At 41.7% G+C, this 57,671-nt stretch carries 46 protein-coding genes (1 of these 46 only partly in view); 31 read left to right on the top strand and 15 right to left on the bottom strand.

Translation table 11 applies throughout. The features are described from left to right. On the top strand, nt 1–231 hold the 3' portion of the coding sequence (locus tag NSP_RS15975) for an FIST signal transduction protein (protein ID WP_006196177.1). 1,008 nt of this gene lie to the left of the window's left edge; the window shows 231 of its 1,239 coding nt (coding positions 1,009–1,239); the start codon falls outside the window, past its left edge; its stop codon occupies nt 229–231. A gap of 56 nt (nt 232–287) precedes the next feature. Here NSP_RS15975 and NSP_RS15970 read toward each other — a convergent pair whose 3' ends face one another. The 3 genes from NSP_RS15970 to NSP_RS24325 all read right to left on the bottom strand — a co-directional run bounded on the left by NSP_RS15970 (nt 288) and on the right by NSP_RS24325 (nt 2,186). Beyond that, complete coding sequence (locus tag NSP_RS15970; RefSeq protein WP_006196176.1) at nt 288–1,418, bottom strand: metallophosphoesterase family protein; 1,131 nt, start codon at nt 1,416–1,418, stop codon at nt 288–290. A 332-nt stretch (nt 1,419–1,750) separates the two neighbouring features. After that, nucleotides 1,751–2,056 (bottom strand): YwqG family protein, encoded by a 306-nt coding sequence (locus NSP_RS15965; RefSeq protein WP_006196175.1) that lies wholly within the window; start codon nt 2,054–2,056, stop codon nt 1,751–1,753. Continuing rightward, a complete protein-coding gene (locus NSP_RS24325) occupies nt 2,028–2,186 on the bottom strand; it encodes a WGR domain-containing protein (RefSeq protein ID WP_006196174.1) in 159 nt (52 codons plus the stop codon). The genes NSP_RS15965 and NSP_RS24325 overlap by 29 nt, the downstream gene beginning before the upstream one ends. Before the next feature lie 104 nt (nt 2,187–2,290). On the opposite strand from NSP_RS24325, the gene NSP_RS26350 reads away from it, so the two are divergent. Both NSP_RS26350 and trmB read left to right on the top strand, forming a co-directional pair. Next, nucleotides 2,291–2,449: a hypothetical protein gene (locus NSP_RS26350; protein WP_006196173.1), complete on the top strand. Its 159-nt coding sequence runs from the start codon at nt 2,291–2,293 to the stop codon at nt 2,447–2,449. 202 nt (nt 2,450–2,651) lie between these two features. Further along, on the top strand, nt 2,652–3,299 hold the full coding sequence (trmB, locus tag NSP_RS15960; RefSeq protein ID WP_006196172.1) for a tRNA (guanosine(46)-N7)-methyltransferase TrmB: 648 nt from the start codon (nt 2,652–2,654) through the stop codon (nt 3,297–3,299). Between the two features lie 77 nt (nt 3,300–3,376). On the opposite strand, the gene NSP_RS15955 is transcribed toward trmB, so the two are convergent. Beyond that, complete coding sequence (locus NSP_RS15955) at nt 3,377–4,426, bottom strand: methyltransferase (RefSeq protein ID WP_006196171.1); 1,050 nt, start codon at nt 4,424–4,426, stop codon at nt 3,377–3,379. A gap of 139 nt (nt 4,427–4,565) precedes the next feature. Here NSP_RS15955 and ygfZ point away from each other — a divergent pair, with 139 nt between their 5' ends. The 5 genes from ygfZ (at nt 4,566) to NSP_RS15930 (ending at nt 11,280) form a co-directional block, all read left to right on the top strand. Further along, nucleotides 4,566–5,549 (top strand): CAF17-like 4Fe-4S cluster assembly/insertion protein YgfZ, encoded by a 984-nt coding sequence (gene ygfZ, locus NSP_RS15950; protein ID WP_006196170.1) that lies wholly within the window; start codon nt 4,566–4,568, stop codon nt 5,547–5,549. Nucleotides 5,550–5,812: 263 nt separating this feature from the next. Continuing rightward, entirely contained in the window at nt 5,813–9,019 is a 3,207-nt protein-coding gene (locus tag NSP_RS15945; RefSeq protein ID WP_006196169.1) for a glycoside hydrolase family 15 protein, read from the top strand. A 255-nt stretch (nt 9,020–9,274) separates the two neighbouring features. After that, nucleotides 9,275–10,042: a MotA/TolQ/ExbB proton channel family protein gene (locus NSP_RS15940; RefSeq protein ID WP_006196167.1), complete on the top strand. Its 768-nt coding sequence runs from the start codon at nt 9,275–9,277 to the stop codon at nt 10,040–10,042. Nucleotides 10,043–10,082: 40 nt separating this feature from the next. Then, the gene (locus NSP_RS15935) at nt 10,083–10,673 is read left to right on the top strand and encodes an ExbD/TolR family protein (protein WP_006196166.1); all 591 of its coding nucleotides are present in this window, start codon (nt 10,083–10,085) and stop codon (nt 10,671–10,673) included. A 244-nt stretch (nt 10,674–10,917) separates the two neighbouring features. Further along, nucleotides 10,918–11,280 (top strand): phage holin family protein, encoded by a 363-nt coding sequence (locus NSP_RS15930; RefSeq protein WP_006196165.1) that lies wholly within the window; start codon nt 10,918–10,920, stop codon nt 11,278–11,280. Nucleotides 11,281–11,405: 125 nt separating this feature from the next. On the opposite strand, the gene psb29 is transcribed toward NSP_RS15930, so the two are convergent. Then, the gene (gene psb29, locus NSP_RS15925) at nt 11,406–12,107 is read right to left on the bottom strand and encodes a photosystem II biogenesis protein Psp29 (protein WP_042202107.1); all 702 of its coding nucleotides are present in this window, start codon (nt 12,105–12,107) and stop codon (nt 11,406–11,408) included. A 93-nt stretch (nt 12,108–12,200) separates the two neighbouring features. Between psb29 and NSP_RS15920 the strand changes: the two genes are divergently transcribed. Then, nucleotides 12,201–12,797: a chromophore lyase CpcT/CpeT gene (locus NSP_RS15920; protein ID WP_006196163.1), complete on the top strand. Its 597-nt coding sequence runs from the start codon at nt 12,201–12,203 to the stop codon at nt 12,795–12,797. 21 nt (nt 12,798–12,818) lie between these two features. Here the strand turns inward: NSP_RS15920 and NSP_RS15915 are convergent, their stop codons facing one another. Continuing rightward, the gene (locus NSP_RS15915; protein WP_042202113.1) at nt 12,819–13,187 is read right to left on the bottom strand and encodes an STAS domain-containing protein; all 369 of its coding nucleotides are present in this window, start codon (nt 13,185–13,187) and stop codon (nt 12,819–12,821) included. A gap of 331 nt (nt 13,188–13,518) precedes the next feature. Next, on the bottom strand, nt 13,519–14,562 hold the full coding sequence (hemF, locus tag NSP_RS15910) for an oxygen-dependent coproporphyrinogen oxidase (RefSeq protein WP_017804229.1): 1,044 nt from the start codon (nt 14,560–14,562) through the stop codon (nt 13,519–13,521). Between the two features lie 332 nt (nt 14,563–14,894). Between hemF and NSP_RS26345 the strand changes: the two genes are divergently transcribed. The 9 genes from NSP_RS26345 (at nt 14,895) to NSP_RS15870 (ending at nt 30,556) form a co-directional block, all read left to right on the top strand. Continuing rightward, complete coding sequence (locus tag NSP_RS26345) at nt 14,895–15,068, top strand: hypothetical protein (protein ID WP_006196157.1); 174 nt, start codon at nt 14,895–14,897, stop codon at nt 15,066–15,068. Between the two features lie 165 nt (nt 15,069–15,233). Then, nucleotides 15,234–16,304, top strand: coding sequence for an Mrp/NBP35 family ATP-binding protein (locus tag NSP_RS15905; protein ID WP_006196155.1), 1,071 nt, complete (start codon nt 15,234–15,236; stop codon nt 16,302–16,304). Between the two features lie 87 nt (nt 16,305–16,391). Beyond that, nucleotides 16,392–17,717: a rod shape-determining protein RodA gene (gene rodA / locus NSP_RS15900; protein ID WP_006196154.1), complete on the top strand. Its 1,326-nt coding sequence runs from the start codon at nt 16,392–16,394 to the stop codon at nt 17,715–17,717. A gap of 245 nt (nt 17,718–17,962) precedes the next feature. After that, nucleotides 17,963–18,880, top strand: a complete 918-nt coding sequence (locus tag NSP_RS15895; RefSeq protein ID WP_006196152.1) for a histone deacetylase family protein — start codon at nt 17,963–17,965, stop codon at nt 18,878–18,880. Nucleotides 18,881–19,022: 142 nt separating this feature from the next. Continuing rightward, entirely contained in the window at nt 19,023–23,249 is a 4,227-nt protein-coding gene (locus NSP_RS15890; RefSeq protein WP_006196151.1) for an AAA domain-containing protein, read from the top strand. After that, nucleotides 23,227–25,008, top strand: coding sequence for a phospholipase D-like domain-containing protein (locus NSP_RS15885; RefSeq protein WP_006196150.1), 1,782 nt, complete (start codon nt 23,227–23,229; stop codon nt 25,006–25,008). Before NSP_RS15890 ends, NSP_RS15885 begins: the two co-directional genes overlap by 23 nt. Nucleotides 25,009–25,180: 172 nt before the next feature. Next, nucleotides 25,181–26,320, top strand: a complete 1,140-nt coding sequence (gene gshA / locus NSP_RS15880) for a glutamate--cysteine ligase (protein ID WP_042202104.1) — start codon at nt 25,181–25,183, stop codon at nt 26,318–26,320. Between the two features lie 258 nt (nt 26,321–26,578). After that, nucleotides 26,579–27,040: a tRNA (cytidine(34)-2'-O)-methyltransferase gene (locus NSP_RS15875; protein WP_006196148.1), complete on the top strand. Its 462-nt coding sequence runs from the start codon at nt 26,579–26,581 to the stop codon at nt 27,038–27,040. Nucleotides 27,041–27,841: 801 nt separating this feature from the next. Next, on the top strand, nt 27,842–30,556 hold the full coding sequence (locus NSP_RS15870) for a peptidoglycan DD-metalloendopeptidase family protein (protein ID WP_006196147.1): 2,715 nt from the start codon (nt 27,842–27,844) through the stop codon (nt 30,554–30,556). A 159-nt stretch (nt 30,557–30,715) separates the two neighbouring features. On the opposite strand, the gene NSP_RS15865 is transcribed toward NSP_RS15870, so the two are convergent. After that, nucleotides 30,716–31,153: a C6orf136 family protein gene (locus tag NSP_RS15865; RefSeq protein WP_006196146.1), complete on the bottom strand. Its 438-nt coding sequence runs from the start codon at nt 31,151–31,153 to the stop codon at nt 30,716–30,718. Between the two features lie 120 nt (nt 31,154–31,273). Here NSP_RS15865 and NSP_RS15860 point away from each other — a divergent pair, with 120 nt between their 5' ends. The 3 genes from NSP_RS15860 (at nt 31,274) to NSP_RS15850 (ending at nt 34,120) form a co-directional block, all read left to right on the top strand. Beyond that, on the top strand, nt 31,274–32,137 hold the full coding sequence (locus tag NSP_RS15860) for an alpha/beta fold hydrolase (protein WP_006196145.1): 864 nt from the start codon (nt 31,274–31,276) through the stop codon (nt 32,135–32,137). 312 nt (nt 32,138–32,449) lie between these two features. Then, nucleotides 32,450–32,908: a pentapeptide repeat-containing protein gene (locus tag NSP_RS15855; RefSeq protein ID WP_006196144.1), complete on the top strand. Its 459-nt coding sequence runs from the start codon at nt 32,450–32,452 to the stop codon at nt 32,906–32,908. Nucleotides 32,909–33,682: 774 nt separating this feature from the next. After that, on the top strand, nt 33,683–34,120 hold the full coding sequence (locus tag NSP_RS15850) for a CAAD domain-containing protein (RefSeq protein ID WP_006196143.1): 438 nt from the start codon (nt 33,683–33,685) through the stop codon (nt 34,118–34,120). Nucleotides 34,121–34,274: 154 nt separating this feature from the next. Here NSP_RS15850 and NSP_RS15845 read toward each other — a convergent pair whose 3' ends face one another. Then, nucleotides 34,275–35,561 (bottom strand): homoserine dehydrogenase, encoded by a 1,287-nt coding sequence (locus NSP_RS15845; protein WP_006196142.1) that lies wholly within the window; start codon nt 35,559–35,561, stop codon nt 34,275–34,277. A gap of 281 nt (nt 35,562–35,842) precedes the next feature. Next, the gene (gene petH, locus NSP_RS15840; protein ID WP_017804228.1) at nt 35,843–37,183 is read right to left on the bottom strand and encodes a ferredoxin--NADP reductase; all 1,341 of its coding nucleotides are present in this window, start codon (nt 37,181–37,183) and stop codon (nt 35,843–35,845) included. 988 nt (nt 37,184–38,171) lie between these two features. Here petH and NSP_RS15835 point away from each other — a divergent pair. The 4 genes from NSP_RS15835 (at nt 38,172) to pcrA (ending at nt 46,039) form a co-directional block, all read left to right on the top strand. Next, nucleotides 38,172–39,176 (top strand): phosphoribulokinase, encoded by a 1,005-nt coding sequence (locus NSP_RS15835; RefSeq protein WP_006196140.1) that lies wholly within the window; start codon nt 38,172–38,174, stop codon nt 39,174–39,176. Between the two features lie 636 nt (nt 39,177–39,812). Further along, nucleotides 39,813–41,075, top strand: a complete 1,263-nt coding sequence (metK, locus tag NSP_RS15830) for a methionine adenosyltransferase (RefSeq protein WP_006196139.1) — start codon at nt 39,813–39,815, stop codon at nt 41,073–41,075. Nucleotides 41,076–41,873: 798 nt separating this feature from the next. Continuing rightward, nucleotides 41,874–43,598 (top strand): sensor histidine kinase, encoded by a 1,725-nt coding sequence (locus NSP_RS15825; RefSeq protein ID WP_006196138.1) that lies wholly within the window; start codon nt 41,874–41,876, stop codon nt 43,596–43,598. A gap of 116 nt (nt 43,599–43,714) precedes the next feature. After that, nucleotides 43,715–46,039: a DNA helicase PcrA gene (gene pcrA, locus NSP_RS15820; RefSeq protein ID WP_006196137.1), complete on the top strand. Its 2,325-nt coding sequence runs from the start codon at nt 43,715–43,717 to the stop codon at nt 46,037–46,039. 140 nt (nt 46,040–46,179) lie between these two features. On the opposite strand, the gene NSP_RS15815 is transcribed toward pcrA, so the two are convergent. From NSP_RS15815 to NSP_RS15805, 3 genes are all read right to left on the bottom strand, one after another. Next, nucleotides 46,180–46,830 carry a retron system putative HNH endonuclease gene (locus NSP_RS15815; RefSeq protein ID WP_006196134.1) on the bottom strand — a complete coding sequence of 217 codons (651 nt, stop codon included), beginning with the start codon at nt 46,828–46,830 and terminating at the stop codon, nt 46,180–46,182. Next, nucleotides 46,827–48,098 (bottom strand): AAA family ATPase, encoded by a 1,272-nt coding sequence (locus NSP_RS15810; RefSeq protein WP_006196131.1) that lies wholly within the window; start codon nt 48,096–48,098, stop codon nt 46,827–46,829. Before NSP_RS15810 ends, NSP_RS15815 begins: the two co-directional genes overlap by 4 nt. A gap of 106 nt (nt 48,099–48,204) precedes the next feature. Next, on the bottom strand, nt 48,205–49,119 hold the full coding sequence (locus NSP_RS15805; protein WP_006196129.1) for a metallophosphoesterase family protein: 915 nt from the start codon (nt 49,117–49,119) through the stop codon (nt 48,205–48,207). 137 nt (nt 49,120–49,256) lie between these two features. On the opposite strand from NSP_RS15805, the gene NSP_RS15800 reads away from it, so the two are divergent. From NSP_RS15800 to NSP_RS15780, 5 genes are all read left to right on the top strand, one after another. Next, complete coding sequence (locus NSP_RS15800) at nt 49,257–50,174, top strand: hypothetical protein (protein WP_006196128.1); 918 nt, start codon at nt 49,257–49,259, stop codon at nt 50,172–50,174. Between the two features lie 18 nt (nt 50,175–50,192). Further along, nucleotides 50,193–51,950, top strand: a complete 1,758-nt coding sequence (locus NSP_RS15795; protein WP_017804227.1) for a DUF389 domain-containing protein — start codon at nt 50,193–50,195, stop codon at nt 51,948–51,950. A 51-nt stretch (nt 51,951–52,001) separates the two neighbouring features. Beyond that, entirely contained in the window at nt 52,002–52,892 is an 891-nt protein-coding gene (locus tag NSP_RS15790) for a YihY/virulence factor BrkB family protein (protein WP_044482839.1), read from the top strand. A 47-nt stretch (nt 52,893–52,939) separates the two neighbouring features. Further along, nucleotides 52,940–53,332, top strand: coding sequence for a DUF4112 domain-containing protein (locus NSP_RS15785; protein WP_006199197.1), 393 nt, complete (start codon nt 52,940–52,942; stop codon nt 53,330–53,332). Nucleotides 53,333–53,688: 356 nt separating this feature from the next. Then, nucleotides 53,689–54,621, top strand: coding sequence for an alpha/beta fold hydrolase (locus NSP_RS15780; protein WP_042203163.1), 933 nt, complete (start codon nt 53,689–53,691; stop codon nt 54,619–54,621). 429 nt (nt 54,622–55,050) lie between these two features. Here the strand turns inward: NSP_RS15780 and NSP_RS15775 are convergent, their stop codons facing one another. Next, nucleotides 55,051–55,668, bottom strand: coding sequence for a hypothetical protein (locus tag NSP_RS15775; protein ID WP_231859482.1), 618 nt, complete (start codon nt 55,666–55,668; stop codon nt 55,051–55,053). Nucleotides 55,669–55,813: 145 nt separating this feature from the next. Beyond that, nucleotides 55,814–56,881 (bottom strand): D-alanine--D-alanine ligase family protein, encoded by a 1,068-nt coding sequence (locus NSP_RS15770; protein WP_006199194.1) that lies wholly within the window; start codon nt 56,879–56,881, stop codon nt 55,814–55,816. A gap of 568 nt (nt 56,882–57,449) precedes the next feature. Between NSP_RS15770 and gvpA the strand changes: the two genes are divergently transcribed. Further along, nucleotides 57,450–57,665, top strand: coding sequence for a gas vesicle structural protein GvpA (gvpA, locus tag NSP_RS15765; protein ID WP_017803923.1), 216 nt, complete (start codon nt 57,450–57,452; stop codon nt 57,663–57,665). The last annotated feature ends 6 nt before the right edge of the window (nt 57,666–57,671 follow it).

Genomic DNA, 57,671 nt, shown 5'->3' with positions numbered 1-57,671 from the left:
CAAGGTTCCCAACCCTCTGCGGCTGCGGCTTTCATGTTTTCCTGTGTGGGTCGTGGTCAAGGTCTTTACGGCAAGCCCAATTTTGATTCGGAGTTATTTCGGCGCTACATTCACGATATCCCCATAGGTGGTTTTTTCTGTAATGGCGAAATCGGCCCTGTTGGTGGTAGTACCTTTGTACATGGCTACACCTCAGTTTTTGGCATTTGCCGTCAAATGACTGCTGAGTAGGCATTGTAACTTTCTTTCCCCCCACGGACCACGGACCACGGACCACGGACCACTCCCTACTCACCACGGACCACGGACCACGGACCACTCCCTAACAGAAGAGTGCTATTGTTATCAATGAGGGTAGGAATCCCACTGGCGATCGCACCATAGGTCTGAATATGGCGACGCACTGCTGGGGGAAAATGGGGATAGTCTAATAAAGCATCCCCATCGGCAATATTTGCCCAAAAGTCCCGCAGACCAATAGCTAAGTTTTCTGCATCTGCCAATGGTAGGTTTAAGGGGTACTGAGTTAATAGTTTAACCAGGAAGGGGAAAGAGCGATCGCCCATCCACTGGCGTGAGAAATGTTGCAGGTTGGGAAAATCAGCTACTGTTTCTACACGATGTGATAAAATTTGTAACCACTCTCTACCGTAATTATCCTGTTGAAACTCAAACACACGATAAGGGTGAGGATAACTAACTAAAGAACCAGTAGTGATGTCATAAACCCCTTGTGAGCAAGCCACATCCTGAATGTGTAAATGTCCTGTAAATACCAGCTTGACTCCATAACGCCGGAGAATCTCTAACAGTTGGGCAGAATTTTCTAACATATAGCGCTTACCTAGGGGATGGCGCGATTGTTCCGGCAGATGCTCAACGACATTGTGATGTACCATGACCAGTACTAATTCATCACCTGCTGCGGCTAGTACCTCTTCTAACCATTTGAGTTGTTCAGCATCCAAACGCCCTACTTGCTCACCATCTTCATTAAAAAAGTTAGAATTTAGACCAATTAGCCGGACTCCAGGCAGCAATTGATGTGTATAGTAAAGTTGCTGGGGATTTTCGTAACCAAACTTGCGGTAATAGTGGGGAAAATCGGCAAACCCAATTGATTGCTCATTTGCTATCACCACAGGAACGTCATGATTACCAGGAACAACATAGGTGGGAAAAGGTAGCTTCGCTAATCTTTCTTGTAACCACAGATGATTTTCCGGTTCACTGTGCTGAGTTAGGTCTCCTGGAAGCAAGAGAAAATCTAAATTAAGTTGTGTTAAATGTTCTATTGCACTTTCAAAAGCTGGTATACTCACCTCCACCAGATGAAATCGACTAGGATGATCCCAAATAGTATGGGGAAGAGCTATATGTAGGTCGCTAACTACGGCAAAACGAAAATTTGGAGCCATTGATTTATAGGATAATGTTACAAACAAGCTAAAAAAACTCTTTTACACAAAGTATAACCCTTGCTTGCTTGGAAATCTTGCGTAATACCATCACTCAGCTTTTTTATAATCAAATTCGCTAACCTTAAATATCTCTTAATATTATTTTTTTTCTAATTTCACACATACAGCGTATCGCAGGTTTATGAGGCAGATAAATATCTCAGCACAAACGTCACATCAACACAGATAAGTCTGTATTTTATCTAAATTAAATTACGGTAATTTTTATTTTTGCCTAGAAAAAAAGATTTTTAAATTTATTTTTGAAGCTATTTCTTACTCCAATCAGCTTAATCACACACAAAATAAAATTCGACTTCACTAAAATCACGGTTACTTAACCGAGCATCTTCGATAAAAAAGTAGAAAGAATCATCACTATTAAAAGGATGAGAAAATTCCAATAGTAACTTTCCTTCGGCGTATTCTGCAATCTCATTCACATTAGAATGGAAATCTACATATCCCCCTAGCTTGTCTCGTCTCATGTGCGTATCATGTTCATAGTCATAATCTGAAATCCATTGATTAAATTCTTCACTGAGTTCTGCAAGTTCTTCAGTAATTTTAATACTGGGCTTTTTCTGGTGTATCATAAGTCTTAGTAGAGGTTTGTCCTTGAGTGCCAATGCGACCATAACGAATGCTAAATTCTGCGTTATTAATGGTCAATTCATCAAATTTTTGAGATTGAACATCTGATAATTCGAGATAAATTACTTCCATTTGTTCTTGTTGGATTTTTCAGTGTTATTTCGGTTTTATAGCTACCTTGATACTTTAAATTTAAACATTGCTCAGGAATAAAGCAAAGATATCAACAATAATCTATGCTAGTAACCGAAACGGTGAGTTCAAACCCTGAAAATACAGGAAACAGCAAAATGGAAGATAAAACAGCGTATCAAGAAAGCATGGAAGCTCGATTCAGTGAATTGGGTGCAAAAATTGATCAATTACAAGCCAAAGCAGAGCAAGCACCAGGCTGATAAGGGACTTACTCGAAATAAATTATCCGGATTAACGAACCGCAGAGGCGCAGAGGAAACAGAGGAATAAGGGTTTGGGAGCTTTTTTGCGTTAGGTGATTTCGTATTTTTTTATTTGGAAGTCCCTAACAGAAAGTAATACTATGAATATTACGAGCGTTGATCTGCGCTCGTTTTTTGAAGGAAAGGAGAAGTATCAATTTTGGCAGTAGTCCGAGTCCGCCAACACGTAAACCCACTGGCTAAAAAGTATCAAACGCCAGCAAATTCTCTAGAATGGGAAAAAGTTTATCCACAGCTAAACCAACCACTACATCTAGATATTGGTTGCGCTAAGGGCAGGTTTTTGGTGAAAATGGCGCAGATAGAAACGAACTGGAATTTTCTGGGTTTGGAAATTCGGGAACCGTTGGTAGTGGAGGCGAATCAGTTACGTGGTGAGTTGGGTTTAACAAATCTGCATTATTTGTTTTGTAATGTGAATAATTCCTTGAAGTCGCTGTTATCGTCTCTACCTACAGGCACTTTACAGCGTGTCAGTATTCAATTTCCCGATCCTTGGTTTAAAACTCGCCATGCTAAACGCCGGGTAGTACAACCGCAATTAGTCACAGAATTAGCTGATTATCTAGCCCCTGGGGGAATTGTGTTTTTGCAATCAGATATTGAGTTTGTGGCTACCGAAATGCGATCGCGCTTTGCCGAAAATCCCGCTTTTGAACGGGTGGGTACAGCAGAATGGTTAACAGAAAACCCTTTACCAGTACCAACAGAACGGGAAATAGGAACTCAGAACAAAGGTGAACCAGTGTATCGGGCTGTATTTGTGAAAAAAACCACAGCACCCTAATTTAACCCCAAGGAATGCTGTGTACAGCAAAATAATGCACATTGTTATTAGTCTCTGGGGTGTAAATCAAATGAGAGTCAACCTTTGACACATTCCAGGACGCTCACCTGGGAACCAGTAGGAATAATATTAGTAAGTTGTAACCCAGCAGCAGCAAAAAGTTCTTGAAACTCTGTTGCAGTGCGTTCACGCCCCCCAGAAGTCATGATTAACATTTCCAGGTCAAGGAACTTATCCGGAGAAGGTTCGTTAATATTGCCAATCACATTTTCTACAACTAGAACTTTGCCGTTATCTGGCATAACATTACGGCAGTTTTGGAGAATTTTGATACAGCTTTCATCGTCCCAGTCATGAATGATATGTTTCATGATGTAAGCATCACCACCACTCGGTACGTTGGCAAAGAAGTTACCAGCCATTACTTGCCAACGTCCATCTAATTCCCTTGCTTCTAGATATTTTTTGGCTCCCTCAGCTACTTGCTCTTGTTCGTAAACTACACCTTTAACAGTGGGATATTTTTGGAGAATGGCAGCCATCAGAGTACCATTTCCACCACCAACATCAATTAAGGTGTGGATTGATGAAAAGTCGTAACTAGATATGAGACTATTGATATATGAGCTAGTAAAGCTTGTCATGCAGGCATCAAATATAGCTCCTGCTTCTGGTTGTTGAGCCAAATAGGAAAATATGGGCATTCCAAAAACATGATCAAAAGCCTGTTTGCCAGTTTTGACCGAGTAGAGAATGTTTCCCCAGGGTTGCCAACGCCAGCTTTCACAACCGTACATTATGGCCATTGCCCGTAGGGAACCAGGAACATCACTGCGGAGATATTCTGCCATGGGTGTTAGCTGAAAACAACGGTTTTCTATTTCCGTAAAAATACCAATACTACACAAAGCCCGCATGACTCTGTATAGTGAATCGGGATCAGCCTCTGTAGATTGCGCTAATTCTTGACAACTTTTAGCGCCATCTTTGAGTAAATCAGCAATCCCTAATTTAGCGGCTACGTAGATGATTGATTGGGTTATTAACGAGCAAAAAACCATTTGCTGCATCTTTTCCCCGGCCAGCATTTGATTTTCTGTATCGTAACTGTCATGTTGAGATACCATGATGAGTGAATCATAAACTAGACATTAATAATATAGGTTTTTGTGTCTTTTTATTCAGGTTTGAAACTGAAAAGCTGAATATGCTAAGATTTCCTAAGAAAAAATTTTTGAACATCAAACAGGGCAACTCTTCATCACTATGCCAACATCTGCAACTGACGCTAAAGACGCAGCAGCTATCGAAGCCGCAACAGAAGGGGTTGCTGTATGCGATCGCTCTCACTGGGGACGCATCCGTGTTTCTGATGATGACCATCTGCGGTTTTTACACAATCAAAGCACAAACGATTTCCAAAGTCTCAAGCCCGGACAAGGCTGTGATACCGTGATGGTGTCATCCACCGCCCGCACCATTGACTTAGTGAGCGCCTATGTTTTAGAGGATGCAGTGCTGTTGCTGACTTCCCCTAGCCGTCGTGAAGCTCTTTTTCAATGGCTGGATCGCTACATCTTTTATGCTGATAAAGTGCAACTGCAAGATATAACAAATGAAACATCAACCTTCAGCCTCATTGGTGCAAAAAGTGATGCAATAGTTGAAAAACTGGGTGCTGGGGCAATTATTGGTAAACCCTATGGTAGTCATCAACAAGTTGACGGGGTAATGGTAGCGGTGGGTAGCGGCTTGGCTGAACCTGGATATACGCTGATTTTGCCCAATTCCGAAAAAGCGCAACTATGGCAGCAGATTTTAGAATTAGGGGCGGTAGAATTGAGCGATCGCGCCTGGGATATGTTACGTATTTTACAAGGCAGGCCAGCGCCAGATGCGGAACTTACAGATGATTACAATCCCTTAGAAGTGGGTTTATGGCAAACGATTTCTTTTAATAAAGGCTGCTACATCGGTCAAGAAACCATCGCCAGGTTAAATACATATAAAGGTGTAAAACAGTACCTCTGGGGTATCCGGCTGAATGCACCTGTGGAAGTTGGCAGTGCGATTACAGTTGGAGATGAAAAAGTTGGTAAACTTACCAGTTATACTGAAACAGCTAACGGTCATTTTGGACTAGGTTACATTCGCAGCAAAGCTGGTGGTGTTGGTTTAAAAGTTCAAGTAGGAGAAACTGAAGGCGAAGTTGTAGAAATACCGTTTGTTTCTCACGAATACCCACAATAAACAATTCAAAATTCAAAAGGGGAATATAAAATTTCCTCCTTTGTTAACAGGACTTGCGGAAAATTATGAAAAAACGTTCGCAAAGCGTGCGCGAAGCGCATACCACGAAGGACACAAAGGACACTAAGTTAAGAGGGTTTCAGAGAGTTCTTGCGTAAGTCCTATATTAATTAAATATTCATCTGTGTTCATCTGTGTTTATCTGCGGTTAAATAAATCTTCTCTTACCCATTCTAATTTCGCCAGTTTCCCCAAATAAAATTATGAAAACAGTCACCGAATTGCAAGCTCGATTGGAACATTATTACCAGCAAATCAAGACAATCATTCTAACGCGTCAGAATCCCATCACTGGTTTGCTTCCTGCGAGTACCGCAATAACCCCCCACGGTGATTATACAGATGCTTGGGTACGAGATAACGTTTACAGCATTTTGGGAGTTTGGGGTTTAGCCCTGGCCTATCGTAAGATTGACGAAGATAAGGGACGCACCTATGAACTAGAGCATAGTGTCACCAAGCTGATGCGGGGGCTACTATTTGCGATGTTGCGTCAGTCCCATAAAGTAGAACAATTTAAACATACTCAGTCCCCCCTGGATGGGTTACACGCCAAATACAACACCGCTACCGCCGATATTGTAGTGGGTGATGACGAATGGGGACATTTACAACTTGATGCTACATCTATATTTTTGTTGATGCTGGCACAAATGACCGCTTCAGGATTGCAAATTATTTATACGATTGATGAAGTAAATTTTGTGCAGAACTTGGTTTACTATATTGGACGGGCTTACCGGACACCAGATTATGGCATTTGGGAACGAGGTAATAAAATTAATCATGGTAGTGCGGAGTTAAATGCTAGTTCAGTAGGTATGGCTAAAGCCGCTTTAGAAGCTATTAATGGACTAGATTTGTTTGGTGTGCGTGGTAGTCAAGCCTCAGTAATTCATGTTTTACCCGATGAAATCGCCCGCGCCCGCATTACTTTAGAATCTTTGTTACCCAGAGAATCAGCTTCTAAAGAAATTGATGCTGCACTATTGAGTATTATTAGTTATCCAGCTTTTGCAATTGAAGATGTGCAACTACGCGACCGCACATTTAATGATATTATTCATAAACTCCAAGGGAAATACGGTTGCAAACGCTTCTTACGTGATGGACACCAAACGGTTTTAGAAGATGGCAAACGCTTACATTACGAACCTGGGGAACTGAAGCAATTCGAGCATATTGAATGTGAATGGCCTTTATTTTTCACTTATTTATTTTTAGATGGGTTATTTCGTGGTGACAGCCAGCAAGCTAAAAATTACCAAGAACGTTTGGAGTCATTACTAATTGAACGTGATGGCATAGGTTTATTACCAGAACTTTATTATGTGTTAGATGACCATGTAGAAGCTGAAAGGTTAACGCCCCAAAGTCAAACTCGCGTACCTAACGAAAATGTTCCTTTAGTCTGGGCGCAAAGTTTATATTTTCTCGGTCAGCTATTAAATGAAGAATTAATCGCAGTTGGGGATATTGACCCGTTAGGAAGACATTTGTCTGGGGGGAGAAAACGCGAGGCTTTAGTACAAATTGCTTTGATAGCTGAGGATGAAGAGTTACAAAAAAAATTAGAAGTTTATGGAATTGAAGCTCAAACACCCCAGCAAGTAGAACCGATTCAAGTTAGAAAAGCTGGCGAACTTTCCGCTATTTATACTCAAATTGGACGTAACAACAAACTGGGTTTAACTGGTCGTCCAGTGCGGCGGTTGCGGAGTTTGACCACATCTCGATTTTTTCGGATTCACAATGAGACAATTGTCTTTTTACCTTCGTTTTTGGATTCGCAACAGTTTTATTTAACCCTTGATTACCACTTTCTACTCGACCAAATTAGAAGTGAACTGGCTTATATTCAAGATTATTGGCTTGATTTGGGTCGTCCTACCCTAACTTTAATGTTAACCCATACCATGTTAGAAATCGGTTCTGAGGCGTTATTAGAACTGATGCAAGAACTTAAAGATGGTGTGTGTAACGGTGTACAGGTAAAATTGGGGCGACTAAATCAACTAATGCTGACAGCCAAGATGCAAAAGATTGATTTTCTCCCAGATGCGGACTTCTCCCAAGCACCGATGCAAAACGCCGGGCCTCGTTGCTATTACCTGGCTTATCATCCTGGGGAAAACTGGCGTTTAGGACATACCCAAGAATTCCAGATGGAATGCGAAACTAACTTGGGATTATTACTTTCTTCTTTGCGTTCATCGGAAAATATCTATGAACAAATTGAGTTATTACAAACTTTAATTCGTTTGCAGGGGCTAACATTTGATACAGGTTTTGGTGGTCCACAACGTCCTGTAACAGCAGCCGATTTACTGGATGAAGTCTATACTAAAGCCGGCGATTTAGGCATTTGGGCGGTGGTACGTCGGGCGGCTGGATTAAGACAAATGGTTGATATCAGCTTGTCAGATACAGTGACGAGTATTTTAGTCAGGGGTAAGCAAATTGCTGTGGGTAGAGCTTACAGTAAATCATCCCTGATTTCTGTACCTATGCCCCACATGGAAATTACTGAGAAAATTAATAATTTTTGTCGTGAAGATATCCGCGATCGCGTCCTCACACAAGAGATTATCATTTATCTTGGGGTCTTAATGCGATCAGAACCTGAACTATTTCAAGGGTTACTAACTCTGAGAGTTGGCTATCTGATATTATTAATTACCAGTGAATTAGCACAAGAGTTAGGTGTCACTCAAGATGAAGCCTATGAACGCTTGATGGAACTTTCACCATTTGAAGTGAAAATGCGCTTACATCAAGTATTAACAGGTTACACAGGTATCAGTAAATTATTACGCCAACAGGAATCACTCCACGTTAAGCAAAAAGAAACTGATATTGCTTGGGTAGTGCTAGCGACTGAAAAAGAAGAAACTACAGTTCCCCTTGGTGGTTGGCGAAGATTTCGCCAAGCCGAGGGAGCATTAAACCGCGTCCCCAAAGACTTCTTCCAGCAGGTTTGGCTATTAATGAAACATTGTAAAGGGATTGTGATTGGCGATAAACTAGAGCGCCGCAATCGTTTAGATAGTGAGCTAATGTTATCAGAAATGACAGCCGGCGAAAAGAACTTTGCCCTGAGAATTGAGCATTTACTGAATAAAATTGAAGCTCCAGAATACCGGAAAGTCAACATTGAAGCCTTAATGGAATTAGCCACAATTGTCGCAAATAACCCCAGCCTACAAATAGAAGAATATATAGTATTAGACGTATTAATTGGCCATGCAGTCAGATTAGCATGGTTAGAACACCATCCCGAAAGAGGCGATCGCTATGATGAAGACAAAGCCTCAGCCTGGGGTTCCTTTTATAATACCTCACCTCAAGATTGCGTGAGTTATATATTAAAAGCCTTTAGATTCTTAACAGAATTTGTCAAAGAGATTTAAACGCAAAGGAGCGCAAAGGTAAACGCAAAGGAGCGCAGAGCAAGATTCTTCTTTGCGTACCTCTGCGCTAACCTCCGCGTACCTTTGCGTTAAAACTCTTATTCAACAGAAACCGCATCCACATAATTCTCCGTCGTCAAATACCAAATATCTGCTCGACGATTTTGTACAGGAATATGGTAATTATACATTAATCTTGAGAATTAAAATGCTTAGGGATTGTTGCTGTAGAAATGGAGGGAGGAAACCTAACCAGTGGATATTTTAGATTTGTTTGAAAAGGGCGGCCCAGCGATGTGGCCCTTGTTTGTGTTGTCCGTTCTGTCTATCAGCGTGATTTTCGAGCGTCTGTGGTTCTGGTTACGAATCATGACTCAAGAAAAGGAAATAGTGGAACGTGTCCTGAATGCAGCCCAAGATAGTTGGGAAATCGCGGCGGATATTGCCAGAAAGGCGCGCCATCAGCCGATTGGAAGGTTTCTCTATGCCCCGTTAAGCTACCCGAAACGTGATCCCGAAACCTTTCGACTCGCACTGGAGTCCACCGCCGAAGATGAATTAGCGGGAATGCGCCGGGGGGAAAAACTTTTAGAAGCCGTTATCGCCCTCTCACCTCTGTTGGGATTGCTGGGTACGGTTTTGGGTTTAATCCAATCTTTGCGCTCAATTCGCATTGGCGATTTGGGAACTGAATCTACAGCTGGTGTGACTACTGGTATTGGTGAATCTTTAATCAGTACCGCTACTGGGTTGATCGTTGCGATTATCAGTTTGGTATTTTATCGCCTATTTCAAAGTTTTGTCGTTGACCAAGTGAAAATTTTTCGCAAGGCGGGAAATGAGATGGAGTTGTTATATCGTCAGTCTCCGCCTGACTATGACAAAATTGCCTCAGTCATCGTGGAGGAATCTATACCAGAAAGTGTGACTCCTCCCCGCAAGCGAGAGAAAAAACCCTTTCCTAAACCTCCCGAACCCCCAAATACACCTGATTCATTAGAATCTGTAGATCCTGAGCAATAGTTAAGCATTCCACACCCGAAGCAGGCGTAATGGTGAAACGATGAAAGTTAATTTGCATACTCCCATTGAAGAAACACAAATTCAAATTCTCCCCTTAATTGATGTCGTTTTTTGTATCCTGACGTTCTTTTTGTTGGCAGCTTTACAATTTACTCGACAACAGGCAATTAATATTGATTTGCCCAAAGCTGCTACAAGTACATTGGCTGGTGGTGTCACTTCACAGAGTGCCACTCAAATTGTCACTATTGATGCTGTAGGTAATCTTTACATAGAAAAACAGCCTGTACAACGAGATCAGTTAGCACAAAACTTAAGCCAATATCTCCAAGCCAACCCCAGTGGCACTTTGGTACTCAATGCATCACGAACAGCAACCTATAATGATGTGGTGGAAATATTAGACTTGATGCGGCAAGTGGGTGGCGATCGCGTGTCTTTGGGAATTATACCAGGCCCAACTCAACTACCTAATAACTCATTTAATCCACCTAATTTTCCCATGAGTCCAGGAGGATTACCAGCACCAGTTCCGGGAGTTAATCCCGATATGGTGTCTCCAGTTCTGCCCAACGAAGCAGCACCTCAAGTGCCTGTAGCACCTGAAACAACTCCTGCCCCTTCAAGGTGATATGGATGAACAAGGGGAGATAAAAATTCCCCTTGTTTTGTCTTCTAATGATAACTGATAACTGATAACTGATAACTGATAACTGATAACTGATTTCAGCTAAACCTAAAGATATACGGAATAAATATTGTTTAGCTAAAAATAGCTGTTAATTTATAAATAATTGGTTAAGCTTCAAAAATTTCTTGCTCGTCAGACTTAGTAATTTAGCGCCAATCACCGTTCGCTTTTCAAGGGTTGTGGCATGAATATTGTGACGCTTTTAATTGTTTGGGTAGTAACATCTATCAGCTTGTTGATTATTAGTAAGCTGCCCTTGGGAGTGGAAGTTGACTCTCCCCGAAAAGCCTTTTTGTCGGCGGCAGTTCTCGGTATTGTCACAGCAGTAGTAAGACCCATTTTAAGCCTCATATTTACAGTACCAAACTTACTTACCTTTGACTTGTTATCCGGCATTTTCACATTTATGATTGCCGTTGTGTGTTTTAGTATCGCCGCTTGGTTAGTCGAGGGGTTTCGCTTACGTTTTGGCATCTGGAGTGCTGTACTGGGGGCTTTTGCCCTGACTATCGTCAACAGCCTCATCTACAAATTGTTAGGCGTGTAAATAATTACTAATTTGTAGTTCGTAATTCGTAATTAATTCAGGTTACAAGTCCTCAATCTATTTATGGAAAAAATCAACTTTTTTCCGTCGATAACAATTACGAATTACGAGTTATCAATTAAGAATTATTCAGATGGGGGAACAACTGGGGTAGTTGTTTGTTGTTGACGCTGTTCGCGCTTTTTGCGATCAGCAGAGAGCATATCGGCCATAACTACGAGCGCTTGAGCCATCTTTTCCAGATTGGAACTGTATAGCTCCAAATCCTTGTTGAGTTTTTCATCAGATAGGTGTAAGCCAGCAGCAATGGTTTTTAAGGCCTCAGTGCGTTGCTTTTCATCCTTGACTAATTCCGGATCGGACTGTTCTAACAAGGTGAATAAACCAACTGCAAATAAGCGGCTGTATTTAAACTCAGAATTGTGCGCGATCGCTTGCAGTTGTGCTTGCAAGTCAGGGTCTCGATCTAAATGAGTGGTTTGGCTTAACCACGCAATTAAATCATTGACTGGGAGGTCTTTCGCTAAAGCTTGCAGCCGTTTAGCATCCTCTCGGTAGCGTTGCGGTTCTTGCTCTACAGCCTGACATAAGGCTTGGAAAATCGATTCCTGATCCTGTTCTGGTAGGTAGCCTTGCATAAAGCGGTCAAAGCTTGTAACGACACCCAAGGCATAAATTGGATTGTAGGAAAAACCGCTATTGACTGATAGTAGATGCATTTCTACCATCAACTCTTCTACCACCCGACGATAAATTGTGTTAATTGGCCGGGTGTGAAGGGAGTAAAAAGCTCGCTTTGTATCTGAGACAGTACGGACGTTATTCACAAATAAAATGTTAAGAATGTTAAGGGCGACGTTATTATATTTTGTCGCTTAAAGGTTACTTTGCCAAGTTCAGGTTTCCGATCAGTGTCATTTATGAGTTTTTCGCCAAATTTAATTGCTTTAGGTGAGTACCTAGCTGGTAAATTCGATAATCGAGAACAAGCTCTAGCAGATTCAGCTTGGTTTGTGCATCTACATCTTTGGCACAGACCAGTTGATCTATTTACAGAAGACAGTATCACCTTGTTTGCCGAGCAAGCTAACATTGTCAACTTAGACCAACCTTATCGCCAGCGAATTATGCGGTTGATGTCGGGGGGCGGCGCTGATGCACCCTTGCAGCTACAATACTATATGCTCAAAGATCCCAGTGCTTTACGTGGTGCAGGTCGTAATCCGGCTTTGCTCAAAAGATTGACGGTGGATCAACTAGATTTACTACCAGGCTGCATCCTCACAGTTACCCAACAAACAATAGCTGCAAATAGCTCTAAATTTACTGCTACTCAACCGCCAAATACTCGTTGCTGCTTTACTTATCTGAACCAGATTGTCCAAGTTGCTTTAGGATTTGAAGCCACAGCAGCAGAATTTAACAGCTACGATAAAGGAATTGACTCCGATACTGGAAAAGCAACCTGGGGAGCAATTTTAGGGCCTTATCGTTACACCAAGCGAGAACAGTATTGACACTGTACACGCAGCATTGTTTTAACTAGCAATACTCCGAGGTACGCCTTCTAAAGCTTCCTCTTGGGTTTCAAAGATTTCAAATACTGTATCCATCATTGTTACTTCAAACACAAGTTTTGCTTCGGAATGTACATTACAGATGCGGAAACTGCCCTTGACTTTATCAGCATCACGCATCCCCGCCACCAAAGACGTGAGACCAGAACTATCAATAAAATTTACCTGACCGAGATTCACTACCACATGGTGACTGAGTTTGGAAATACATTCCTGTAACTTCAGGCGAAATTGCCAAGCCGTGGTGATGTCTAAGCGTCCTGCTGGTGTTAAGACAATCACGGTATCGTCGTCTTGGGTTGTATAAGTTGTTTGTTCTATTTGAATCACTAAGCCTCCCCGTGGCAATAGTCTAAATTTAGTTTGGGATTGGTGAGCCAAAAAATTTGTTTTGAGAATTTTTACTTTCACATCACGATAAAAATTTCCCGTGAAGTAAGTTAATTGACTCACCAGCCACAAAATTATCCCTTACTGATACTTGAATTAACAAGTTACAGATGACGTATACTACACTGGTTGCACGCAATAGAGTGTAGTCTTCTCAGTGACTCCTGCGATCATCGCATCGGACATTTCCTGAGCTTTGGCTTTACGTCCCCGTGATGTCAATACGGTGACATTTAGCAGTTTAACTCACCAGAACACAGATGAGTACCTTTTAAGCACTGGGTGTCCAATTTACCCAATCTTGAGGTTTGAGGAAGGTTTCATACAACTCGGCTTCTGGAGTATTGGGTTCTGGCTGATAACCGTATTCCCAACGCACCAAGGGGGGTAAAGACATCAAAATAGATTCTGTCCGTCCGTTGGTTTGGAGTCCAAAAATCGTGCCTCGGTCGTAAACCAAGTTAAATTCTACATACCGGCCGCGACGATAAAGTTGGAAATTCCGTTCGCGATCGCCATATTCGGTCCCCTGTCGCCGTTCCACAATCGGCGTATATGCAGGCAAAAATGCTCTACCACAATCTTGCACCAAAGCAAATAAATCTTCCCAACTGCGGGGTGCTGGTGCGCCCACTTCGTTACTATAAATCGCCGCCTGTCCCTTGGGGTCTGGACCGCGATATAACAAACCCTGGCCATCTTGGTAATCCAAAAATAGACCACCAACACCTCGATTTTCGTCCCGATGCTTCAGGTAGAAATATTCATCACACCAGCGCTTAAACACTGGGTAATACTCTGGGTGATGTTGGTCGCAAGCCTGCTTGAGTGTGTTGTGAAAATGCGCTGCATCCTCAGCAAAGGGGTAATAAGGTGTCAAATCAGCACCACCACCAAACCACCAGACTGGCCCCGCTTCAAAATAGCGATAATTCAAGTGAACTGTAGGGACGTAAGGATTGCGTGGGTGTAACACCAGAGAAGTACCCGTAGCATAAAACCCATGCCCTGCGGCTTCTGGACGTTGGGCTAAAATTGAGGGAGGTAACTGAGAACCCCAAACTTCCGAAAAATTTACCCCAGCTTGTTCAAATACTGCCCCATCACGCAGCACACGCGATCGCCCGCCACCTCCTTCCGGACGTTCCCAACTATCTTCGTGAAACTTACCTACACCATCCAGTTCTGCCAGTTTTTGGGTAATTTCATCTTGTAGCTGTTTCATAAACTGACTGACTCTAGCCTGAGAGTCAGTTCCAGGTAAAAACTGGGATGGTGTTGTTTCTACAGTTGGCGTTTGCGAGTTAGTCAACATAGATTCCCGAACCTAAATTACAATTTTCAAAAAGCCACAAAGTCTTTAATTTAAACATTTGTGGGTAATACGAGCCAATTATCAGGCGTAATTTGCCTAATCTGCTTTTTTCTTACTTGTCAGGATTTACAAGATTGATGGGCATGACTAGAGTTATTTTCCCTCAAATGCGTATAGGCTTGTATATTGACCAAGTTTTATTTGTACTTCTTGATATAAACATTTTGGTATCGATATCAGACTTTGGTTAATTAGTCTATGAGGTACTGTGAGCCAGTGTTACTTACCATACCAGAGTTATCAGCAAGTGCATAGCGAGGAGGATTAGGCAAATGCGAAGTTGGTTATCCAAATTCATTTACCGCAAACATCGTCGGTTTTGCGCTTCTCTGGTCAGAACTTATCGAGAAATTAGTTATGCTTGTGTAGATGAAATGTGGCTGAAGGTAGTTGACTTAACAGGAGTGGGGAGTGGTCCGTGGGGAGTAGTCCGTAAAGAATTTTAGATTTTGGAGAAAGCGATTTTAGATTGCAGTCTAATCCAAAATCTAAAATCTAAAATCTAAAATTGATTGACTAATGACTAATGACGTTCCAAAGAAAGTTAAGATTTGAGGAGATGATAATAAAATTTTCTTAAATTTTGTTACGGCAGTAACAGTGAAAACAGTATGTACGATGTTCTCGATTCCGCCTCAGTTCTAGAAGTTTTGCGACCAGTGGAAGACCCAGAACTCCGCAAGAGTTTGGTGGAACTGAATATGATTCGCAATGTCAAAATTGACGCTGGTAAGGTTAGCTTCACTTTGGTGTTGACTACACCCGCCTGTCCCTTACGTGAATTTATTGTTGAAGATTGTAAAAAAGCTATTAACAAGCTACCTGGTGTTACAGAGGTAAGCGTAGATGTGACAGCAGAAACACCCCAACAAAAAAGTTTGCCTGACCGGACTGGCATTACTGGGGTGAAAAATATTTTGGCTGTTTCCAGTGGTAAAGGCGGTGTTGGTAAAAGCACCGTAGCGGTCAATGTCGCTGTGGCTTTAGCACAAACAGGGGCGAAAGTGGGATTACTGGATGCTGATATTTACGGTCCCAACGACCCGACTATGCTGGGGCTAGCTGATGCGGAAATTGTGGTGCGTTCCACAGACAAAGGTGATATTCTCGAACCTGCCTTTAATCACGGTGTCAAATTGGTTTCAATGGGCTTTTTGATTGACCGAGATCAGCCCGTGATTTGGCGCGGCCCCATGCTCAATGGTGTAATTCGCCAGTTTCTCTATCAAGTGGAATGGGGAGAACTGGATTATTTAATTGTAGATATGCCACCAGGAACAGGCGATGCTCAATTAACTTTAACCCAAGCAGTACCAATGTCAGGGGCAGTAATTGTAACTACACCCCAAAATGTGGCACTGTTAGATTCACGTAAAGGTTTGCGGATGTTCCAGCAAATGAATGTCCCGGTTTTGGGAATAGTCGAAAATATGAGCTACTTTATTCCCCCGGATATGCCAGATAAGCAGTATGACATCTTCGGTTCTGGTGGTGGTTCCAAAACCGCAACTGAGTTGGGAGTGCCTTTACTGGGGTGCATTCCCCTGGAGATTTCTACCAGAATTGGCGGTGATAGTGGTGTGCCGATAGTTGTTGCTGATCCTGATTCTGCTTCGGCAAAAGCATTAAAGGCGATCGCACTGAATATTGCAGGTAAAATATCAGTTGCCGCACTGACATAATCAACTTCTAGTTTTGCCTTATTCCTGGGCTATAGCCTAGGAATACCAATCAACAGTAGTCATAAATTTAAAGTCTAAAATCGCACAATGTTGTTAAAACGTTCGCGCCCCAAAAGTCGCTGGAAGTCTTGGCTTAAGCCCTGGCAACAAGTAGATTGGCTACTATTTTGCCTAGTTATTAGTCTCAGTATGTTTGGTGGACTGATGATCCTGAGTACGGAACTAACGCAACCAGTTGCTGACTGGTTCTGGCACTGGACTATCGCTGGGATCGGCGTTTTCATAGCCTTGTTTTTAGCCTGTACCCGGTATGAAAATCTCATTAAATGGCATTGGGTAACATACGCTCTCACCAACATCAGCCTCATTGCCGTGATGATTATTGGCACTAGCGCCAAAGGGGCGCAGCGATGGATTACCATTGGCGACTTCAACGTGCAGCCTTCGGAATTTGCCAAAATTGGGATGATTATCACCTTAGCAGCTGTCTTACACAAGCGCACAGCTGCTAGTATAAACAGTGTGTTCCGGGCTTTAGCAATCACGGCGATTCCTTGGGCATTAATCTTTTTGCAGCCAGATTTAGCAACATCCTTGGTATTTGGTGCCATCGTCTTAGGAATGCTGTACTGGGCAAATGCTAACCCTGGCTGGCTGATTCTGCTGATTTCGCCGATCATTTCTGCCATTCTTTTTAGTATCAGTTGGCCTTTTTCCGAACCAATAGTTTTATTTAATACAATATCTTTCGGACTTTTAGGGTTGGTTTGGGTAGTCGCTATGGGCATTTTGGGTTGGATAACTCTCCCCTGGCGTAATTTTGTCCTCAATGGTATTGGTGCATCGGCGCTCAATTTCTTAGGTGGTGAATTAGGAGTTTTTGCCTGGAACCATATATTGAAGGAGTATCAAAAAGACCGCCTGACTGTATTTCTCAAACCTGGATACGACATTCTCGGCGTTGGGTATCACCAACACCAATCTCGCATTGCTATCGGTGCTGGTGAAGTTTGGGGATGGGGTTTGTTCAAAGGACCAATGACACAATTAAATTTCGTACCCGAACAACATACAGACTTTATTTTCTCCGCAGTGGGTGAAGAATTTGGTTTTGTTGGTTGTTTATTAGTGTTGTTGATCTTCTGCGTAATTTGCTTTCGCCTATTACGTATAGCTCAAACTGCTAAAGATAACTTTGGTTCCTTATTAGCTATTGGTGTTTTATCAATGATTGTGTTTCAGCTACTTGTTAACGTCGGTATGACCGTTGGTTTAGCACCTGTAGCCGGAATTCCCCTACCTTGGATGAGTTACGGACGTTCAGCCATGCTCACCAATTTCATTGCTTTAGGCTTAGTAGAATCGGTAGCAAATTTTCGTATCCGAAAAAAGTATTATTCCTCCAGTTTTTAGATAAGTTTGTGGTTGTCATCAATATATTATATGTGGGGAGGGCATCTTGCCCGCCCTAATTACCTAGGTGTACTAATGACCAATGACAAAGGACAAATCACTCCGCGTAGCGAATTGAGCTTAATTTAAATCAAGATTTGAACTTTCGGCTCCATTATTCTGCACATAAACATCTCTGATAGGAAAGGGAATTTGGATTCCTTACTAGTAGGCTAGGAAACGCTATATGGTTGATAATAAAGATTATGGAATTGCCAATTATTTACCACCCAGATTATATTGCACCATTACCGCCGGGGCATCGCTTCCCGATGTCGAAGTTTGAAAAACTCTATGAATTACTGTTAGCTGAGGGTGTCGCACAAACCGCACAATTTCACACCCCCAAACGCCCACCCCCGGAATTAATCGAGTTGGTGCATACTTCAGAGTACGTGAAGGCTTACTGTGAGGGAACACTAGAACCGAAAGCACAGCGTCGAATTGGTTTACCTTGGAGTCCAGAACTGGTAAATCGTACCTGTGTAGCGGTTGGTGGTACAATACTTACAGCCCAGATGGCACTCAGTCAAGGGTTAGCTTGTAATACGGCTGGTGGTACTCATCATGCTTTTCCTAGTTATGGTTCTGGTTTTTGTATTTTCAATGATTTAGCGATCGCTTGTCGAGTCTTACAAAAATTGGGACTTGTGCAGAATATTCTAATTGTCGATTTGGATGTGCATCAAGGAGATGGTACGGCTGTTATTTTTCAAGGAGATGACAGTGTATTTACTTTTTCTATGCACTGTGAAGTTAATTTTCCGGGTACTAAACAAACCAGTGATTTGGATGTTCCCCTAACGGTGGGTATGGAGGATGATGCTTATTTGCAAACTTTGGCGAATTATTTACCAGATTTGTTATCCCATATTCAGCCTGATTTAGTATTATACGATGCCGGGGTAGATCCTCATATAGGCGATCGCTTGGGAAAATTGGCTTTGAGTGATACGGGGATCTTTCTCCGGGAAATGCAGGTTTTAAGCACCTGTGTGGCTGCTGGTTATCCTGTGGCTTGTGTTATCGGTGGGGGGTACGCTGATGATATGAAGTCTCTGGTTTGGCGACATTCTTTGCTGCATCGCGCGGCTAGTCAGGTTTATCATCAATATAGGTTATGAATTAGTGTCACGCAGAGGCGCAGAGGCGCAAAGGAAGAGGGAGGAAGAGATTTTGTCGCGGTTTTATTCTGTGGTTTTTTATTTCTTCCTCAACAGCTAAAGTTTATTATCTCACTCTATATCAGTAATTTTAAGAGTATTTATGCCCACTTTTTCTAACAACCGTAATTTCCAAGACTGGAGCTATAAATGTGTTGGAGCAGTGGCGAAGGATGAGATAATAGATTTATTGGGTGATCAAGTTTGTCTGTTTTATGTGCGTCGTCAAGGTGCAGGAAAACACCAAAATGAGGAAATTTGGCAGTTAACAATCGCAACTGATAGAGATGATTTTCCTTTACCTGTAACGTTGGAAAAGCAAGGTAAAACTTTAGGTTTAATCGCTGCTATTCAAGAAGATGGGCGTGGCGGGTTAAAAGTTTTATCTACTCGTTTATTACAAGTTTCACGGGGACACGCTGATGGTTATTCTGTTCCTTTTTCTTTGCGTCTCCTACCTCATGATAAACATCGTTTAGGTATTCCGAAAGCAGCATTGGCACGTGTGGAAAAGATGCCAGTCTGTGGTGATCATATACCGACTGAAGACCAATTGCAAGCTTGGAAGGCTTTTTTGCAAGTTGAGGAAAATATCGCTAAGGCGCGTCAGTTTTGTGTGGCTTTTGTGGGTAATGATTATGGCAATAATACCAGACAAATTACTTTTGAAGTAGATGTTAATTCGGCTACTCTTGATGGTTCTGAACAAAATTATTTAAAGGTCTCTAGTTTCTGGGAACGGGTGAAACGTTCAAAGAATCAAGAAGTGAAGCTTTCGGATACTGTTCCGACGGGAAATTTTACTCATAAAATTCCTAAGTTTGGTTCAATTGAAAAAGTTGACCCGAAAAATTGTTTAATTAAGGTGAAAGTAGAACGGGAATTAGCTGAATATATCGCTACACAACGTTATCAGCCACCCGTGAAGGGATTTTTATTTTTTGACGCAGCAGGTGATATTCAACAAGTTCGCCGGAAGAAGGAAGCTTTAGAACAATTAAAGCATGGAAATACTCAAAATCCTTATTTGGGTAACTTTTTATTCGACGCTTCCCAAGCTAGACGGATGAAGAAAACTGTGGAACTCAAAGCGGATGATTTGTTATTATCTTCTGCTAATGCTGGACAAAAAGCCGCAGTGGAAAAGGTGTTAGCTGCTGAGGATTTAATTCTGATTCAAGGACCGCCGGGAACTGGGAAAACTACGGTAATTGCTGAAATTTGTTATCAAATAGCTTTGCGGGGTGGGCGGACTCTCATCGCTTCTCAAGCTAATTTAGCTGTGGATAATGCTTTAAGTCGGTTAGTTCACAACCCTGTTATTCGGGCTGTTCGTAAAGGACGCGCTGAGAGAGTCGGGGAGGAAGGACAGCCATTTTTAGAAGACCAAGTTATTGAGACTTGGTTGGAAAATACGGCGACTGACTGTGAAAGTAGTTTGGCTAAACGTCTGGAAAATGTGAGATTTTTGGGAAAATTATTGGCAGAGTTACCACGATTTACAGATTATTTTAACTTAGAATTAGAACGAAATCAGCAACAGAATCAATTAAATCAGGAAAAGGAAACTTTAGCAGCAGACTGTAAAATTCAATCAGCAATTTATCAGGAAGGTTTAACTCGGAAAAATCAGGTAGAATCAATTCAGTTAGGTTTAGATTATCTCCTGAAAAATGCACCGCAGATTAATTGGGAAGCGCCAGAAGTTACAAATTGTCTACCCTATCTTCAGCCTTATACAGAAAATAATATTGTCGTCCAAGATTTTTTAACCCATGTTCAAGAAGCTATTCATTATACTGATGAACTTGGTTTAGTGCGTCCTCCTTATGGTGCTTTTGGTTTAGCTGTTTGGTTGCGTGAAGATGTGGCTGATAAAATTGCTGATTTTAAACTAGCATTCGGTTACGCCCAAGATGCTATTTTAGTCATGTCGGAAGTTGCAAAAGCGGTATCGGCTATTCCCCAAAATTCTCAAAATCTGAATTCACCAGAAATCGATGAACAGGAGTTTCTCAGCCTACGACAAATTTTACAACAAACAATTCAAGGTTGGCAAAATCGTCAACGGGAAATTGATTATGTAATTGCAGCTATTAAGGAATGGAAATCTACTGCACCTGTGGTATTATATCAAATAGTTAAGGAATCTCAGCAATCAGGACAAACATTAACGGAAGAGTTGGTACAATTGCCACTGGGTTTGTTGATGTTTGCTAATCAATTAAAGTTGACTATATTACCTAAAAAATATCAAATACATTTACCAGACTGGAAAGCTTTAGACAAGGCTTTGATATATGAGACAGAAGGCGGCTTTATTGATAGAATCGGTAAACAATATCATTTCAGTTACTTTTTAGAGCAAAATTTTAGTCAAATTCCTATTGTGCTATCGGCGAGCGATCGCACTCAATGGCGTAAAATATATGAAGAGTTCAAAAATTATCAACTCCTCAACCCACATCAGCGCTCATTACTGCTGGAAAATACTCAGTTGTTTTTGCTGAGAATGCAAACAGTATATAGTAAAGTCTGGGAGTTAAATAATCTCGACGCGACTTTGAAACAAGTTAGTGAAGACTTACTCACCAACATCCTCACAAATGCGCGTCAATGTATCGCACGAGTTAAGACTGAAACTGAACAACAGCTTGAGTCTTTCGGGCAGCAATTAATTGAACTTGAAAAACAGAGAACGACTCAAGCACAAATATCTGCTACGTCTTCTCAAGTCGAAGCAGCAAATATCAAGCTAGCACAGATTATCGAGATTTTGCAATTACTGAACCAGCAGCAAAATGTCCCGGATAAATTACGGGCTTTAGTTACAGAGTATCTGACAACGCAATCAAAAATTTGGGAACATTCTTCAGAATTTGCAACTCAGGTAAGTGCTGGGGTATCTCATCTTAGCAATTTGGAAAGTTTAATTTCATCAATTACACCTTTCGCAGTCTTAGAAAATATCAAAACGTCTTTAGATGAGCAAGTCACAATTATAGAACAAGAAAATACACTTGCTCAAAAAGAACTCAAGAAAATCCAAGCCCAAATCAAGAAATTAGATAAGCAACCAGAGATACAGCCAACGGAAGATTTAATTTTATCAAGAAATTGGTGGGAAAATTTCTGCCAAACCATACCTGATAAATTTCAGCCAGCAGATATCCATCCAGATTTATTTAACCTGGAATTTTTACTCAGGGTAAAAAACCAGTTTGATGTTTGGCGAAATCAACTCACGGAAGAGGAAACTTATCTCAGCCGATATCAGGATTTTACCAAAGATTGGATTGCCAAAGTTAAAAATCCCTCCGAGCGCGATCGCAACGATTTAAGACGCATTTATTTAGATAACGCCAACGTCGTCGGTATCACTTGCGTACAAGCTGCAAATTACAACTTTTCCCAAGAATTTAAAGCCTTTGATGTCGTTATCATCGATGAAGTTAGTAAATGTACTCCACCAGAGTTACTTATCCCCGCTTTAAAAGGCAAAAAATTAGTCTTAGTAGGCGACCATCGACAATTACCACCTATGCTTGATAGTAGCACAGTGGAAGAAGTGGCGCAATCACTGGGAAGTACAAAATCCGAACTGCAATTTTTAGAAGAATCGTTATTTAAAATTCAGTTTGAAGCTGCGGATAAAAGCGTCAAACAAATGCTGAATACACAATATAGAATGCACCCCTTTATTATGGGGGCGATTAATCAGTTCTATCAGGGTAAACTAGAATGTGGACTTTTGGAACCTGACACCCAACGCGCCCATAATTTAACAGGTGAAATTATCCAAGAAAATCACCATCTTGTTTGGGTAAAAATGCCCAGAGAAGATGAATTTCAAGAAGAACGGGAAAATACTTCTTATTTTAATCCTCGTGAAATTGATGTCATTGAAAACCTCTGTCAGCAATTTGAGCATACTTGGGCTGCTAAAATTGCCAATGGGGAACCCAAAAAGGAAATTGCCGTAATTACATTTTATGGCGCACAATTGAAAAGAATTGACGAACGTTTACAACCTGAACTTTTTCCTTCCTTGGAAATTCGCACGGGTACTGTTGATAGATTTCAGGGAATGGAACGCGCTGTGGTCATAGTAAGTATGGTGCGAAATAATCATCAAGGCGATGTCGGTTTTGCCAAAAAACCAGAACGAGTAAATGTGGCGTTTTCTCGCGCCCAAGAATTACTGGTAATTGTCGGTTGTCACGATTTATTTACCCGCCAAGGGGGAACAGTTGGAGGTATGTATTTAGAAATTTCTCATACTGTAGATAGTCAAGGAGGTTTCGTTGATGTTTCTCGCTGCTGCGGCTAAACCTATTGACGACAAACTCATAAATTTAGCAGAGGAAATTACCGCGCAAAATCCCAATTTGTCAGTTTTAGCCGCTAGGGAATTTCGTTATAGTTTGCATCAAACTCCTGTAGAATTATCTATTAAGGAACCACGCGAATTTAACGTACTCGAAGAATTTATTATCCGCGCTGGAATTGAATTTACACCTCCACCCACAGAAGATGAATTAGCATCTATATTAGGACTTGATTCTATATTTGTTCGCAGTACAACTGCAAATTTGCAAGCGTTACAAACTTTATCCGCAACATCGCCAATTACAGTTACAGATGAAGGACGAACTTTTTACGCCAAAGGTTCTGTACCACAGCTTCCCTATCCTATCCAAATATATGCTGTTTCCGATGCTTTAGATGGAAAGCTAACATTTCATGCTGAACCATTAAATGATGCTCCTTTAAATTTACCTGATTTAGCCGAATTTATCAAGATTGCTCGCAAGATTAATGATATATCTGCTTTATCAATTGAGAAGTTACAAAAATGTATTCAGTTGTCAGGTTTAGATTTTCATGTACCCGAAATCGGCAAAATTGTGACTAGCTGTAAGGTTATCGCCCCAGCGCAAATAATTTGGAAAAATATCTCTTTGTTTGTAATTGGTGATGCTAGGGAAGATAAATTAAGTATCCAAATCAGAAACGGTAAGCAAATTTTAGCCTCCGCATCCAAACGCATGGAAGTGTTGCAAGGTAAAGGTAAAATACCTTGGCAATCTTTATGCAAATTGTCCCATGAAGCCATCTATTTGGAGCGTGAAGCTACTCGAAAATATAAAAATGCCGAAATAGAATCTAGGCTAGAAAAATTTAGCCAGGAAGCTCTAAAGTTACGCGATGCTGAAGTTATTACCGTTTTTGAAGAGGTTTTAAATTCTGCAAAACGTCAAATTATCATCTACTGTCCTTGGTTGAGTCAGGCTGTTTTTAATAAAGATTTTTTTAAGCTGTTGCAAAAGTTAGCTAATAGCGGTGTGTGGATTTTAATTGGATATGGAATTTCGCCAGAAGCAGCAGATGTAGAAAAAAAACTCCGCGCTATCAAAACGCCTCATGGTTTACCCTCGGTACAATTTTTATGTTTGGGAAATTCTCATGTTAAAGAAGTTATAGTTGACCAAAAAATTCATTTTTATGGATTTTTTGATTGGGTTTCTTGTGGTGGCGAAAATTTACCTTGTGGTGAGTCTGTTTATCAGGTTACTATTCCCCAACAAGTAGCCGAAGCATATCAATTTCTGGCTCATGGTTGCCAAAATCATGCCGAAAAGCAATGGAATATTGCTTTGGAAAAACGCGATTTTCAATTAGCTGCTGAAGCTTTGTGCATTTGGGGGGCGCTGAATATGCAAAATATCGCACTTCAGCAAATAGAAGAAAGTAACTGGTTGGAACTTCTCCCGGTGTGGCTGAATATCGTATTTCACGATTTAATGTCACAAAAAATTATAGATGATTCGATAAATTTCACTACTGCACTTTCTCTGCTGAGTCAGCTTTCTGGGGAGTCAGCTTTTATTGATGAGTTACAGCAGGAATGCCGGAAAGTTATTCAGGCGATCGCATCTGTTCAACCTGAATTTGCTTTAAGCTTACTTAATGAGCAAGTGTGGGCAGATTTTATCCGTCTTAAGATTGCTCAGGAGCATGATTCGCGCGATAAGTTTATTTTACCACAAAGTAAACCTCCAAGGAAGAGGAGGGGAAATATGGATTAGTGTCACGCAGAGGCGCAGAGGCGCGGAGGAAGAATTAAGCTCTGTGTTCTCTGTGTCTGGTGTGGTTCGTTAATTCTTAAATAATTATGAATTTTAAGTTAATTTAAATGTAGATGCAGAAATTCGTCTAATTCGATACAATTCTTAGATTAGGAGAGGCGAGGAGAACAAAGTGGTCCTATTAAAAGGCTTCGAGATTGAGATGTATACTGGTACGCCTCAAGGTGAAATAGTCGGTCTCTCTGACAAAATTGTGGCTTCTTTGGATGGGTTTGTGCGGGAACCGGATAGCCGCAATGTGGAATACATCACAGACCCATTGCATAAATACGAGAACTTATTGTGTGCTTTGTTACGTCCCCGGCGAAAGTTACGCAGCTACCTCGAAAGTTTGAGTAATTATACTCTGATTCCAGGTAGCACTTTGTCTTTGGGTGGCAGCGATCGCTTTTTTCGTTCTAACCCCGATAACCCTTATCATGACTATATTGAACATACCTACGGGACGCAGGTAGTTACTGCCAGTGTTCATATTAATATCGGTATCAGTGACCCAGAAGTATTAATGCGGGCTTGTCGGTTGATTCGTTTAGAAGCTCCTTTATTTTTGGCTTTGAGTGCTTCCTCTCCTTTCCTGGATGGTAATGCTACCGGTTATCATTCCAGCCGTTGGGCTGTGTTTCCCCAAACTCCCGCCCATGTACCTTTATTTACCAGCCACGCCCATCATATTCAATGGGTGGAGGCACAAATAGCGGCGGGAACTATGCAAAATGTCCGCCATTTATGGACATCGGTAAGACCAAATGGCGATCGCCGTCCTCATGACCTGAATCGCCTGGAATTACGCATTTGTGACTTGGTTTCCGATCCTATTGCTTTACTAGCTATTTCAGCCTTCCTAGAAGCCCGTTTGTTGCAGTTAATCGAAAACCCTGACCTCGATCCTTTAACTCAAAGCACTTTCTCTCCTGAAGAATTACTTGCTCTCACCGCCCAGAATGAAACAGCCGCAGCTACTGCTAGTCTTGATGCTCAATTGATTCATTGGCAAGATGGTAGAACTATCCTGGCTAGAGATTGGATTGCTGAAATATATCAAGATGTTTGGGCGATCGCTAAACAACACGGTTTTAGCTGTTTCCTGTCTCCTTTGCAGAAAATTCTCCGCGCAGGTAATGAAGCCCAACAGTGGTTACAACTCCACTCAGTCGGTTTTGACTCTCAGCGTGTGATCACTCAGGCGATTGTGGCGACTGCAGAACGGGAAGTTGAACTAGAAAACAAATTGTGTTCTTCTGTGATAGCTTAAATCTTCTGTCTTCATCCTTAAGGTAGATTTTGGGAGAGAAACCCCAAAATTCTTTTCTCTCCCAAAAATCCTTTGTGCCTCACGTCAGCCAAAATATTTCCCATAGCAGGTTTTGGCACAATTTATCTTTTGTTTAAAAAATTTAATCTTTAGGTATGATTTGAGATTTATTAGCAAAACCTATGAATCGACTCTATCTAATGATAGAGTGAAAGTAATTTTAGTATAGAGCTATACCAACACAATATTTCACAGACAATGCCCCAGGTTGTTTTAGTTTATCCGCAAATACCCCCAAACACAGGCAATATTGCCCGTACTTGTGCCGCTACGGGTACAGAATTACATTTAGTAGCACCTTTGGGGTTTGAAATTAGCGATCGCTACCTCAAAAGAGCAGGTTTAGATTATTGGCCTTATGTCAAACTGCACTATCACGAATCCTTAGAAGCCTTTCAAGCCACACATCAAGAACGTGGAGGTCGATGTTTAGGCTTCACCGTTAGGGGCAATTTTAATTACGCCAGCTTTCAATTTCAAGCTGATGATTGGTTGCTTTTTGGTAGCGAAACCACAGGCTTACCATCCACAATTCTCTCAGATTGTGATGCCACACTCTATATTCCGATGGCAGAACCTCATGTTCGCAGCTTGAATCTTTCGGTTAGTGTCGCGGTAAGCTTGTTTGAAGCCCGTCGTCAATTGGGTGATTTACTGTAATCCTCACTCAAGGTTTATTCAGTAATTTTACTGCCAAAACTGCCAATAACAACCCCAAATTGTGATTTATTCCCGAAAAAGACACTCTCAGTAGGTGCAGTATAAAAAAATTTCAAATTATACCAAAAATTGCATTGACCGGAATTTGAGAGTTAAATACTCATCAAAACCAGCAGGTTAATATAAGAAATTTGTATATCAAATTCGAGATAATACCGAATTTGCATGATAAATTTTGTTGAATTAGAGTCAACGTGACTAAGAGACTCAAATGAGTCAAACCTTCTTGTGTCATGTATTTGAGCAATTTTTGTTGAATAAGTAATTTCCAGGAGGACAAAAGTAGTTAGAAGTTTGTACGGTTGATTTTTAGGGATGAATCAACGTAAAGTCTCATGTTGAGAAGGCGGATAGAGTAAAAAAACCTTGAAGATATCTACAGCAAAGGGCATAGCTTTTCCAGAAGCCAAAGTCACTATATTGCTGAGAGCCACAATGGACTTGGTGAATATATAATAATTATTCTTCAGTCCTAGTTAGCGAATCACAAAAAGTGAACACAACTGTCAAAAGCAAAAGTTCTATGGTGTGTAGGAGTGAAGTGGACAAGTAAGCACAGCAATTTTTAACTTTTGCGTTCCATGTGTGAACTTGTCTAAATCAGAGAAGCAAGTTAATCTTGCGTAAGTATCTCTGGTGAAAGTGATCTTGATCTATCATTCGATGTGATCTAAATCATTGACTAGTATCCGACTGAAAAATCGAGATCAGTTAAGCGCTAGTGATCATAGGAGGTCGTCTTTGAAACGAGCATTGAAAAAAAGAGAAAAGGCTGTGCTGAAAAATACCCCCAGCAGTGATGATGCCCTAGTGGAACACCTAGAACACCTAGAACACTTAAATATTGTAGTTAATCCCAAGGTTAAGCGCCGGGTGCGGACAAAAGCCGCCATGATTGGTTTGGCTATCTCAATGGGAGCAACCAGCCTTTTGGTGACTCGACAAAGCGATCAAGCCCAAGCAGCCGCTCCTGTAGGTAGCCAAAAGGCAGCCTCAACAATTCCTGCTGCTTCTGACACTACAGTGAAATTTGCTTCCACAACGCTGAAGACTCAAACAGTCTTACCAGCTAGCTTGTCAGAAAATCCTGTCATCGTGGAACCAACAGCAATTTCACAGTTACCAGGGCTTGAAGCTAAATGGCAAGTTGCGGCCAGTGGAATGTCTGTGCCAGTTCCTGTTCTGACATCAGAATCAAACAAAACAGCCGACAACACAACTTCCTTAAATTTACAACCCCCAGTATCACAGGGATTGTCAACCCCAATAGAGCCAAATGAGACAGTTGTTGTACTGTCCAGTGGTGATAGCGTGACGAAGGAAACTGGCGAAGCACAACCACAGGCACTGGAAAACCCAGATCCCAGTGGTGAAATGAATGCTCAACTGAAGGCGCAGCAAGAATTTGCTCTCAATCGCTTACAAGAAAAATCGCACCGTTTAAGAAATAGTCTGGCGGAGTCGCGGTCTGAGGAGACCCAAGTTTTATCAAAAAATGACATAGCTTTGACACAGCCGAAAACGACAGAAAAAGCGCCCTTAATCAGCGCCAGTCAAACGGTAGTAGAAGAGTCGTCAAATTTAAGCAATGACAACACCGAAGATTTAATATCGAGGTTAAAACAAACACAAGAAACCAGTGAATCGAACCCGCAAGCCTTAACAATACCCGTACCAGCAACACAGCGAATTGTGGCGTTATTGGGTAATACAGGTTACGAAGTTAAACCTGGAGACACATTAGCTGCGATCGCTAGTAGATACAATATTTCTATCTCAGAACTAGTTAAGGCAAATCATCTTACCAATCCCCATCAACTCAAAATTAGCCAAAAACTGGTGATTCCTGGGACTCCGGTTAACCGCTCTAGAGCTATTCAGATCCCAGTAGCAGTTAACTCCAATAGCGGGTATTCTAGTACTACGCCTCAACTAGCCAACTACCCTGTAACCAGTGCTAACAACTACCCTAATCTCCCCCCTGCTTCATCACAGTTACCATTATCTGGGAATAACGAGAGTGTAAGTATCCCCATACCAGTCACTACGAATAACCAGAACCAGGTAAATGTAAATACTGTTACAGCCACAGAGACAGAATCTATTAGTTCTGATGTTAACGGACTAGGTGGTGATACACCAATCCCAGCACTCTTTGGCGAAATGCAGGAAGCTCAAAAATCGACTGAGCAAGCGGCCAGCACAAAAGATAATGAAGGTCTGCGCGTCTTACGTGCGGACATCGAGAGATTACAAGAGAAACACCGCCAGCAACAGTTTGGGAATACCACCAGTCCAGCCGCGACAGAACCAAAGAAAGCTGTTGCGCCGACTCCCATTGTTCAAACAAGCAGCCTACACGCGGAAATCAGGAAATTACAGGAGAAATACCGCAGCCAAGAATCTGGGAATACCACCAGTCCAGCCGCTAACCAACCTGAGACAAACCTCATAGCAATTCCCATTGCTCAAACAAATAGCCTAGAAGCAGACATCCAGAATTTACGCGAGCAATATCGCCAGCAACAGTCTGGGAATACCACCAGTCCAGCCGCGACGGAACCAAAGACAGTTACCATAGCGACTCCGGTTGCTCAAACAAATAGCCCAGAAGCCCAAATCCAGAAACTACGGGAGCAATACCGCCAGCAACAGTCTGGAAATGCCACCAGTCCAGCCGCGACGGAACCAAAGACAGCTCCCATCGCGATTCCTGTTTTTCAACCGAATAATACCGCAGCTTTTCAACCCGCTTCGGGACAAAAGAATGCGGCAATTCCCATTCATGTTCCCACTTTGAATTTACCAGGCTATGGTCAATCGGCTCATCTCCCCACCCGTACTCGTCGAGCCAACGAGCCAATCAATCCAGAGTTCTCCTCCAGTCTCAATGCATCTGGCCAGAGAACAATAACAACTCCCAGTGGTGCTGATATCTCAGACACTCTCGGAAACTTGCGGGGAACCAGAGTTACTCCACAATTACGGCCACAGTTACCGCCTTTGGCAGCAGTGGAGCAATACTTACCCAAGCCCATTGACGCGACTACACCTCCCCCTTCAACAGGTTCAACAAGCTACATATGGCCTGCAAAAGGTGTACTTACCTCCGGCTATGGTAGACGCTGGGGAAGAATGCACAGGGGTATTGATATTGCTAACGCTACTGGCACGCCAATTTTCGCAGTCGCTGACGGTGTAGTTGCTAAATCTGGCTGGAACAGAGGTGGTTACGGCATCCTTGTGGAAATTCGCCATGAGGATGGCACTATGACTCGTTATGCTCACAATAGCCGCACTTTGGTGCGAGCAGGTCAACAGGTGACCCAAGGGCAACAAATTGCTAACATGGGTAGCACTGGTTTCAGTACTGGACCACACACTCACTTTGAAATTCACCCAGCAGGTAAGGGCGCAACCGATCCTATTGCCTTCTTACCAAAGGAACGTCTGTAATTCTTTACCTGCGTTGAAATCAATAATTAGCTGATTTTTTGAGGGAGCCAAACTCCCTCTTTTGCTTTCTATACTCAACAATCAACACTCCTGTACGGGCGGGTTCACTAAGGATTTCGACGAACCACAGACTCACTGCTTAAACCCGCCCCTACCCACTCAGCACTCATCATCTGTTTCTGCCTTTTGCCAAAACTGCTTTACAATTTCTCCCGGCTGACGATCCCAAGTGTCGATATGCTCATATATCAAAGTGTCTTGGTTAAGTTTATATGTGGAATAGCCATTGAACAATAGCCGGGCTTTCCAGGGAACACGCAAAATTCCGCGAACTGTCCACTTGGCTAAAATCCTATCCTTTGCTGGCTGCGATACTTCATGCAAATCAAAATAAATTTGCGTAAAAAATAGCCGGGCGTGAAATCGCAACGTCCAAAATATTATCCGATAGTTGAATTTCCATTTAAATTTATTCACAGGATCTTGAAAATAAATATCCTGCGTATAAATATCATAGGAAATATCTTTTTCAAACAGTGTTGGGAAATCCTCTTCAAGGGTCTTTATTACTTGTTCAATCTGCAATTGAGATTCCACACGTCTTGTCCTTTACAAAATATTTTTTCACACAAAACTATCCCTTAACAGATACCTTGACGAGAAAAATAATACATAATTTCTCAAACACACACGTCCTACTGGGAAAAATACAATATTATGTTTGTAATCCAGAATTCTTGGCAACATGAATATATAATCACCAATGGCGTGAAACTGCACTACGTCACTCAAGGCGCAGGGCCTTTAATGCTGATGTTACATGGATTTCCTGAGTTTTGGTATTCTTGGCGGCATCAAATCCCAGAATTTGCCCAGGATTTTCAAGTTGTCGCCCTTGATTTACGTGGCTACAACGATAGCGATAAACCCAAAGAGCAATCAGCTTATGTCATGGATGAATTTATTAAAGACGTGGAAGGGGTAATTCACGGATTAGGATACGACAAGTGTATCTTAGTTGGACATGATTGGGGTGGTGCGATAGCTTGGTCTTTTGCCTATGCTCACCCCGAAATGGTAGAGCGATTAATTATCCTCAACCTCCCTCACCCTGCTAAATTTGCCCAAGGCTTACGCACTTATCAGCAGTTACTTCGCAGCTGGTATGTATTCTTATTTCAGCTACCTTGGCTACCTGAATTCCTTCTACAGTTATCCGACTATGAAGCAATTGAAAAGGTTATTCAAGGCACAGCAGTGAATCAAAGCGCTTTCACCGCCGCCGATATTGATGCTTATAAAAACGCTGCGGCAAAACGTGGTGCTACTACAGCCATGTTAAACTATTATCGTAATATTTTTCCCTGCTTATTCAGCCAGAAACATTGGGGAATGTTGGCTGTACCCACACTGATGATTTGGGGCGAAAATGATACTGCACTTGGCAAAGAACTAACCTACGACACCGCCGCCTATGTCAATGACTTCAAAATTCACTATATTCCCGATTGTGGTCATTGGGTACAGCAAGAAAAGCCTGATTTAGTTAATCAGTATATCCGGGAATATTTGGTTTCTTAAAATACTAATTATTTTTCAAGATAGTGCCATTTGGTAGTATGAAAATAGGGCTTGATATTTGATGTACAACTACGCAAAGTGGCACAAGGTCTTCAAAATTATTAACATTAGTTAAATGGGACAAATTTAGCAGATTTTATTGGTAGCCAATAGCCCAAAACCCTAGTAAATACTACTTCTCGCATCACCAAACCATTTGAGCCAGATCACAATGGGCTTGTGTGTTACAACAACAATTTTTAGCAATTTCGTGAGATAATAAAAGCGTGAGGAAAAGAACGGATGTAGTTTAAGGACGAAGGGGAAAACATTATGAAACTCCAGCTATTCGCGGCTCTAGCCTTAGCAACTCCCCTAATTTTTACTAGCACAGTTAACGCTGGTAATTCGCAGGACTTACAAAAGCTAAATTTGACTAGAGAATGTGTCCAGTGCGATTTATCAGGAGTTAACCTCAGAGGCGCTCATTTAATTGGCGCTGACTTACGAGGAGCAAATCTCTCTGGAGCTAACCTCGAAGGAGTCAATCTTGAAGGCGCAGACTTAACTAATGCGAATTTGAAAGGTGCAAACTTAACTTCAGCTATGCTGACTAACGTTAATTTTAAAGCAGCCAATCTCAACGGAGCCAATCTGACTCGCGCTCAAATTTACGATGCTAATGTATATGGAGCATCAATGGATGATATGATCATTACTGATGCCGAAATTTATCATACTGGAATCGGTATTGGTGGAGAGGAAGCAGATATGTTCCCCGATTGGGATTAGCACCGCAGGGCGGAAATCAAAAGTCAAAAGTCAAAAGTCAAAAGTCAAAAGTCAAAAGAATTGTCTTGTGTCACTCTGAGAGTGTAGGGATAAAAGAAATTGCTATTGGCAAGCATTATCCCTAAATCAGCCCTGGGAAAAATATTTGAGATTAGACAAAAATTTCATCTGCTTGTGCTAATGTAGAAAAATTTCATAAAACATAAGATATATCAGAAACTATTAATAAAAATCAGTATATTTGAATACATAAAAATTTTTGTGACAGTTTAATATAAATTATCAATGAGTTAATCGACGAACACGGCTTAAGATAGCTTTAATATCCGATAAAATCGGCTTTTAAACTTGTATAAATGTGAGGTAGTCTGATTTTGGCATGATTTGTGCTTGAATGAGTACGATTGTCAGAATACCGCTCTCAAGAGTAGGAGCTATGGGCGAAGCCAACGTGCCTCACCTTGAGATAGCTGATCTGACACGGTATGGGATAATCTCAACTTGAGGATTCTGTGCTGATTCACAAAATCCAGAACTCAGAAAGCTGATTTTAAGATATCTTGTCGCTTTCTGACTTCTCTCCTCATACTGACTGTCTACCTTGCAGTTGATGCAGTAGAGATGATGAGACAATTATGGTTATAGGACACTAAAACCTTTTGTGGATCAAACACAAGTTGTACTGATGCCCTCGTGCATTGCCTAATCAACAGCCTTTTGGTGGTAATTGTCACAGATTAGATAAACTCAACTGTTAAATTTATAGGAGTGAAAATGCAAGAACCGGAATTCACAGAAACCAAATCTAAAGAGGCAGCAGTGCCAGATATCAACAACCAAACAGGAACCATTACCAAACTCCAGCGTCCTGTGCAGTCTCAAGAGCAATGGCAAAAATACGGTGAACAAATTTCTGGTTTTTTAGCAACACTGCCCGAATACCTGGGAAGCTTTTTTAATCAATATAAGCAGCCCTTGGTTAGCGTTGGTTTAATTGTCGCCGCAATTGTTTCGGTTAAGGTACTCTTGGCAGTATTAGACTCTTTGAATGATATTCCTTTAGTCGCACCGACCTTTGAGTTGATTGGTATTGGCTACTCTGCTTGGTTTGTTTATCGCTATTTGCTCAAAGCCTCGACCCGGAAAGAGCTAACGAGTGAAATCACCACTCTGAAATCGCAAGTTGTCGGTAAAAATAATCCAGAAGCTTAACTAAGTCTTGCGGAAATTCCCCCAGTCCAGCGTAGCGGCTCTGGGGGATGGAAAGTGAATCTGATAACAAGCATAATCTAGAAGTTGGTGATGAGCGGGCAAAGATGCCCGCTCTACAAGAAATTTGGGGATATTTTGTTTATTTGTCCGTCCCTTACAGCACTCGCAGTAAACTGGGAATACTATCGATCGCTTCTAAATTCTGAATTTCTGCCAGGGCTTGCCGAAAATCGCCTTCTCGAACATCATGGGTGACAACCACAATTTCTGCTAGTCCTCCCTGAAAGCCTGTTTGGACTACTGATTCTAAGCTCACGCCATAGTTGCCAAAGCAAGTACCCAATTTACCAATAACTCCAGGTTGGTCTTTGGTGAGGAACCGGGCATAAAATCGCGTCACGAGTTCGGTGATGGGGGCAATTTGACAGTAATCTTGGTGTCCACAAGTTAACAGGGGATTGGGGTTAGTTGTACTGGTTTTGAGGACAGCAACTAAATTCAAGATATCCGAGGTGACGGCACTGGCTGTTGCGCCCGCACCTGCACCGGGGCCAAAAAACATTACTTGCCCTATGGGTTCACCTTCTACGAGAATGGCGTTATAAACACCGTTAATGCTAGCTAATGGATGTGCTTTGGGTACTAAGGTGGGATGCACTCTGACGGACAGGGGAGATGAGGGACTGTATTGTTTAGCGATCGCTAATAATTTAATCACAAATCCCAATTTTTCGGCATAAGTAATATCTGTCTTACTAACTTGCCTAATACCTTCACAATAAACATCTTCTAAGTTGATGCGTCCATCAAAGCCTAATGATGCCAAAATGGCGATTTTATCGGCTGCGTCTAAGCCGTCTACATCAGCTGTGGGGTCAGCTTCGGCATAACCTAATCTTTGAGCATCAGCTAAGACATCGCTGAAGTTACTACCTTCGGTTTGCATCCTGGTGAGGATGTAATTTGTTGTACCGTTAACGATGCCTGTAATAGTATGAATACGGTTAACACTTAAAGACTGCTTCAGGGGTTGAATCACTGGTATACCGCCGCCTACAGCCGCTTCTAGCATGACATATACCCCCGCTTCGTTGGCAGTTGTAAAAATTTCTGCGCCAAAACGAGCGATCGCCGCTTTGTTGGCGGTGACGACGTGTTTACCATTGTTTAAGGCTTGGAGAATCAGCGATCGCGCAGGTTCCAGTCCCCCAATCAACTCCACAACAATATCTACCGCCGGATCATTGACAATAGACTCTAAATCTGTAGTTAAGACATCGGCAGGTAATTCTACATCTCTGATTTTAGCAAGCGATCGCACACCCACGCGATATATTTCCACGGACTGCAACAACAGGTTACGTCCCACCACATCTTGCAGTAACTGCACCGTACCTGTACCCACAGTGCCTAAACCTAATATTCCTAGTTTCACTCCCACAAATTTTGCACCCTAACTTTTCATTGCTGATTATAGCCCCAGGAATTAGTTCCTATGGGTGAATCAAACACTTAGTACAACATTTCAGTAACTCGTAGCGAATTCTCAGCGACCCTTTGCGTTTACCTTTGCGAACCTTTGCGTTTAAAATTCAACCCTCAATTCGCCACAATTTTACGCAAAGCTGTATTCTGGTCTGTCCATCTCAAACAATTGTAGGGTGGGTTGTTCACCCACCCTACTTATTATCCTTTATTAGTCGCCTGAGTTTAATGACTAACTTAGTAAGTTTCTACGTGCCAGCGATGAGCTTTTTTGAGTTGCTTCTGGTAATCACTCCAAACGACTCCTTCCTTAGCAGCAGCAGCAGTCAGCGCTTCATCAATACCACCTTCCATACCACGCAAACCGCAGATGTAGGTGTGAGTTTTTTCTTCTTTAATCAACTGCCACAATTCATCCGCGTGTTCTGCTACACGGTCTTGGATGTACATTCTACCACCTTGGGGATTTTTTTGTTCCCGGCTGATGGCACAGGTAAGGCGGAAGTTATCAGGATACTTCTCCTGCATTTGTTCCAGTTCTTCTTTATATAAAATATTTGGAGTTGTGGGAACACCAAATATCAGCCAAGAGAATCCTTTAAACTGGTACTCTGGGTTAGCTGCTCTTTCTGCATCCTTAAACATCCGCCACAGGTAAGCCCGCATCGGAGCAATACCTGTTCCAGTTGCCATCATGATCACTTTGGCTTCTGGATCTTCGGGTAGCAACATTTCCTTACCGACTGGGCCAGTGATTTTCACTTCTGCGCCAACTTCAAGTTGAGTCAGGTGAGTCGAACAAACACCGTAGACTGTTTCGCCTGTTTCTGGGTGTTTATACTCCAACTGACGGACGCACAGTGATACAGTTTTATCATCCACATCATCACCGTGACGAGTGGAAGCAATGGAATACAGTCTGAGTTTTTCTGGCTTGCCGTTCTTGTCTACACCTGGGGGAATAATCCCAATACTTTGACCTTCTACGTATTTCAAATCACCGCCGGATAGGTCAAACTTGAGGTGCTGAACAATACCAATACCGTCTTCTTTAACTAACGGTTCATTAGATATACACTTACCAACAAATGGAGCATTAGGACGGTAAATATTGACAGGAACGTCAGCGCCTTTTTTGGCTTTCGCTTGAGTCATGGTGTTGCCTTTTTTGTCCTTCTTTTTAAGCTGATCTTCAGCTGGTGGTTTAGCAAAGCCTTTGACTTCACTATTAGCAACAGGTGTGGCTTTACCATTCCCCTCAGTGTTAGCAGCTTTGTCAGATGTAACTAAAGACTCCTCTTTGTGTTCAGCACTCTCATGAGAAACTTTACCATTAAGTTGTTCTAGAGTACTTACAGCTTGGATACTAACAATTTTACCGCCGAGGCGAGTGATCCGTCGCATTTCTTGATTCATGCGGTTGTAAGGTACTCTGATGAACACACTGCCACTTTTACGAATTGGGTAGTTTGTTTGATCAGTTTCTTCGTTCTGGCGCAGACCCACCACTTCGTAAACGAAGACGCGGCTACCTAATTCTCTGTTGGCAGCACCCTCAACAGCACCTTGATTGTACATTCGTTCTAACACTCCGATTTTTACTTAACCGTTTCTCAAAAAAAATTCTTTCCTTTTACCAGTTTTAGTGTACCGAATTTTTGGATACCAAGACTGGCACTCTGGGAAAGGGGCATTATCAGCTAATGCCGTGCTAGGTTCACTCACCAAAGACATACAAGGATAGCAAAAAACACACCTGTTCACCTTCTAAGGTAAAGGATAAGCCTTTGGCAGAATGTTAATAATGAGTCAATTTAATCTTTTTTTCGTGAACTACTAATCCTATCACGGAGATAGCTTTCAACCACCCAAAGGGCAAGACCCAATGACCTATAGCTTGGCAGTTTCCTTTTATACGACTATTAAAATAGACTTACCTTTCGGTAACACTTGCCCAAACGTCTATATCCCTGCTGGAAAAAACAGGGCTTTGGGCTTCTAGTCTTAACTGAGAAACACCTACAATCAGTTTCACTTGATGTGAAACATCTGTCAACCTCTATGAGTACCTTGCTCAAATTAGCGCCGGAAACTCTGATGACGCGGCTTTGGCCTGATCGCTCATGCAAATTTTCACCCTGAGCAAAATAAATTGGCTACTCAAATAAATTATACTTGAGCAACTTGAGGAATCAAGCTGAAAACACAGTAGCCGACGTGGACATAACACTTTTAGGGGTGATCACAGGTGATTTAAAATTGATAGCTAAATCATTAGTGATGATTGGTAAAGCAGGAGATTCTTTCTGAGTGCAAATCTTGTTATAGAATACCCCCTTCTGTTAAAATCAAATACACCACTAAGATTAAATACTTACCAGCCAGCAAGGAATTAAGTATAAGTCCGATGAGAAACAACTATAGTTTGGTTGTATGCCCATCTAGATATTCCATAGCCCTGCTGAGTAGCAAGAACACAGGATAAACCAATGGGGTAAACTCCTGGTTTAAAAATCTTCTGTGTGAAAAAATATTCATTGACACATTTAGTATTTAGAGGAAATTTATGACAACTAAGCCCGAACGCGTGGTATTGATTGGAGTAGCCGGAGACTCTGGATGCGGTAAATCTACCTTTTTGCGTCGTTTAATAGATTTATTTGGTGAAGAGTTCATGACGGTTATCTGCTTAGATGACTATCACTCCCTAGACCGCAAGCAGCGCAAAGAAACTGGGATAACTGCACTTGACCCCAGAGCCAACAATTTTGACCTGATGTATGAGCAAATCAAAGCGCTCAAAGAAGGTCAAGTAATTCAGAAGCCGATTTATAACCACGAAACCGGTATGATTGATCCACCAGAGCGTGTGGAGCCAAATCACATCATAGTTGTAGAAGGTCTGCATCCTTTATATGATGAACGGGTGCGATCGCTACTAGATTTCAGCGTCTACTTTGATATTAGTGATCAAGTCAAAATTGCTTGGAAAATCCAGCGCGATATGGCAGAAAGGGGACATCGCTATGAAGATGTTCTCGCTCAAATCAATTCTCGTAAACCCGATTTTGAAAAATTCATCGAGCCACAAAGAGAATTTGCTGATGTGGTCCTTCAGGTACTACCCACGAACCTGATTAAAAACGATACAGAGCGTAAGGTGCTACGGGTACGTATGCTCCAACGTGAAGACAAGGAAGGCTTTGAGCCAACCTACTTGTTTGATGAAGGGTCTACAATTAACTGGACTCCTTGCGGACGCAAACTCACTTGTTCATACCCTGGTATGCAAGTATACTATGGTTCTGATGTCTACTACGGTCGCTACGTCTCAGTATTAGAAGTAGACGGTCAATTCGACAACCTAGATGAAGTTATTTATGTCGAAACTCATCTGAGTAAGACATCCACCAAGTATGAAGGTGAGATGACTCACTTACTACTTCAACACCGTGAGTATCCAGGTTCCAATAATGGAACTGGGTTGTTCCAAGTGCTGACAGGTTTGAAAATGCGCGCCGCCTACGAGCGCTTAACAACAAAAGAAGCAAAACTAGCAGTTCAAGTTTAAGTAAGCAGTTTTTTTGTTGCAGGTTTCGGGGGTACTTCTGGGTTTCCCCCCTTTCTCATATCAAAAAAAATATTTGCGGCTCATCTCCCATATCTTACCATTCGCTTGATTGCCAGTTTGGGAAATGGGCATTGAAAATGGTGCAAGATTTCAGCGCCCCAGGAGGGGAAGTCAAAAATCAAAAGTATTAAATCCCCTCGCAACGAATGAAACAAACACATTTTTCTGGTCTGGCTAAAAGCCTTGCTATATGAGGGTTATAAAATGTGTTAGTTAGGAGTTGTTAGTCTAAACTCCAATTTAGAGCGATTTCCACCTTCGTGAGATACAGCCAGAATTAACCGCCGATACAACAGGGCGTAGACACCGAGTGGCTGACCGTAAGGTACGCAGACAAACGCAGATAGATACAGCCTATTGCAGGTTGATGAGGTAGTGCTGTATTTACCTCAGTAGACCGGGAAACCCTATATTTTGTTGGCAGAATACTTAATCTCAACGTGTAAATTTTAAAAAATAAATCAAATACTGACTGCTGAGTGCGTAAATCTTGTTATGATTTCATACATTAGTTGCTGAATTAAATAAATAACCAAAATTTAGCCAGCAGCAATCATTGAAAAGGAGGAATTCTCTTTGTCTAAACGCTATTTATTTACCTCCGAATCGGTTACCGAAGGTCATCCAGATAAGATTTGCGATCAGATTTCTGATACAATTCTAGATACCTTACTCACAGAAGACCCCAGCAGTCGTGTGGCGGCTGAGGTAGTAGTTAATACTGGTTTGGTGCTAATTACTGGTGAAATTACCAGTAAAACTCATGCTAATTACGTTAACATTGCCCGCCAAAAAATAGCCGAAATTGGCTACATAGATGCTGTTAATGGTTTTTCTGCGGGCAGCGCCAGTGTTCTGGTAGCTTTAGATGAACAATCACCCGATATAGCCCAAGGTGTTAATAAAGCTCAAGAAACACGTCAACAGAATAGTGAGGAACTATTCGATGCTGTGGGTGCGGGTGATCAAGGTATAATGTTTGGCTTCGCCTGCAACGAAACACCAGAACTGATGCCCTTACCCATCAGTCTGGCTCATCGCCTGGCTCGCCGATTGGCAGCAGTTCGCAAAACAGGCAAATTGCCATACCTGCGCCCCGACGGCAAAACACAAGTGACTGTAGCCTACGAAGACGGGTATCCGGTAGGTATTGATACGATTCTGATTTCCACTCAGCATACAGAAAGTATCGGGGAAATCACTGAAGAAGCCGCCATACAAGCCAAGATTAAAGAAGACCTTTGGTCAACAGTAGTTGAACCTGCTTTTGCTGACATTGACATTAAGCCAAGCCAGGAAACACGTTTCTTGGTCAACCCCACTGGCAAATTTGTCATTGGTGGCCCTCAAGGAGATTCTGGTCTGACAGGACGGAAAATTATTGTTGATACCTACGGTGGTTATTCCCGACATGGCGGTGGCGCTTTTTCTGGTAAGGACCCCACGAAGGTAGACCGTTCTGCTGCTTATGCGGCTCGCTATATGGCGAAAAATATTGTCGCGGCTGGGTTGGCTCAAAAGTGTGAGGTTCAGCTTAGTTATGCCATTGGTGTTGCACGCCCTGTGAGCATTTTTCTGGAAACTTTTGGGACTGGGAAATTGGATGATGAAACTTTGCTGGAATTAGTCAAAGACCAATTTGAACTACGTCCAGCCGGGATTATCCATGCTTTCAATTTACGTAACTTACCAAGTGAACGAGGCGGACGTTTTTATCAGGACATCGCGGCTTACGGTCACTTTGGGCGCAATGATTTAGATTTGCCTTGGGAGCGCACCGATAAGGTGGAATTGTTGCAGCAACTAGTTACACAGTCGCTGGCGGCAGCGATCGCTTAGGGTGTTAGCCGTAAGTAAAAGTTAAGTAGCAGGGGCAAAGGTAGGGAGCGTATCCTCATCCTCTTGCCCCTGCCCTGATATTTGCCCCCTACAATTCAGTCAAGATGCTCAAAAAAATTAGACAAGTGAAAATCAGACTAATTTGGTGGTACAATTGGCATTGACGAAGCCGATAGTATGAGATTTTTTGGACTTTGCTGTTCCTGGGCTGAAGAAATTAAAAGAAATTTTGGGATGAAATCTATGTGTGGATTTCCTCGGCTTGGAGTAACATAGGGTAGCATACAGCCAAGGATCAAAATATTGTCACAATTAACTCAGTTTTCAGAATATTGGTGACGCAGTTTGATTAGTCAGGGATTTTTTTTGCTTCTACTATATCTATTCCCACTTCAATGAGGTAAAGCAAGAATTATTTGACCACAGATATAGACGCGTTAGCGGCTTGCCGTAGGCTACACAGATAAACACAGATAATATAGTATTTACAGCAGTTTTCATGTATTTAGACCACACTCTTAATTCCTCTGGTGCGCCTTTGCGCCTCTGCGTGTTAGCGTAGCGGGGCGTAGCCCGACATAAAAATGTGGTTCATTTAGCTGAAAATCGCTGTAACAGGCTAGGAAAGGCTATAGGTATTTTTTCCCCATTTTTATAACCTCGTGAGAATTATCTGGTCAGCAGTTCTTGGAGATTTTTATGAGCAAAGATCATTTTAAATGCTAATCGTTAATCAATGTGATCGTACAAGCAAAACTGATGCGCTCATATTTGCGGGAGGATAAGGAGGTTTGAGGAATGCAAACTCAAAAACCAATTCCTGTTGATAGCAGTTCAGAAAGCAAAACAGTGTCAGCCGAAAAGCCTTCGACAGATGAACTCCCAACTATAGAATTTCCTTCGCGGGGGAAACTCAAAGCCAGTTCCTGGCGCATACATCAAAAAATTGGTTATGGTTATTTTGTGGCTATCGGAATTGGTTTTTTTGGTTCACTGACTGGGTTAGTAATTGCCAATTACTACCGAGGAAGAGAAATCAGGCAATTCAATCAAGCCCAACAGCAAAGAGAACTACTGACAAATTATCAAGATGCAGCTTTAGAGGCGCAATTGTATAGCTCTAATTTAGTTGCTGTCTTGGAAAATCCACCACGATTATCCCATAAAAAAGCTAAATTTCTCAAGAGTGTTAACACAGCTAAAACTTTAGAGCAAGACATAGCCCAATATATAGATACAAAGCCTGGGACATTAGCTGCCAAAGGTGATAATTTACAAGCTTTATTACAGGATTATGGCATTAGCTTAAAATTATACGTTGACTACATAGAGACTATTTTACAGGAAATTGACTCTCAGCAAGTACAGCCAGAAAAGATTGCACTGGTGCGAGATAAGTTACTCAAAATTATGCGTGGTGAAACAGCCATACAACTAGAGCAACTCTCGTTCAGATTAAGCAATATCCTGAAAATTGCCGAAAATCAAGAGCAAGAACGGCAAAAAGATGTAGATCAAGCCAAAAAAGTTGAGAGATTTATTGTGATTATGAGTATGCTGGTATCAGTGGCGATCGCTGCCATTGTAGCTTGGCGTACTAGCCGTGCGATCGCTGAACCAGTTATCATTGTAACTCAAGTAGCTGAACAAGTAGCGAGAAAATCTAATTTTGATTTACGCGCTCCCGTTACCACTGAAGATGAAATTGGCTTATTAGCTAAATCTCTAAATCGCTTGATTGAACGTGTATCTGAGCGCACAAAAGAACTAGAACAAGCGAAAGAATTAGCGGAAGCTGCGAGCAAAGCTAAAAGCGTATTTTTAGCCAATGTCAGCCACGAATTACGCACGCCATTAAATGCTGTAATTGGCTTGAGTCAACTGCTCCAAGACGACGCTACCGATTTAGATTTAACAGGAGATTTCATTACTGATTTAGAAACCATTAACTCTGCGGGTAGACACCTGCTGGAACTGATTAATGACATCCTCGACTTGTCAAAAATTGAAGCGGGTAAAATGACTCTTTACCCAGAGACATTTGAAATTGCGAAGTTGATCAATAATGTGGTGCTGACAGTCAAATCGGCTATAGATAAAAACAATAATATCTTAGAAGTGTATTGTGATCAACAACTTGGCACTATGTACGCAGATCAAACGAGGATGCGGCAAGTTTTATTAAACTTACTCAGCAATTCCGCCAAGTTTACCACCAATGGCAAGGTAACTTTAACAGTCAAAAGGGAAAAGACAGACTTACCACCAGAGGCTGCTTTTGATATGATTACTTTCAGCGTGACTGACACGGGTATTGGGATGTCTGAGAGTCAACAACAACAATTATTTAAGCCTTTTACACAAGGGGATACATCCACCACAAAAAGGTATGGTGGGACTGGCTTGGGTTTAGCCATTAGCCGTCACTTTTGCCAAATGATGGGTGGTGAAGTTTTTGTCAAAAGTCAGCCGGGGGTGGGATCTACTTTCACTGTTCATCTACCGTTGACTATGCAAGAGTGAAGATGCTGTTGTCAACAGTCTTTTAGTGTTCACCAGGTGTCTAATCTGTTGCCAGCCGATTACTCACAGGTATACTCTGCTAATATGCAAGTGGTCGATGATCTACCTATACCGCTATGACAACAACTATTGATTTTCTCAGCCATCTCAACCCCAGCCAACGTCAAGCTGTCGAACATTACTGCGGTCCTTTGTTAGTTGTTGCTGGCGCGGGTTCGGGGAAAACACGAGCGCTGACTTATCGTATTGCTAATCTGATTCTCAAACACGGTGTATATCCTGAGCATATCCTGGCTGTTACCTTCACGAACAAAGCCGCACGGGAAATGAAGGAACGCATTCAAAGGCTGTTTGGTGAAGATTTGGCGATGAAAAAACATGGTCAAAAATTTGATTTGTTGACAGAATACCAGCAAATGCAGTTGCGATCGCAAGTCTACAAAAATACCATCAAAGACTTGTGGTGTGGCACTTTTCACAGTTTATTCTCTAAAATTCTCCGGTTTGATATCGACAAATACCAAGACGAAAAAGGCAGACGTTGGACTCGCAATTTCTCGATTTTTGACGAATCCGATGTGATCAGTCTGATGAAAGAAATTGTTAATAAGCAGCTAAATTTAGACGATAAAAAATTTGATGCTCGTTCTGTGCGCTACGCCATCAGTAACGCCAAAAACCAAGGCTTTTCACCCCAGGAGTTCGAGCGCGAACAGCCGAATTATCGGGGAAGAGTCATCGCCCAAGTTTATAATTGCTATCAGGAAAAGTTAGCAGAAAATAACGCTCTCGATTTTGATGATTTAATTCTCGTCCCTACCAGATTATTTCAGCAAAATGACCAGGTTTTAGATTATTGGCATCGCAAGTTTAACCATATCCTGGTAGATGAATATCAAGATACTAACCGCACCCAGTATGATTTAATTCGGCTGTTGGTGACTAATGGCGAAGAAAGCAAGAGTGCATGGGAATGGCAAAATCGCTCTGTGTTTGTGGTGGGTGATGCGGATCAGTCGATTTACAGTTTCCGAATGGCTGATGTTACCATATTATTGGAATTTCAGCAAGACTTTGGCGATGGTTTAGCTGATGATGATACCCGCTCGATGGTGAAGCTAGAGGAAAATTATCGCTCTTGTGAGAATATTTTGCAAGCAGCTAATGAGTTAATTGAAAATAATACTCAACGCATTGATAAGGTTCTCAAACCGACGCGGGGAAGCGGTGAGCAGATTTATTGTCATAAAGCAGATAATGAAATTGAGGAAGCTGAGTTTGTGATTGGGCAAATTCGCAATTTAGCACAGCAAAATCCTGAGTTAGACTGGGGTAGCTTTGCCATACTTTATCGTACTAACGCCCAATCACGACCTTTTGAGGAATTGTTAGTCAGGTATCAAATTCCTTATACAGTGGTGGGAGGAATGAAGTTTTACGATCGCAAAGAAATTAAAGATATCATAGCTTATTTACGAGCGATCGCTAATCCTGCTGATACAGTCAGTTTATTACGAGTTATCAATACTCCCCGGCGCGGAATTGGTAAAGCCACCATTGAAAGCTTAGTTAACGCCTCCTATGAGTTGGGGACACCCCTGTGGGAAATACTCAGCGATGAAACATCAGTTAATACCTTAGCTGGACGTTCGGCTAAAGCTGTGAATAACTTTGCTAAAATGATCAACACCTGCAAAGCACAAGCCGCAAGGGTTCCAGTTTCCGAACTTTTACAAGAACTGTTAAATGAGTCTGGTTATATTCAAGACTTGCAAAATCAAGGTACAGATGAAGCCGAAGATCGAATTCAGAACGTCCAAGAACTTTACAACGCCGTACTGCAATTTCAAGAAGAAAGCGAAGACGTTTCTCTCACAGCTTTTCTGCAAAGTAGCGCCCTCAGTTCGGATTTAGATAATTTAAAGGACGGACAAAAAGCTGTATCTTTAATGACTCTGCACTCTTCCAAAGGTCTGGAATTTCCCGTAGTCTTTTTGGTGGGTTTGGAACAGGGATTATTTCCCAATTACCGTTCTATCAATAACCCAGAGTCCTTAGAAGAGGAACGCCGTTTGTGTTATGTGGGGATTACTCGCGCCCAAGAACGGTTATATATATCACACGCTCGTGAACGCCGTTTGTATGGTTCACGTGAACCGGCGATGCGATCGCAATTTCTGGACGAATTACCAGAAGAACTATTAAATACGCGGAATAAAGGTCGTCATACGCAGACGAAAACTGCTGCTAAGGCTGGCGGTAAGCCTTATACACCCCATAATTGGCAAGTAGGCGATCGCGTCTTACATAAATCCTTTGGTATAGGTGAAATTACGCACGTCTTCGGACAAGATAATAAGGTGTCTGTGGCGGTGAAATTTGCCAGTTTGGGACAGAAAATTGTTGACCCCAGAATAGCGCAGTTGCAAAGAGTTGACTAATGAATTGATTTCACGCAGAGGCGCAGAGGCGCAGAGAGTCCAGGTTTGATATTCAGCATCACTGCTTCTAAAATTATAAAGTTTTTTTGAGTCCAGTTGATGTGATTTAGTATAGTGCGATCGCTGAAATTCTAACTCAATTAAAAATAATTCTTGAGTAAATAGATAATTGCCGCAGAAAACGGCGTATATTGCCCATTAGAATCCATTTCCTCATAACCTTGAGCAAGTTGCTGTATTTCTGCATCAGTTAAATCTTCAATACCTAATAATGTAGCATCGATTGCTAGTTTTCGCATATTTTGCAGCTTGTTAATGTTAAGTGCAAGCTTCTCAATTGTTGTTTCAGCAGCAGCTTTTTTACCTGAATCATCTGTTGGCAAAATTTCCCCAGAAGCAGGGTAGTGAAAAAAATCAGCACAGTTGATTTCCAGAGGCGAAACCATTAAACGCTCATCGTACCAATATTTTTTCTGATGTCCACAATGTACTGGAATAGGAGGAGGTTCTTCACTTTCTCCTTGACATGAAGCAATAAAATTTGTGTACTCCAGCGCCAACTGTGGATAAGCACTGCGAGGCTGAAGATGTTCTATATGGCTATTTTTTCTAGTGATACGCATTCCGCAATAGCAACAGATATAACCCTGTTCTTGTAGCAAAGCATCATGTACAATCTGTTTTTCTGGTGCTTGAAAATTATCATCCCAGCTAGGCTTCCAATCATCATTTTCTAAAGCTTTCCAACTAGAAAACTTTTCTGGCTCCCGATTTTTTTTGATATACTTCATCGATTGAGAATTTCCTTGCGTCGGATGAGTACATCTGCTTTCACAAACTCTGGTTCATCTATTCCAATTTCATTCGCTAACTGTTGACGTAAATTCCTAGCACTTTCCAAATTACCGGCATCAATCATTCTAAACAGTTCTAAAAGACTGTCTTTAATTTCCTGTGGACGTTCAGGAACATCCATCAAGTCTTCTAAAATACGATTGCTATCTCTCCCAAAGGAACTTTCTGGTTGTTTGGCGATAACACCTTGATCTGTTTTTTCTAAAAGATAAATTCCTTCTGGTTTCACATCACTAATTACTTGGGGGGAATGAGTAGTAACAATAAATTGACAATTAGGAAATGTTCTTGTTAAATCTGGAATAATTCCTCTTTGCCATTTAGGGTGTAAATGCAGTTCAATTTCATCAATTAAAATAATACCACTACCTTGCAATGGGTCAGGTAAACCAGGATTAGCAATTGCTAAACGTCTAGCTAAATCTCCCACCATTGCCAGCAAGCATTTCTCACCATCAGATAGCTGATTAACTATAAGTTCTTCGCCTTGTTTTTGTAAAGTCATTCTTAAGGGAGAACGCCGTACCCGTAAGTTAGAAAAATCTGGAATCAGTGAAGATATGGCTTGTCTCACAGCTTCTAATTGCTTATCCCTATAAGCAGCATTATTTTCTAGACGCAATTCATTCTCTAAATCTTCTTGTCTTCTAAACCATTCAAAGAAAATTCTAAACTCACTTCCTAATCCAGTAATTGCGTTTCCTGTCAGGGCATTTTCATAGGCATCTATTTGTTCAAATGAATGCTTTGTCCGAATCTTTAATGGAATATCTAAAACTGCACGATTCGTCGAGTAATAAACTACAATAGGAATATTAAATATATGAGATATATGTAAGTTTTCTTTTATATTTTCAGCAACCTTTGTCATAGCTGATAGGTTACTGCTAGTATCTTTATTACGTCCTTTTTTGACTTTTGTCAAAGACCATGTTATTTCTTCAGAATCAAATGAAATATTAACCTCGTTATGTGTTTCCTTCTCTCCATTAGTAATATCTTCTTCTGTAAAGAGTCTTCCTGAAGGCGTAGAGTGTTGAATAGAGCTAGTAAAACGTGACAAAAGAATAGCGAGACACTCAATAATACTCGATTTACCTACACCGTTAATACCAATAAGTATTGTTGGTTCATTTTGATTAAAATCCAACGTCAAATCGCCGATTCCACGGAAGGATTGCATTTTTAGGCGCTTGACTTTCATAGTTTTAACTCAACCGAATACAGTTTATTTACTAGTCCCCTCCTCGCTTGCACCGGAGGGGGTTGGGGGTGGGGTTCAAGTACCTACTCAACTGAGAACCGCTATATTAAGCAGATTTAAACTTAATCACACCTTGATCAAAAATCCGTTTATCAGTACCCATAGCACTCACTTCAATTCTATCTGGATACACGTCATAGGCAGCAAAAGCCAACCTGTCAGCAGAATTTTCTGTCCACTGAGAACGCCCTACAGGACGAACACCAGCACCACTACCAGTGGTTAAATAAGTTGTGCCATCAATAGCATGAGTCCGCTCATAATGGTGGTCGTGACCATTGATGTAAAGTTGCACATTGTACTGTTTAAATAAAGGCGTGAAACGTTTAATCAGTGTTTGACTAACTCCATAGTGACCTGATGAATAAAATGGATTATGTCCAAATACTACTTTCCAAGGTGCGTCACTGCGGCTTAATTCTTGCTCTAACCAAACTACTTGTTTTTCCCAATCAGCATTACCGTTAGTATCTAAAGCAAAAAACTGCACAGCGTCACGGCGAAATGTGTAATAACGCCCCTTCATATTAAAGCCGGGATATTTAATTTGTGGATCACCGTTCTCGGTGCGAATATCGTGATTACCTAAACAAGCATGAAATTTTACGCCTTGGGTCAATAATTCTTGGTAGGGACGCTCAAAAACTGCACCGATTTTTTCAATTTCGCCATCGTTGTAAATGTTGTCTCCAGCTAAAACCACTAAATCATAAGGGTTTTTTTGGTGATAATAGTTCATCGCTCCAGCTACAGCATATTGACCTTTAGCGCCCGTTCCTGTGTCTGCAACCGAGGTAAAACGCAATAATAAGTCTTTTTTGGGTGGGGTGGCGGCTATAACTGCCGAATTAGCAATATTAGCAATGTAATGATTTTGATGAGCTAGCTTCCAGCCTACAAGTCCTGTGCTAATAGTGCCAAGGCTACCTAAAAATAAGAATTGACGGCGTTTCAGGTTCATAAACTTAATAAACTCAACATCTAGTCAGTTTAGCCGAAGAAGCAATTAGCAACGAAGTGATACATTAAGGCAAATAGGCAGCAGGATGAATAATGCCAGTTATTTGTCTTTGAGTCGCTGCTTTTGGGAAAAGTTCCATGTCACAAGACAATCAAAATCCACAACCTTCTTCGTCCCGCGAACCCGCAGCAAATCAGCCAGAATTGACTGATGAGCAAGTAAATCCATCCCGCCAACTACCGATTTGGAAGGTGAAAATCATCCAAATTCTCAGAGGGACAATGGGAATTTTAGAAACAACGGTAGTTAAACTGGAAGCTTCACCCCCACCAGGTACTGAAGAAACACCCAGTTTTCGGCAACCTCTGCAAATACAATGGAATAGATTTTTAAGACAAGTCCGCTTGTTTCTACCATCAAATGTGTCTAACAATTTGTCAGATACAGTGTTAACGGGAATTTTAGCGGTAATCACTGTGGCGGTAGTTTGGTCAACTGCAACTATTTTTACGCAAAAGCCGACTGAAGTAGCTACAGTTCCCCCAAGTGAGGAAGTTCCAGCACCCACACCAACAATCACTATTCCACCGGAGTTAACAGCACCGGAACCAACGCCAACGCCGGAACCAACGCCAACGCCGGAACCAGAACCCACGCCGGAACCAACGCCAACGCCGGAACCAGAACCCACGCCGGAACCAGAACCCACGCCGGAACCAACTCCCATATTAAAATTGACACCAGAAGAATCTTTGATTGCAGCTATTGAAAATCAAGTGGCTGAAATTAGCGATCGCTTTGCCTCTGGTCTGATACAGTCTATACAAGCTAATTTCCGCACCAGTAATTTGACTATCAAAATTCATGATGATTGGTACAGTCTCCCAGAATCTGAACAAAATCAACTAGCGGCGGAAATATTGCAACGCTCTCAAGAACTTGATTTTACTCATTTGGAAATTATCGACTCCCAAGATCAGCTGATAGCGCGTAACCCAGTTGTGGGTAATCAGATGATTATTTTTCAACAGTACACAAACCAACCATCAAATTAAGACAATTAGGATTTTGATATGTTTAGAGACTGGTTTGCCGATAACTTGGGAGTAGGTCAAGCTCGTAAAGAGCAAGTATATCTGGAAATATGCAGTTCACTCAGTTTGGATGATGCTAGTTATTGGATTCAAGTTCTGTTCGCGGCTGGTATTGCTACTCTGGGGCTAGTTCTGAATAGCCCAGCTGTAATCATTGGCGCGATGCTGATTTCTCCGTTAATGGGGGGGATTTTAGCCAATGGCCTCGCACTAGCTGCGGGTGATGTCATCTTAGCGATGCGCTCACTGCTGAATTTGTTATTGAGTTGTCTGGTGGCTATTTCCTTTGCTGTGTTACTGGTGACATTACTGCCATTTAAGGAAATTACCAGTGAGATTTTAGCTAGAACTCGGCCGAATATTCTGGATTTAGTTATCGCTCTATTTTCTGGTGCTGTGGGGTCTGTGGCCATTTGTAAGGAACCCAGAGGCGTGGCTACTTCCATTCCTGGTGTGGCGATCGCAGTGGCTTTAATGCCGCCATTATGCGTTGTGGGATATGGTATCGGGGTCGCTATCAGCGTCAATAGTACCCAAGGACTACAGGTAGCTAGTGGTGGTGGCTTACTTTTTTTCACCAATTTGGTAGCGATTACCTTCACTGCGATGCTGGTTTTTCTGGGATTGCATATTGATAATGATCTGGTCAGAGAAAAAGTGAGGGAATGGCGGCACACACATCCGGAGAGTGTCTGGGTTCAGAGTTTATTGGAGAAACTACCTGCTTATGGCAAATTCAGGAAAATTGGCTCGCTTCCAGGGAGATTATTGCTAATTTTTATTACCATTGGCGCGATTATCTTCCCACTCAATCGCTCTTTGAGTCAACTGGGACGGGAAATTGCTCAACAGCAACAGGATAATCGTAACCGGAGTTCGGCGACGGATGTCTGGCAGAAAAATTTTGCAACTTTTCCCAATGGTGAACCACGTTCTTTTATCAGCAATATCTCGACATCAGAACAAAATCAGAAGCTGACAATTCAACTTCAGGTGTTTTCGAGTCAGCAATATTCATCAGAAGAACAGGATAGCTATATTCAACAGCTAGCCCCCCGTTTGGGAAGACCTCCAGAATTATTAGCACTGAAGCTGGTGGAAATTCCTACTGCTTCAAATGAACTGTTACGCCCCGTACCGAAGGAACCAACTCCTGAACCAGTTTTAAGCATCGCTCAATTACAATCAAGTTTTTTGCAAGAAGTTCAATCTGCTCTGCGTGATTTGAGACTTCCCCCACCAGCAGAAATGCTGAATTACGAGTTAATCACTAGTCCGGTTGTACCTTTAAGCATCCGGGTGGTGTATCTGAGTGAACGGGAGATTGATAGAGATGCTCAAATTTTAGTGGCCGATAGTATCAGAAATCGCCTAAATTACGAGTCGGCTCAAGTGAGTATGCAGAGAATCGCCAGTAATCTCGGAGCTATATCCTTTGAGCCGGAGAAATCAGAAATTAGATCAGATGATATTAAATTATTAGACCGTGCTGGCCGAATTTTACAGCAACAGCCTAGTTTAAACCTGGAAATGATTGTTAATCAGGAAGAAGACGAGTTAGCAGAAGTTGTCCCTGAGCGATCGCAAGCCATTAAAGCATATCTGGAATCACAGTGGCAAATTAGTAGCGATCGCATCGACTGGCAAACAGGAACAGAGTCTCAACGTAGCGCCATACTCCAACTTACGGTAAAATTACCGAGAAAACCAGTGGCAACTCTGCCCAAATCCCGTTAATTCTACCCAGGGAGAAAAGCTCAAACTTTCTCTGTGCAAGTAATTTTTGTTATGCCAAAGACTCGTTTTATCACTTTCTTTCGCCACCTGAATTGGCGCACCCTGAAAAATACTTTTACTAGAACAATGGAAAGGCGACTTTTGGGGCTTGGCTCAGAAATTGCCTTTACTACCATGTTATCGTTGTTTCCGGCGATTCTCGCCCTGCTGACAGCTATCGGCTTATTTGAAGAATCTTTGCAAGAGACTTTTAAACAACTGGCGGCTCAATTCAGTCAAGTTGCACCCAAAGAAGTGCTAGATTTAGTTCGTGATTTTACGACTAGAGAAATTACCGAATCGAGAAACGGTGGCTTGTTTTCTCTGAGCTTTGCGATCGCCATTTGGACTGCTTCTGGGGCGATAAGTACCGCAATGGCTGCTTTTGATCAAATTCATCAAATTCCCTCCGAGAAACAGCGCCCTTTTTGGAAAGCCAAACTTGTCTCCCTCGGATTAACCATCGCGACTATCTTACTGTTTGTCTTCGCTTCTTTCCTGGTGTTTATCAGCGACCTACTATTAGGAATGGTAGTCAATGAAACGAGTTCTTTAATTTTCTTACTGCATCTTTGGCAACTGTTACGCTGGCCTTTGGCACTGGGTATAATTGCCACCGCCTTTAGCTTAGTCTACCGCTATGGCCCCAGTGTCTGGAATTCTGGTACACCAATGATGCCTGGTGCTATATCAGCCTCTGTCTCCTGGGCAATTCTCTCAGCCTTATTTCGGACTTATGTAGCGAATTTCGGCAACTATAACAAAGTTTATGGGGCTGTGGGTGCGGTGATAGTTTTAATGCTGTGGCTGTGGATGAGTGCGGCGGTAATGCTCATCGGCGACCAATTAAATGTGAGCGTGGGTGAAAAGATGCATTCAATGGACAAGCAATTAGAAAATTAATACAGTAGTAACGTATCTAATTTTACGTCAAATAAGCGATCGCCTTCATGCCTGATTCTTATCCACGGTTTTCTGATATTGATACTAACGCTCCAGCACTCAAATTAAAACGCCTGCGTCAACTTAGTCGCATCCTCGATAAAGCTGTAACTGTTCCCGGAACCCCAATTCACATTGGTTTAGATCCCCTTATCGGATTTTTACCTATTGGTGGTGACATTTTGGGAATTATCCTTTCTAGCTACATTGTCATAGAAGCCGCTAAACTAGGTGTACCTAAATCTACTTTGAGCCGAATGATCTTGAATGTGATCATCGATGGTTTGGTAGGCACTGTCCCAGTCATTGGAGATTTATTTGATTTCGCTTGGACAGCCAATGAGTATAATATCAAACTATTAGAAGAACATTTACAGTTCCCCCTGAGCCAAAAACTCTAGAAGGTTAATTTATAGCAACCGCCAAGGAGATTAGGACATAAACTGATCATAAAAGTTAGACACCGAAAAGTTTTTACCCTACGGACCACAGACCACTCCCCACTCCCCACTCCCCACTCCCCAGGTATATCTTGGCAGTTTTTGCAGAATTATTTAAACTTGCCATTGTCTTAATAGCATTCTCGTGATAAGTAGGTAAGCATGAATAAACCAAACTATGTTAAGACTCGTAAACAGGGACCAAACCCTTACTAATGACCAATGACAAATGACCAATGACGACCCTAGCTAGTTAACTTTATTTCCGCCGACCTACTTACTAATTAGAATGCTTTCAACAAGTTATGAATCAAGGAATGAAAGATTGGTGGCAGGCTACGTTTCCGCAAGGAAGGCAAAGTCTCATTATTACTGATACACATGGTTATCCTGTACAAATTGCTTATGGTGAAATAGGTACAGGTAAACCCTTAGTTTTATTACATGGAATGGGTAGCTGGAGCTACAATTGGCGGCACAGCATAGCTCCATTATCGAAATATTTTCGGGTAATTTGCTTTGATGCCAAAGGCTACGGCTTTTCGGAAAAACCTGGGTTGCGGAGAGAAAAAAACGGTCATCAACTTATTGAGTTAGAACGCATTCTTGAGGCATTATGTGATCAACCTGCTGTCATTGTCGCCGAATCTTTAGGGGCGTTAGTAGCTCTAGCCTTAGCTGAACATAATCCCCAATTAATCGCGCGTTTAATTGTGATAAATGCCCCTATTTTCACCGAACGTTTACCACATTGGGCAATGTGGATACTTGCCAAAACTCCATTAGAAATATTACAAACTATTGATGCTTGGCGTTTAGCATATCTATTTGCACCTCTAGTCAGAGAAGTTATGTCTATAGAAAGGCGTGGGGTGCTGTTCGATCCCTCAATGCTCACACCCGAAGATGTGTATTGGATAACTTATCCATTTATTGAGTTTCCGGGGACTATTGTCAAAGTCGCGGAAGAGTTACAAATAGCAGCACAGGAAATAGAGAATTGGCAAGTCAATAAACCTAATATGCTCAGTCAAATTCAAAATAATCTGGGTAATATTAAGTGTCCCACACTAATTATGTGGGGAGATCAAGATAGTTGGTTCCCCGCTAGTCATGGGCAAAAGTTACATCAACGCATTCCCCTATCCCAGTTAAAAATTCTCGATAACTGTTGTCATGATGCCTCAAGTGGTTCATCTGAGGTGGTAAATGCAGCTATTCTTGAGTTTTTGGAAAAGACAAATTTTTAATATGAAGATGAAGATAAAAAAAAGAGTGAGAGGAGGCATACCAATCGCCTTTAATCTCTCACTCTGGCATTTGCCACTGTAGTGTTCAGGAATATGTATAAGCGTTGCCTTTTATTTAGGGGGCTAATGTGTATATCAATGACAACGCTCATACACATTTAATATTCCTGGTGTGACAAATACCAAGTCTAATTATTAAAACCGTTATCAGTTATCAAGGTAAATTGATTCTTGATTATCTCTTTAAAGAAAACCTGTGTTGTTTTTGTCTTCTACAATTTAACTTAGTTAATCTGAATATGGTTGCCATTTTGGCAGGTTTTTAGATTTTGCCCATTGCTCGTTGATTAGCTTTTGGGTATGACAAAATCTTTCCCTATCCTGACTAACCAGAGAAACAGGGTGAGGTTTTGACAGCAAACAGCAAGTTTAATATTTCTGTAAAATTGTAGACAAAGAATTTTGTTGGCGAATATCCATCAAGTCCGCCAAAGTTTCTTTCCTTGGTTTTGATGGTATCACCCTCACCGATGGCTGTGATTTAGCCCATCTGGGGTTGGTGGGCTTTCGTGGTTGTAGTGCTACAAATACTGGTGAATTCTTTAAATTCCTTGTTTCCCATCTTGGGCGATGGTTTGGCGTTAAATGTCTGGAGGCGCGATCGCCTATAATCGGTTTGCGGACTTTTTTGGGCTGGTGAGGACGGTTGACTAAGCGGAAAATCATTGAGCAACCACTGGCGCAACTGAAGGCGATCGCCATTACTAACCATAAAGGTATAGGATTGCTATTCTGTGTGGATGTTGTCATTGGTTTTTCCACTACAGCCGCAATTTCTTCTGGTTCTACGTTATCTGCATCCTCAACGTAACCCAAACTATACAAAGCTAAACCCGTAGTCACCATCAGCATTGTTAACAACCCAGTTAACAAAAACCCTGGATGACGTGTCAGCAGATGGATAAAAATATTTGAGCTCTTTCTCAGCCTTCTGACTTGTTTTGGCGGATGCTGTACTTTCTGACTATGTTCCATGATAACTTTCACATTGATCCCCTGTAGTAAATGATTGTACTGGAGGACGTATCCGTAGCCAAATTTCGGAATTTAGTAGCTTTTTTTTTGGGAAATATAGGCTACCAAATCCCTGATTTTTGCTAAAATCGGCTATTTTAGTGCATTTTTAATGGAGTTATGACTGGGATTCGTGACTAGAATTCCTTTCTAACCCTAATTGAATTAACCGATCCACTAATTCCGGAAAGGGTATACCACTCTCCGCCCAGAGTTGGGGATACATACTAGTAGCAGTGAAGCCGGGGAAGGTGTTGATTTCGTTAATTAATATTTCCCCTGTAGCTTCTACGAAGAAAAAGTCTACCCTTGCTAACCCCGCAGCGTCAACAGCTGCAAACGCTTGTAATGCCATATCTTGGATTTGGCGGCTGACTGCATCTGGGATGGGTGCTGGAATCAGTAAATCTGCTTGTCCTACGGTATATTTAGTTTCATAATCATAAAAATCACTGTTGAAGGTAATCTCTCCAACGATAGAGGCTTTAGTTTGATCATTACCTAATACGGCACATTCTACTTCTCTGGCTACTACTCCTGCTTCGACGATGATCCGTCTGTCATAAGTAGCAGCATTATCTAAAGCGGCTTCTAATTCTTGACGCGATCGCACTTTAGCAATACCCACTGATGAACCTAAGTTAGCAGGTTTGACAAAACAAGGATAGTCCAAAGCGGCTTCAATTTCATCGCAGAGTTTGGGAAACACACAAGGATTTGACCAAACTTCCGCTCTGGTTAAGGCTTTGTATTTCACCTGGGGTAATCCGGCTTGCTCAAAGGCCATTTTCATGGCAATCTTATCCATACCCAAGGCTGAACCTAACACCCCAGAACCCACAAAGGGAACTTGCATTAATGTCAGTAATCCCTGAATTGTACCGTCTTCACCGTTGGGACCGTGCAGAATGGGAAACCAAATATCAACTTGGGTGACTTGCTCAGGTAATTTCCACCGGTTCAGGTTTTTGTCTTCTAAGTGGGGAGTACCAGTTTCTAGAACCTGTTGCGGTATTTCTCCGGCTAACCAGCAGCCATTTTTCTGGATGTAAAAAGGTAATATTTCGTATTTACTAGCATTTTCCTCTGCGCTTAAGGCTTTAGCGATCGCTCTTGCTGAACTAATTGAGACTTCATGTTCCCCGGAACGACCCCCAAACAGCAGTCCCACCCGCAGTTTAGTCATTTTTAGTACCTTTTTCTTTTCTCTGGCTGAGAGTTTATCACAACCTGTTGAGGTTGCTATATTTTTTTTGTGCTAAGTATAAACGAACTACACAGACAAACACAGAACTTTTTGGGATGGGATTGTTTTAATTTAAATTCATCGAATTTTACTACGTAGATCTATCCTTTATTTTTTCATTTTTTTAACCTTTTCTTGAAATTCCTAAGTGTAATTGATGTTACTAATTTTATACTTGCTCAAAAATACTTAGGCTTAGGCTAGCGATCGCCTTTGAAAAAAACTTTGCGATTTACTGACTTTCCCAACTGCGATGCTCCTTATAGATGATAGATGCCGTAAATAGTATAAAAACAGATTAAAAATAATTAAAACTTCTAACATACAACATTTTGTCCCTATTTTTAACTTTATTGCCTAAAAATATCCTTTTCAAAATAATTACAATTTTTTTTTCCGAGGTATTGACAAGTACCGTTTAGAAATGCTAACTTTCAAATTGTGATGAAAAAACATTTTTCTCGTCACGCGAAGTAAATTTTGCGACAAATATACCAGGAGTAAACACATGGCAGTTGAAAAAACTAACTCTTCCTCCAGCTTGGCAGAAGTTATTGACAGAATCCTTGACAAAGGTATCGTTATTGACGCTTGGGTTCGTGTTTCTTTAGTTGGTATCGAATTAATCGCTATTGAAGCTAGAATCGTAATCGCTTCAGTAGAAACCTACTTGAAATATGCAGAAGCAGTAGGTTTAACTCAGTCTGCTGCAGTTCCTGCATAGTCACAA

The organism is Nodularia spumigena CCY9414, from assembly GCF_000340565.2.
Taxonomy (GTDB): domain Bacteria; phylum Cyanobacteriota; class Cyanobacteriia; order Cyanobacteriales; family Nostocaceae; genus Nodularia; species Nodularia spumigena.
The sequence above is the reverse complement of the archived record's forward strand: the minus strand, read 5'-3'. Positions and strand labels throughout refer to the sequence as shown.

What these genes read in the sequence shown, in the direction of transcription:
- NSP_RS15770 (WP_006199194.1), bottom strand. Translation starts at nt 56,881, where the DNA reads ATGACTAAACTGCGGGTGGGACTGCTGTTTGGGGGTCGTTCCGGGGAA.
- NSP_RS15885 (WP_006196150.1), top strand. Translation starts at nt 23,227, where the DNA reads ATGTTTCTCGCTGCTGCGGCTAAACCTATTGACGACAAACTCATAAAT.
- NSP_RS15795 (WP_017804227.1), top strand. Translation starts at nt 50,193, where the DNA reads ATGTTTAGAGACTGGTTTGCCGATAACTTGGGAGTAGGTCAAGCTCGT.
- NSP_RS15805 (WP_006196129.1), bottom strand. Translation starts at nt 49,119, where the DNA reads ATGAACCTGAAACGCCGTCAATTCTTATTTTTAGGTAGCCTTGGCACT.
- NSP_RS15955 (WP_006196171.1), bottom strand. Translation starts at nt 4,426, where the DNA reads ATGGTATCTCAACATGACAGTTACGATACAGAAAATCAAATGCTGGCC.
- NSP_RS15970 (WP_006196176.1), bottom strand. Translation starts at nt 1,418, where the DNA reads ATGGCTCCAAATTTTCGTTTTGCCGTAGTTAGCGACCTACATATAGCT.
- NSP_RS15920 (WP_006196163.1), top strand. Translation starts at nt 12,201, where the DNA reads ATGAGTTTTTCGCCAAATTTAATTGCTTTAGGTGAGTACCTAGCTGGT.
- pcrA (WP_006196137.1), top strand. Translation starts at nt 43,715, where the DNA reads ATGACAACAACTATTGATTTTCTCAGCCATCTCAACCCCAGCCAACGT.
- rodA (WP_006196154.1), top strand. Translation starts at nt 16,392, where the DNA reads ATGTTGTTAAAACGTTCGCGCCCCAAAAGTCGCTGGAAGTCTTGGCTT.
- NSP_RS15780 (WP_042203163.1), top strand. Translation starts at nt 53,689, where the DNA reads ATGAAAGATTGGTGGCAGGCTACGTTTCCGCAAGGAAGGCAAAGTCTC.
- NSP_RS15810 (WP_006196131.1), bottom strand. Translation starts at nt 48,098, where the DNA reads ATGAAAGTCAAGCGCCTAAAAATGCAATCCTTCCGTGGAATCGGCGAT.
- NSP_RS15800 (WP_006196128.1), top strand. Translation starts at nt 49,257, where the DNA reads ATGTCACAAGACAATCAAAATCCACAACCTTCTTCGTCCCGCGAACCC.
- NSP_RS15790 (WP_044482839.1), top strand. Translation starts at nt 52,002, where the DNA reads ATGCCAAAGACTCGTTTTATCACTTTCTTTCGCCACCTGAATTGGCGC.
- NSP_RS26350 (WP_006196173.1), top strand. Translation starts at nt 2,291, where the DNA reads ATGCTAGTAACCGAAACGGTGAGTTCAAACCCTGAAAATACAGGAAAC.
- NSP_RS15965 (WP_006196175.1), bottom strand. Translation starts at nt 2,056, where the DNA reads ATGATACACCAGAAAAAGCCCAGTATTAAAATTACTGAAGAACTTGCA.
- NSP_RS15875 (WP_006196148.1), top strand. Translation starts at nt 26,579, where the DNA reads ATGCCCCAGGTTGTTTTAGTTTATCCGCAAATACCCCCAAACACAGGC.
- NSP_RS15895 (WP_006196152.1), top strand. Translation starts at nt 17,963, where the DNA reads ATGGAATTGCCAATTATTTACCACCCAGATTATATTGCACCATTACCG.
- NSP_RS15855 (WP_006196144.1), top strand. Translation starts at nt 32,450, where the DNA reads ATGAAACTCCAGCTATTCGCGGCTCTAGCCTTAGCAACTCCCCTAATT.
- petH (WP_017804228.1), bottom strand. Translation starts at nt 37,183, where the DNA reads ATGTACAATCAAGGTGCTGTTGAGGGTGCTGCCAACAGAGAATTAGGT.
- NSP_RS15850 (WP_006196143.1), top strand. Translation starts at nt 33,683, where the DNA reads ATGCAAGAACCGGAATTCACAGAAACCAAATCTAAAGAGGCAGCAGTG.
- NSP_RS15860 (WP_006196145.1), top strand. Translation starts at nt 31,274, where the DNA reads ATGTTTGTAATCCAGAATTCTTGGCAACATGAATATATAATCACCAAT.
- NSP_RS15890 (WP_006196151.1), top strand. Translation starts at nt 19,023, where the DNA reads ATGCCCACTTTTTCTAACAACCGTAATTTCCAAGACTGGAGCTATAAA.
- NSP_RS15835 (WP_006196140.1), top strand. Translation starts at nt 38,172, where the DNA reads ATGACAACTAAGCCCGAACGCGTGGTATTGATTGGAGTAGCCGGAGAC.
- NSP_RS15935 (WP_006196166.1), top strand. Translation starts at nt 10,083, where the DNA reads ATGAAAGTTAATTTGCATACTCCCATTGAAGAAACACAAATTCAAATT.
- NSP_RS15930 (WP_006196165.1), top strand. Translation starts at nt 10,918, where the DNA reads ATGAATATTGTGACGCTTTTAATTGTTTGGGTAGTAACATCTATCAGC.
- NSP_RS15945 (WP_006196169.1), top strand. Translation starts at nt 5,813, where the DNA reads ATGAAAACAGTCACCGAATTGCAAGCTCGATTGGAACATTATTACCAG.
- NSP_RS15825 (WP_006196138.1), top strand. Translation starts at nt 41,874, where the DNA reads ATGCAAACTCAAAAACCAATTCCTGTTGATAGCAGTTCAGAAAGCAAA.
- NSP_RS26345 (WP_006196157.1), top strand. Translation starts at nt 14,895, where the DNA reads ATGCGAAGTTGGTTATCCAAATTCATTTACCGCAAACATCGTCGGTTT.
- NSP_RS24325 (WP_006196174.1), bottom strand. Translation starts at nt 2,186, where the DNA reads ATGGAAGTAATTTATCTCGAATTATCAGATGTTCAATCTCAAAAATTT.
- NSP_RS15815 (WP_006196134.1), bottom strand. Translation starts at nt 46,830, where the DNA reads ATGAAGTATATCAAAAAAAATCGGGAGCCAGAAAAGTTTTCTAGTTGG.
- hemF (WP_017804229.1), bottom strand. Translation starts at nt 14,562, where the DNA reads ATGTTGACTAACTCGCAAACGCCAACTGTAGAAACAACACCATCCCAG.
- NSP_RS15905 (WP_006196155.1), top strand. Translation starts at nt 15,234, where the DNA reads ATGTACGATGTTCTCGATTCCGCCTCAGTTCTAGAAGTTTTGCGACCA.
- NSP_RS15785 (WP_006199197.1), top strand. Translation starts at nt 52,940, where the DNA reads ATGCCTGATTCTTATCCACGGTTTTCTGATATTGATACTAACGCTCCA.
- gvpA (WP_017803923.1), top strand. Translation starts at nt 57,450, where the DNA reads ATGGCAGTTGAAAAAACTAACTCTTCCTCCAGCTTGGCAGAAGTTATT.
- ygfZ (WP_006196170.1), top strand. Translation starts at nt 4,566, where the DNA reads ATGCCAACATCTGCAACTGACGCTAAAGACGCAGCAGCTATCGAAGCC.